This window comes from Flavobacterium sp. NG2 (genome assembly GCF_034119845.1).
Lineage (GTDB): Bacteria > Bacteroidota > Bacteroidia > Flavobacteriales > Flavobacteriaceae > Flavobacterium.
Genome location: NZ_CP139420.1, coordinates 2,058,500 through 2,116,170, shown reverse-complemented (window position 1 = coordinate 2,116,170; position 57,671 = coordinate 2,058,500). Strand labels below are relative to the sequence as shown.

Annotated in this window: 51 protein-coding genes, 1 tRNA gene and 1 other RNA gene (3 of these 53 only partly in view); 24 read left to right on the top strand and 29 right to left on the bottom strand. The window is 34.1% G+C overall.

The annotated features are described in order from the left end of the window. Positions 1-11, top strand: the final stretch of a protein-coding gene (locus SLW70_RS08940; RefSeq protein WP_320887960.1) for an HTTM domain-containing protein. The gene continues 1,348 nt to the left of window position 1, outside the view; only the last 11 of its 1,359 coding nucleotides appear in the window; the start codon falls outside the window, past its left edge; its stop codon occupies positions 9-11. Then, positions 1-2,427: the 3' portion of a TonB-dependent receptor domain-containing protein gene (locus tag SLW70_RS08935; RefSeq protein ID WP_414458221.1), read on the top strand. 51 nt of this gene lie to the left of the window's left edge; 2,427 of the gene's 2,478 nt are visible here — the last part of the coding sequence; the start codon falls outside the window, past its left edge; the stop codon is at positions 2,425-2,427. The genes SLW70_RS08940 and SLW70_RS08935 overlap by 62 nt, the downstream gene beginning before the upstream one ends. A 373-nt stretch (positions 2,428-2,800) precedes the next feature. Here SLW70_RS08935 and SLW70_RS08930 read toward each other — a convergent pair whose 3' ends face one another. The 5 genes from SLW70_RS08930 to SLW70_RS08910 all read right to left on the bottom strand — a co-directional run bounded on the left by SLW70_RS08930 (position 2,801) and on the right by SLW70_RS08910 (position 8,374). Then, positions 2,801-4,204 carry a DUF5723 family protein gene (locus tag SLW70_RS08930; RefSeq protein ID WP_320887959.1) on the bottom strand — a complete coding sequence of 468 codons (1,404 nt, stop codon included), beginning with the start codon at positions 4,202-4,204 and terminating at the stop codon, positions 2,801-2,803. Then, the gene (locus SLW70_RS08925) at positions 4,201-4,752 is read right to left on the bottom strand and encodes a hypothetical protein (RefSeq protein ID WP_320887958.1); all 552 of its coding nucleotides are present in this window, start codon (positions 4,750-4,752) and stop codon (positions 4,201-4,203) included. Before SLW70_RS08925 ends, SLW70_RS08930 begins: the two co-directional genes overlap by 4 nt. A gap of 40 nt (positions 4,753-4,792) precedes the next feature. Then, positions 4,793-5,656, bottom strand: coding sequence for a hydroxymethylglutaryl-CoA lyase (locus tag SLW70_RS08920; RefSeq protein WP_320887957.1), 864 nt, complete (start codon positions 5,654-5,656; stop codon positions 4,793-4,795). Between the two features lie 135 nt (positions 5,657-5,791). Continuing rightward, positions 5,792-6,454, bottom strand: coding sequence for a 3'-5' exonuclease (locus SLW70_RS08915; RefSeq protein ID WP_320887956.1), 663 nt, complete (start codon positions 6,452-6,454; stop codon positions 5,792-5,794). A gap of 3 nt (positions 6,455-6,457) precedes the next feature. After that, entirely contained in the window at positions 6,458-8,374 is a 1,917-nt protein-coding gene (locus tag SLW70_RS08910) for a DUF294 nucleotidyltransferase-like domain-containing protein (RefSeq protein ID WP_320887955.1), read from the bottom strand. A gap of 325 nt (positions 8,375-8,699) precedes the next feature. Between SLW70_RS08910 and SLW70_RS08905 the strand changes: the two genes are divergently transcribed. Together SLW70_RS08905 and SLW70_RS08900 are read left to right on the top strand one after the other, a co-directional pair. Beyond that, positions 8,700-9,239: an alpha/beta hydrolase gene (locus SLW70_RS08905; RefSeq protein WP_320887954.1), complete on the top strand. Its 540-nt coding sequence runs from the start codon at positions 8,700-8,702 to the stop codon at positions 9,237-9,239. Between the two features lie 151 nt (positions 9,240-9,390). After that, entirely contained in the window at positions 9,391-9,948 is a 558-nt protein-coding gene (locus tag SLW70_RS08900; protein WP_320887953.1) for a thioredoxin family protein, read from the top strand. A 185-nt stretch (positions 9,949-10,133) separates the two neighbouring features. On the opposite strand, the gene SLW70_RS08895 is transcribed toward SLW70_RS08900, so the two are convergent. Next, positions 10,134-10,793, bottom strand: a complete 660-nt coding sequence (locus SLW70_RS08895) for an alpha/beta hydrolase (RefSeq protein ID WP_320887952.1) — start codon at positions 10,791-10,793, stop codon at positions 10,134-10,136. A 317-nt stretch (positions 10,794-11,110) separates the two neighbouring features. Between SLW70_RS08895 and SLW70_RS08890 the strand changes: the two genes are divergently transcribed. Next, the gene (locus SLW70_RS08890; RefSeq protein ID WP_320887951.1) at positions 11,111-11,413 is read left to right on the top strand and encodes a GNAT family N-acetyltransferase; all 303 of its coding nucleotides are present in this window, start codon (positions 11,111-11,113) and stop codon (positions 11,411-11,413) included. A gap of 196 nt (positions 11,414-11,609) precedes the next feature. On the opposite strand, the gene SLW70_RS08885 is transcribed toward SLW70_RS08890, so the two are convergent. From SLW70_RS08885 to SLW70_RS08870, 4 genes are all read right to left on the bottom strand, one after another. Further along, on the bottom strand, positions 11,610-13,244 hold the full coding sequence (locus tag SLW70_RS08885; RefSeq protein ID WP_320887950.1) for an ABC-F family ATP-binding cassette domain-containing protein: 1,635 nt from the start codon (positions 13,242-13,244) through the stop codon (positions 11,610-11,612). A 167-nt stretch (positions 13,245-13,411) separates the two neighbouring features. Further along, complete coding sequence (locus tag SLW70_RS08880) at positions 13,412-14,872, bottom strand: alanine/glycine:cation symporter family protein (RefSeq protein ID WP_320887949.1); 1,461 nt, start codon at positions 14,870-14,872, stop codon at positions 13,412-13,414. A 246-nt stretch (positions 14,873-15,118) separates the two neighbouring features. Continuing rightward, entirely contained in the window at positions 15,119-16,294 is a 1,176-nt protein-coding gene (locus SLW70_RS08875) for a GlmU family protein (RefSeq protein ID WP_320887948.1), read from the bottom strand. 221 nt (positions 16,295-16,515) lie between these two features. Then, entirely contained in the window at positions 16,516-16,767 is a 252-nt protein-coding gene (locus SLW70_RS08870; RefSeq protein WP_320887947.1) for a type B 50S ribosomal protein L31, read from the bottom strand. A 442-nt stretch (positions 16,768-17,209) separates the two neighbouring features. On the opposite strand from SLW70_RS08870, the gene SLW70_RS08865 reads away from it, so the two are divergent. From SLW70_RS08865 to SLW70_RS08845, 5 genes are all read left to right on the top strand, one after another. Next, on the top strand, positions 17,210-17,743 hold the full coding sequence (locus SLW70_RS08865) for a DUF4199 domain-containing protein (protein WP_320887946.1): 534 nt from the start codon (positions 17,210-17,212) through the stop codon (positions 17,741-17,743). Next, positions 17,743-18,699 (top strand): glycosyltransferase family 2 protein, encoded by a 957-nt coding sequence (locus tag SLW70_RS08860; RefSeq protein ID WP_320887945.1) that lies wholly within the window; start codon positions 17,743-17,745, stop codon positions 18,697-18,699. Before SLW70_RS08865 ends, SLW70_RS08860 begins: the two co-directional genes overlap by 1 nt. A gap of 131 nt (positions 18,700-18,830) precedes the next feature. Further along, complete coding sequence (locus tag SLW70_RS08855) at positions 18,831-20,558, top strand: phospho-sugar mutase (protein WP_320887943.1); 1,728 nt, start codon at positions 18,831-18,833, stop codon at positions 20,556-20,558. An 87-nt stretch (positions 20,559-20,645) separates the two neighbouring features. Continuing rightward, a complete protein-coding gene (locus tag SLW70_RS08850) occupies positions 20,646-22,472 on the top strand; it encodes an ABC transporter ATP-binding protein (protein WP_320887941.1) in 1,827 nt (608 codons plus the stop codon). Between the two features lie 58 nt (positions 22,473-22,530). Next, positions 22,531-23,232 carry a hypothetical protein gene (locus tag SLW70_RS08845; RefSeq protein ID WP_320887940.1) on the top strand — a complete coding sequence of 234 codons (702 nt, stop codon included), beginning with the start codon at positions 22,531-22,533 and terminating at the stop codon, positions 23,230-23,232. On the opposite strand, the gene SLW70_RS08840 is transcribed toward SLW70_RS08845, so the two are convergent. The 3 genes from SLW70_RS08840 to SLW70_RS08830 form a co-directional block, all read right to left on the bottom strand. Then, a complete protein-coding gene (locus tag SLW70_RS08840; RefSeq protein ID WP_320887938.1) occupies positions 23,229-23,951 on the bottom strand; it encodes a hypothetical protein in 723 nt (240 codons plus the stop codon). The genes SLW70_RS08845 and SLW70_RS08840 overlap by 4 nt on opposite strands. A 98-nt stretch (positions 23,952-24,049) precedes the next feature. Then, positions 24,050-26,515 (bottom strand): carboxypeptidase-like regulatory domain-containing protein, encoded by a 2,466-nt coding sequence (locus SLW70_RS08835; protein ID WP_320887937.1) that lies wholly within the window; start codon positions 26,513-26,515, stop codon positions 24,050-24,052. A gap of 12 nt (positions 26,516-26,527) precedes the next feature. Next, positions 26,528-28,225: a M23 family metallopeptidase gene (locus tag SLW70_RS08830; RefSeq protein WP_320887936.1), complete on the bottom strand. Its 1,698-nt coding sequence runs from the start codon at positions 28,223-28,225 to the stop codon at positions 26,528-26,530. A 237-nt stretch (positions 28,226-28,462) separates the two neighbouring features. On the opposite strand from SLW70_RS08830, the gene SLW70_RS08825 reads away from it, so the two are divergent. The 4 genes from SLW70_RS08825 to rny all read left to right on the top strand — a co-directional run bounded on the left by SLW70_RS08825 (position 28,463) and on the right by rny (position 30,827). Then, positions 28,463-28,753: a hypothetical protein gene (locus SLW70_RS08825; protein WP_320887935.1), complete on the top strand. Its 291-nt coding sequence runs from the start codon at positions 28,463-28,465 to the stop codon at positions 28,751-28,753. Positions 28,754-28,761: 8 nt separating this feature from the next. Further along, positions 28,762-29,055 (top strand): cell division protein ZapA, encoded by a 294-nt coding sequence (locus SLW70_RS08820; RefSeq protein WP_320887934.1) that lies wholly within the window; start codon positions 28,762-28,764, stop codon positions 29,053-29,055. 51 nt (positions 29,056-29,106) lie between these two features. Continuing rightward, positions 29,107-29,215: non-coding RNA, 6S RNA (ssrS, locus tag SLW70_RS08815), on the top strand. Positions 29,216-29,264: 49 nt separating this feature from the next. Continuing rightward, a complete protein-coding gene (gene rny / locus SLW70_RS08810) occupies positions 29,265-30,827 on the top strand; it encodes a ribonuclease Y (protein WP_320887932.1) in 1,563 nt (520 codons plus the stop codon). A gap of 109 nt (positions 30,828-30,936) precedes the next feature. On the opposite strand, the gene xerD is transcribed toward rny, so the two are convergent. The 4 genes from xerD to SLW70_RS08790 all read right to left on the bottom strand — a co-directional run bounded on the left by xerD (position 30,937) and on the right by SLW70_RS08790 (position 33,841). Next, a complete protein-coding gene (gene xerD, locus SLW70_RS08805; RefSeq protein WP_320887931.1) occupies positions 30,937-31,833 on the bottom strand; it encodes a site-specific tyrosine recombinase XerD in 897 nt (298 codons plus the stop codon). Positions 31,834-31,880: 47 nt separating this feature from the next. Then, entirely contained in the window at positions 31,881-32,495 is a 615-nt protein-coding gene (locus SLW70_RS08800; protein WP_320887930.1) for a porin family protein, read from the bottom strand. 137 nt (positions 32,496-32,632) lie between these two features. Continuing rightward, complete coding sequence (locus SLW70_RS08795) at positions 32,633-33,229, bottom strand: porin family protein (protein ID WP_320887929.1); 597 nt, start codon at positions 33,227-33,229, stop codon at positions 32,633-32,635. Positions 33,230-33,343: 114 nt separating this feature from the next. Continuing rightward, on the bottom strand, positions 33,344-33,841 hold the full coding sequence (locus SLW70_RS08790; protein ID WP_320887928.1) for a hypothetical protein: 498 nt from the start codon (positions 33,839-33,841) through the stop codon (positions 33,344-33,346). A gap of 303 nt (positions 33,842-34,144) precedes the next feature. Between SLW70_RS08790 and SLW70_RS08785 the strand changes: the two genes are divergently transcribed. Both SLW70_RS08785 and aroQ read left to right on the top strand, forming a co-directional pair. Next, complete coding sequence (locus SLW70_RS08785; RefSeq protein ID WP_320887927.1) at positions 34,145-34,711, top strand: porin family protein; 567 nt, start codon at positions 34,145-34,147, stop codon at positions 34,709-34,711. A 75-nt stretch (positions 34,712-34,786) separates the two neighbouring features. After that, complete coding sequence (gene aroQ, locus SLW70_RS08780; RefSeq protein WP_320887926.1) at positions 34,787-35,200, top strand: type II 3-dehydroquinate dehydratase; 414 nt, start codon at positions 34,787-34,789, stop codon at positions 35,198-35,200. A 400-nt stretch (positions 35,201-35,600) separates the two neighbouring features. Here aroQ and SLW70_RS08775 read toward each other — a convergent pair whose 3' ends face one another. The 4 genes from SLW70_RS08775 to SLW70_RS08760 form a co-directional block, all read right to left on the bottom strand. After that, positions 35,601-36,467: a cation diffusion facilitator family transporter gene (locus SLW70_RS08775; RefSeq protein ID WP_320887925.1), complete on the bottom strand. Its 867-nt coding sequence runs from the start codon at positions 36,465-36,467 to the stop codon at positions 35,601-35,603. An 84-nt stretch (positions 36,468-36,551) separates the two neighbouring features. Further along, the gene (murA, locus tag SLW70_RS08770) at positions 36,552-37,865 is read right to left on the bottom strand and encodes a UDP-N-acetylglucosamine 1-carboxyvinyltransferase (RefSeq protein ID WP_320887924.1); all 1,314 of its coding nucleotides are present in this window, start codon (positions 37,863-37,865) and stop codon (positions 36,552-36,554) included. Positions 37,866-37,941: 76 nt separating this feature from the next. Then, positions 37,942-38,649 carry a DUF4290 domain-containing protein gene (locus SLW70_RS08765; protein ID WP_320887923.1) on the bottom strand — a complete coding sequence of 236 codons (708 nt, stop codon included), beginning with the start codon at positions 38,647-38,649 and terminating at the stop codon, positions 37,942-37,944. An 84-nt stretch (positions 38,650-38,733) separates the two neighbouring features. Continuing rightward, the gene (locus tag SLW70_RS08760) at positions 38,734-39,018 is read right to left on the bottom strand and encodes a DUF493 family protein (RefSeq protein ID WP_320887922.1); all 285 of its coding nucleotides are present in this window, start codon (positions 39,016-39,018) and stop codon (positions 38,734-38,736) included. A 337-nt stretch (positions 39,019-39,355) separates the two neighbouring features. Here SLW70_RS08760 and SLW70_RS08755 point away from each other — a divergent pair, with 337 nt between their 5' ends. From SLW70_RS08755 to SLW70_RS08735, 5 genes are all read left to right on the top strand, one after another. Further along, positions 39,356-39,895 (top strand): AAA family ATPase, encoded by a 540-nt coding sequence (locus SLW70_RS08755; RefSeq protein ID WP_320891774.1) that lies wholly within the window; start codon positions 39,356-39,358, stop codon positions 39,893-39,895. A 25-nt stretch (positions 39,896-39,920) separates the two neighbouring features. Continuing rightward, entirely contained in the window at positions 39,921-41,843 is a 1,923-nt protein-coding gene (locus tag SLW70_RS08750; protein ID WP_320891727.1) for an ATP-dependent DNA helicase RecQ, read from the top strand. 175 nt (positions 41,844-42,018) lie between these two features. Next, the gene (gene fmt / locus SLW70_RS08745; protein WP_320891726.1) at positions 42,019-42,966 is read left to right on the top strand and encodes a methionyl-tRNA formyltransferase; all 948 of its coding nucleotides are present in this window, start codon (positions 42,019-42,021) and stop codon (positions 42,964-42,966) included. Positions 42,967-43,140: 174 nt separating this feature from the next. Further along, complete coding sequence (locus SLW70_RS08740; RefSeq protein ID WP_320891725.1) at positions 43,141-43,413, top strand: HU family DNA-binding protein; 273 nt, start codon at positions 43,141-43,143, stop codon at positions 43,411-43,413. Between the two features lie 127 nt (positions 43,414-43,540). Continuing rightward, complete coding sequence (locus tag SLW70_RS08735) at positions 43,541-44,101, top strand: YqgE/AlgH family protein (RefSeq protein ID WP_320891724.1); 561 nt, start codon at positions 43,541-43,543, stop codon at positions 44,099-44,101. Between the two features lie 86 nt (positions 44,102-44,187). Here the strand turns inward: SLW70_RS08735 and SLW70_RS08730 are convergent, their stop codons facing one another. Continuing rightward, entirely contained in the window at positions 44,188-45,027 is an 840-nt protein-coding gene (locus tag SLW70_RS08730) for an aminotransferase class IV (protein ID WP_320891723.1), read from the bottom strand. A gap of 54 nt (positions 45,028-45,081) precedes the next feature. Next, positions 45,082-45,474, bottom strand: a complete 393-nt coding sequence (locus SLW70_RS08725) for an START-like domain-containing protein (protein ID WP_320891722.1) — start codon at positions 45,472-45,474, stop codon at positions 45,082-45,084. A gap of 152 nt (positions 45,475-45,626) precedes the next feature. On the opposite strand from SLW70_RS08725, the gene SLW70_RS08720 reads away from it, so the two are divergent. The 3 genes from SLW70_RS08720 to SLW70_RS08710 all read left to right on the top strand — a co-directional run bounded on the left by SLW70_RS08720 (position 45,627) and on the right by SLW70_RS08710 (position 47,164). After that, positions 45,627-45,700 (top strand) — tRNA-Met (locus tag SLW70_RS08720). A 134-nt stretch (positions 45,701-45,834) separates the two neighbouring features. Beyond that, positions 45,835-46,197: a transposase gene (locus SLW70_RS08715; protein ID WP_320888229.1), complete on the top strand. Its 363-nt coding sequence runs from the start codon at positions 45,835-45,837 to the stop codon at positions 46,195-46,197. Between the two features lie 13 nt (positions 46,198-46,210). Beyond that, positions 46,211-47,164 (top strand): transposase, encoded by a 954-nt coding sequence (locus SLW70_RS08710; protein WP_320891742.1) that lies wholly within the window; start codon positions 46,211-46,213, stop codon positions 47,162-47,164. A gap of 642 nt (positions 47,165-47,806) precedes the next feature. Here SLW70_RS08710 and SLW70_RS08705 read toward each other — a convergent pair. The 6 genes from SLW70_RS08705 to SLW70_RS08680 all read right to left on the bottom strand — a co-directional run. Next, positions 47,807-47,944, bottom strand: a complete 138-nt coding sequence (locus SLW70_RS08705; protein ID WP_320891721.1) for a hypothetical protein — start codon at positions 47,942-47,944, stop codon at positions 47,807-47,809. A 56-nt stretch (positions 47,945-48,000) separates the two neighbouring features. Next, positions 48,001-50,169 carry a right-handed parallel beta-helix repeat-containing protein gene (locus tag SLW70_RS08700; protein WP_320891720.1) on the bottom strand — a complete coding sequence of 723 codons (2,169 nt, stop codon included), beginning with the start codon at positions 50,167-50,169 and terminating at the stop codon, positions 48,001-48,003. A gap of 45 nt (positions 50,170-50,214) precedes the next feature. Beyond that, the gene (locus tag SLW70_RS08695) at positions 50,215-52,356 is read right to left on the bottom strand and encodes a right-handed parallel beta-helix repeat-containing protein (RefSeq protein ID WP_320891719.1); all 2,142 of its coding nucleotides are present in this window, start codon (positions 52,354-52,356) and stop codon (positions 50,215-50,217) included. A 20-nt stretch (positions 52,357-52,376) separates the two neighbouring features. After that, complete coding sequence (locus SLW70_RS08690) at positions 52,377-53,966, bottom strand: arylsulfatase (RefSeq protein ID WP_320891718.1); 1,590 nt, start codon at positions 53,964-53,966, stop codon at positions 52,377-52,379. 251 nt (positions 53,967-54,217) lie between these two features. Continuing rightward, positions 54,218-55,909 carry a RagB/SusD family nutrient uptake outer membrane protein gene (locus SLW70_RS08685; RefSeq protein WP_320891717.1) on the bottom strand — a complete coding sequence of 564 codons (1,692 nt, stop codon included), beginning with the start codon at positions 55,907-55,909 and terminating at the stop codon, positions 54,218-54,220. 23 nt (positions 55,910-55,932) lie between these two features. Then, positions 55,933-57,671: the 3' portion of a TonB-dependent receptor gene (locus SLW70_RS08680; RefSeq protein ID WP_320891716.1), read on the bottom strand. Its footprint extends 1,450 nt past the window's final position; 1,739 of the gene's 3,189 nt are visible here — the last part of the coding sequence; its start codon lies beyond the right edge, outside the window; it ends in the stop codon at positions 55,933-55,935.

Genomic DNA, 57,671 nt, shown 5'->3' with positions numbered 1-57,671 from the left:
AAGGTTTTTAGTCTGTTCTTTCTTTTATTGATTTCAATAAATGGATTAGCACAACATAAAATATCGGGAATAGTAACCGATGGAAAAGGAAAAAAACTTTCTGCTGTTGAAATTTTCAACAAAACGGCAGGCACTAAAGAATTTTCAAACGCCAATGGTGAATTTTCATTTAGCTTCGAAAAAAACGGTAGTTACGACCTCATCTTTTTCAAAGAAGGCTATAATATTATCGAACAAATTGGCATTACTACTGGTAGTCATCTAACCATAGCTTTGCCAAAAATAAACAAACTAACCGAAGTAATAATTCGAAAACAAAACAACAAACTATTCGCTATTCATAAATTAAAAGACATTGAAGGAACTTCTATTTTTGCGGGTCGTAAAACAGAAGTAGTTGATATCTCTAAATTAACCGCTAACAAAGCGACTAACAACGCTCGTCAAATATTTTCACAAGTTGTAGGACTTACTATTAATGAAAGTTCTGACGGTGGATTGCAATTGAGTATTGGTGGTCGAGGCTTGGACCCAAATAGAACCTCCAACTTCAATACCCGTCAAAACGGTTACGATATTAGCGCCGATGTTTTAGGATATCCTGAGAGTTATTATGCTACTCCTACCGAAGCCTTGGAGGAAATCCAAATTATTCGTGGTGCAGCAGCTTTGCAATATGGTACTCAATTTGGTGGTTTGGTTAATTTCAATATCAAAAAACCGTCTGAAAAACCTATTGAACTAACGACTCGTAATACAATAGGCTCGTTTGGCCTTTATACAAATTTCACCTCTTTGAGTGGAACCAATAAAAAATTCAGCTACTATACTTTTTTCAATTACAAAAAAGGAGATGGTTTTAGACCCAACTCTGACTTTGATAGTAAAAACTATTTTGCCAATTTGAATTACCAATTCAACGACAATACATCACTACATTTAGATTACACCCACTTTAACTATCTAGCGCAACAAGCTGGTGGATTAACCGATGTAATGTTTAAAGAAGACCCAACCCAAAGCAATCGAACTCGTAACTGGTTTGCTGTAGATTGGAATTTATTTGCATTGAATTTCAAACATCATTTTGACCACAACGCCGATTTCTCGTTACAATTATTTGGTTTAGACGCTAGTCGAAAAGCACTTGGATACCGTTCAAATCGTGTTTCAAATCCAGATACCGAAGGTACTGTAAGAGATTTAATCAAAGGGGATTTTATTAACTGGGGAGCTGAAGCGCGTTATTTAAAACGCTATAAAATTAAAGAACACACCAGCGCATTTTTAATTGGAACAAAATATTACCAATCTAGAAACACAGGGCTTCAAGGTCCTGGAAGTTCTGGAAGTGATGCTAATTTTAATTTGGCTACCAATGAATTCCCATATTATCAAAGTCAGTCAAATTATACTTATCCAAATTTGAATATCGCTGTTTTTGGAGAAAACATTTTCAAAGTCAATTCTAATTTATCGGTTACGCCTGGATTTAGATTTGAAAAAATCAGAACACAATCTGAAGGTTATTACCGAAGAATTAACCAAGATTTGGCTGGAAACATCATATTGGACGACACTACAGAAGAGAACATCATTAAAGACCGAAACTTCATTTTGTTGGGTGTTGGTTTAAGTTACAAACCAGAGAACAAAATAGAATTATATGGTAATGTTTCACAAAACTACCGTTCCGTTACCTTTAATGATATCCGAACTGCTAGTCCAAGCCAAGCTATTGACCCGAATATTACTGATGAAAAAGGATATACCTCAGACATTGGAATACGTGGACAAATAAGCGATATATTGACTTTTGATACCAGTGTTTACGGTTTGTATTACAATGATAAAATAGCCGAATATTTGAGTACAAATCCTAATGGTTCTGGAGCTTTAGTTCGTTATCGTTCCAATGTAGGAACGGCTTTGACATACGGAATTGAAACCATGTTTGACTGGAGTTTGAGCAAAACTTGGTTTCATGATAATGACCATTTCATTTGGAATGCTTTTTCGAATATAGCCGTTACAGACTCACAATACCTAAAATCAGATGCTCCTAATATTGAAAGTAATAAAGTCGAATTTGTACCTCTTTTAAATATCAAAACTGGAACTAGTTTGGGGTATAAAAACTTTTTATCAAGCATTCAATTCTCTTATGTGTCCTCGCAATATACCGATGCAAACAACACCAAAACGGATGTCAACGATAACACTTATGGAATTTTTGGTGAAATTCCGGCGTATTATGTTGCTGACTTCTCAACTTCCTATAAATGGAACCATTTCAAGCTAGAAGCTGGAATAACTAATTTAACAAACAACAGTTATTTTACTCGTAGAGCTACAGGATATCCGGGACCTGGTATCATACCTTCGGATAGTAGAACCTTCTATACTACGCTGGAATTTACGTTCTAAGATTGAATTTTTACAAAATGAAATCCTTTAAAAATTAAGACTAATAGTTCTTTATTTTTAAAGGATTTTTTTTCAACCCAAAATCCGAATTAGGATTTTATTAATTTTTTTGATGCATATTTCCACCGATTTTATGTTATAAAAAATCTGTATAACCCCGTTTCATCTGTGTTCCAATGATTAATCTAGGTTTACCAAAACGATATTATTGAACGAAATCCCTAGTCCAGATGGAAATGGAAAGCCCGGAGCCACTTGCGCTAATTTTTCTTGGTAGAAAAGAGCGACCAGAGGAAGCTCCTTTTATACCTTAGAAAAATAGCGTGAGTGGCGAGGACTTGTAATGTACAGCTGGGAATAACTCCTAAAAAAATTATTCGTCTTTATCGTGGAAGACAAAGTTGAGACCGAGTTGAAACGAAAGACTGTTGGCCTTTGAAACATCGCGATATTCTAATAGATTATCGGCCATTAAATAGATATTAAACGCACCTATATTAGCCGCTAAACCGAAACCTAAATTAGTATACGAAAAGGAATCGATGGTGTACGTAGCTTTAAAATTAAGATGGTTTTGAAACATGCTTCGTCTATAATAAGCCGTTAATGCAGTCATAGGAGTTTTGGGTGTTGACATCAAAAATAATTGTGCACCAATAGCATTTTGATATGCTTCATCACCACTATTGAAACAGTTGCAATCAGCGCTTCCCCTAGCGTCATTGAATGAATATTGATAAGAAGCATTCAATTTTACAGGTCTCCAAGTTCTGTATTTTGCAAAAGTCGTATCAAGTGGAATTGATTCTTGAAAATCACTAAAACTACTCCCTGAGGTGTTTATTGTAGTAAAATCAGGATTGATTCCTTGGTAATTATAATAGCCTTTGAAATTATATGTTTTTACATCTTTGCTGTGGGTTATAAAACCCACATCGAGCATGCTAGCAGTTAGTTGGATATGTTTTTGCGGATAATAGGTTAGTCCTAGATCAAATCCAAGTCCTAAATCGCTTCCTAAAAAGGCTTTCTTCACGGCAGATTTAGCATCATTATTTTGGTTATTATCATCAATATAACTTGCAATACCTGAAGTTTGCAATTGCAAATCAGAGTAAATTACTTGTTCGTATATGTTATTTACAGTGGATGGGATGGTATAAATGTAACCTGAATTTCTAGTAGACGTTGCATTGAATCCGCTAGTATAAATTTTGCCTCGAGCTCCTAAAATTAAATTTTCTTTTACTTTTTTATGGAAACCTAAATGCAAAACGGAAACTGCTTCGGCCTTAGCCGAAATATCACCCAAATTAAATGATTTCCCTAAATAATTTTGATTTCCGTCTAAAGCAAGTATGAGTGGGTCTTTAGGCACATACGTTAACATATCAAATTCTTGATACATTCCAAAAGACACATAGGCACGATTGTCCCAATCACCAACTCTGAACCCGCCATTGAAGATTTCTAATTGTTCGTTAACGACTAACTTATCATTATTTGTTGTCGAAAAAACGACATTACGGAGTTTTGTATTGAAATCGACAGCGTTATCAGCAAATAAATCATAAGCTGAAAAACCTGAAGAACCAACATTAGCAGAAATTCCAGAAAGAAAAGGGATGCCAAAATAAAATTTGTAATCATAGTCAGCTCCAGGATTTGTCATCATGGATTGTGGCACCGCAGTGAAATTGTATAAAATTTGTTTGTTTTGTGACCAAGAGCGTATAGCAACCAATGACAACAAGAGGATTAAAGATGCTTTTCTCATTGTATTTCCATATAAACGGTTGCACTTGATCTCAATTTCAAACTTCCAGGACTATTTTCAGTTAATGCTGGACCGGGAGCCATGATGACTCTAAAACCCATTTTTTTGGTTTGCTTCAATAAAGCCAACTTAGCATCTTTGAAAATTTCGGTTTTAGTAACCACTCTCGGTGTTCCCGTTGAAGCTGGAACAACAAAATTGATTGAATATAGTATTTGATCGAATTCATCAACCAAAACCAAATCGATTGTATAAGCCCTGTTAATAGTGTTGGTTATTTCGAAGAAGAAGTCTGCTTGAATTAAATTGTCTTTAAAAAAAGAATCTCTAAAAGCATCAAAGTTTTGTGCGCCAAAAGCGGCATTAGTTTCTACACCATTGGTAACAAATTCATGGGCAGGAGCTTCAAAATACGTTAGATTAGCAACCGCAATTGGGGTTAATTTCAGATCATTGACTTGGTCAAAATTCAAATTACTAGTACACGAACTCGAGAGAACCAGCATTAGAAAGACAAAGTAAATATTTTTTAAAGTAGGTTTTTTCATTTAAATATTTATCATTATTCTTTATTCATCTTACTATAAGTTATTTATAGCTGCCAAACAACTTTGAGGCTACGTTGTAAGCGCTTTCAAAACTTAACGGATTAAGATTGGTGTTTATTTTGTTTGAAGTGAAGTAAGACAGTAATTTCTCGGTAGGCATATTGCCGGTAAGTTCATCCCTTGCCATCGGACAACCACCAAATCCTTGGATGGCACCGTCAAAACGACGACAACCTGCCAGAAAAGCTGCATCTATTTTTTCATACCATTTTTCATAAGTCGTATGAAAATGCGCACCAAACTCAATATGGGGATATTGAGGAACTAAATTTGAGTACAAATACGAAATCACTTCGGGGGTTGAACTCCCAACAGTATCAGAAAGCGAAAGAATTTTAACTCCCATTTGAGACAATTTTTCTGTCCATTCTGCCACAATTTCTACGCTCCACGGATTTCCATACGGATTACCAAATCCCATGGAAAGGTAAGCAACCACTTCTTTATTACTCTTATCAGCAATAGCAAGGATTTCCTCCAAAGTAATTAAGGATTCTGCAATTGTTTTATGAGTATTTCTCATTTGGAAATTTTCTGAAATCGAAAAAGGAAAGCCTAAATATTCAATTTGAGGATGTTGAGCGGCTATTTCGGCTCCTTTGGTATTCGCAATTATGGACAATAACTTGCTCGAAGTATTACTTAAGTCCAATTGTTCTAAAACAGCAGCTGTATCCTTCATTTGAGGAACCGCCCTAGGAGATACAAAACTACCAAAGTCAATCGTATCAAAACCCACTCGTAGCAAAGCTTGGATATAGGCTACTTTTTGAGCAGTAGGTATATTCATTTTTATGCCTTGCATGGCATCCCTTGGACATTCTATGATTTTGACTGACTCCATATAGTCAAAGATATAAAAACTTAGAAATTGCCGAGGGTTCCCTTAAAAGTTTTTGAAGATTTATTTTATTAAAAATGAAACCAATTTGTAATCAAAAAAAGAAACTTATAATTTCTATACTGTTAAAAAAATCACTTACAACTGATAATTGGTTTTGATTAAATCATCTAAATTCAACACATTGTTTTTCTTGTACTTATAGGTAAGTTTCAAAAACAAATAAGCAGTAATTAGTGCATCACCCAATGCGGTGTGTCGGTCATGTTTTTTTACATTATAAATATCACAGAGTTCGTCAAGAGAATAAGTCTTTTTGAATCGATCTTCGGTTGCAATTTTTTTATGAATATAATTAGTATCCAATTGCTTGGAACGAACCGTCCCTCCTCCTGCTCTGCGCAAGGCTTTGTTTATCATTGTCATATCAAATTTAGTATGATGTGCTACAATTACCGCATCACCCAAATAGTCAAGAAATTGAATCATAGCCTCTTCCTCGCTTACTTTAACTTCTTTCCCTTCTCTTCTTATCCCGTGAATTTTAACCGTTTCTTTGTTAAAAACCTCTTGCTTAATATAGACTTCAAAGGAATCCGAAACTAAAATTTTGTTATTCTTAATAGCAACTGCTCCGATACATAAAATACGGTCATTTTCAAAATCAAAGCCAGTGGTTTCCGTATCTAATGACACAAAACGAATGTCTTCAAAGTGAGAGTATTTGGTGCTGTTTTTTAATAAGTCACGGTGCTTTTTAAAAAAATCAGCATATTTTTTTCTTTTAAAAAAGGAAAACATAGCTTAAGGTATTATTGCAACATTAAATCGCGTGGTTAATGACTCCTGAATGTTTTTGATAGGCTTAAAACAACTTTTTAATTTCAATCGATCTGCTTTACTCAAACTATTAATATCGACAAACTTTCCACCATCATTATTTGCCAGTCCTTGCAAGGTACGGAACTGCAATAAAATCTTGAAAGCATTGGCACAAGATTCAAAAAAGTCACGGTTTTGAGGTTCTACTTCCATCAATTTTTCATATCGGGCAATAGTATTGTTTATTTTAAGATTATGATGCAATGAAAAAATTCTTGCTGCATCTACTAACGGTCTAATGGCACGACTTTTAATATCAAATTGGTCTTTATGTTCTCCATCCTGCTCGACCAAAAACTGTTTAAAGAACCCTAAAGGAGCTGCATTATTTAAGGTAGCTTTACTCAAAAAGCCTAAAAATATTTCTTTATCGGCTATATATCGAAACACACTATCCGACATTTGGTTGTACAATTCCTTATCTCCATCGATATATTCAAAATCAAAGAAAATAATACTCAATAAGATTTTATCCGAAGTAGGATGATTGATCCAGTCTTTAAATTGTTTTTTCCATTCTTTAAGCGAAATACACCATTTAGGATTACTTGCCATAATATTAGCAGGACAGTATTCAAAACCAACGGTATTCAGTTTTTCGGTTACTTTGGTCGCCATATTTAAGAAATACTCTTTAACTTTTGGGTATTCCTCTTCAGATACATTTTCAAAAACCAAAGCATTGTCTTGGTCCGTAATCAACAACTGTTCTTTACGACCTTGACTTCCCATCGCGAGCCAGGTATACCTAACAGGAGGTTGCTCTCCCATTTCCTCAATACTCAATCGAATGATTCGTTTGGTAATAGCGGTATTGATTTCCGAAATCACTTTGGTAATAAAATAAATTGGAATTTCTTGTTCTAAATATCCCATAGTAAGTTCAGATGCCTGTACTCGAATATGCCTCAAAGTCTCCACATCCTTGGCATATTTTATTTCTCTCATCAAGAAAATAGGATTGTTTCCTTGAATAATATTCAAGTCGTGCCCCCCTAATACCCCTATTAATTCGGAAGTAGTTGTTCCATCTTTAGTAATGCAAATATGAGACACTTTGTGTTTTAAAATCGCTATTTGGGCTTCGGCAACCGTAATTTTTTCAGGAAAAGTAATCACTGGACTCGTCATGATATCACTTACTTTATTTTCGATAGAAAACAATCCCGTACCAATTTTTATTCGGATGTCTTTGTCGGTGATAATTCCGACTGGTATTTTATTCTCGGCCACAATGATTGAATTCACCTTAGAGGCAGTCATAATTTGACAAGCTTCTTTGACAGTTATGCTTTCAGAACACACAACAGGATTCTTAGAATATTTAGCCGATTGTACTTCAGCAAAACTATTTTCTACTTTTTGAACCGAAGACACATTGGCAAACAATTTTCCCTTATGTTTATCTGAAAAAGGATCACGAGTATTAGTCGCAAAACTAGCGATCAAAAACTGACTTACCTTCGGGTAATTATTAATAATTTCCTTAAATAAATCAATTGGAATACCGTACAAAATCACCTCCTCATTGGCTGCTGCTCCCATCAGGTAATTTTCATTCATTATCAAAGGGCGCAATCCAAACAAATCTCCTTCGTCACAAATATCTAGATTTTGCTTCTCATTATTCACAAAACGATATAAACGCACTGAACCTTGGTGAATAATATAAAAATGTTCGTGAGGAGTGTCGTCTTGACTAAAGACAATCGCATCCTTCTCAAAATACTGTATCTCAATATTTTTGGCCACATCCAAAAGGGTTTCTTTGGATATTAAATTGAAAGGAGGGTAATCTTTTAGGAAATCGTATATACGTTCAGCAATAGTATTCTTCATTGGGAAATCATTTTTGGGGAATCAATCAGATTGTAAATTTAAGATATTCGTTTTGAATATTGTTAAAGAGGATAAGTTGATTATAGCAAACACATTTTTTTCACAGGAATTACAACAACTATCACAAATCAAGAAGGGTACAGTTTTAAATTGTACTAATTTTATCTGTCTAAAATAGATTTGTGAAATTTAAAAAGATTTGTTTTCGTGCAAATTAGGGCAATTCGTGTCTAATATTTTTTAAGGAGACTTTAGATGTTTTTAAAATCCCAATGGCTATTTTTGTATCAGGATCAGCTTATTTATTTTGACTAAACAATCACAAATGCAAACCCAAATACTTATTATCCCAGGACTTGGAGGCTCAGGAGAAACACATTGGCAAAGTCTTTGGCATCAAAAATACCCAAAAGCACAATCAGTAATTCAAGATGACTGGGAGAATCCATTAATCGAAAATTGGATTCCACGATTAGAAGAAGTGATTTCGCAACTTACCGCCCCTACTATTTTGGTTGCTCATAGTTTGGGCGCTATTAGCGCGGTTCATTGGGCAAATAAATATACTAATTCGCATATCGTGGGAGCCTTGTTAGTGGCACCTGCTGATGTGGACTCAGACCTACATGCACCAGAAATCATTCGGAATTTTGCTCCCATTCCACTAGCTCAATTACATTTTCCTTCCATACTTATCACCAGTAGTAACGATCCTTATATTAGTGTGGAAAGAGCTTCGTTTTTAGCAGGAAAATGGGGCAGTGAATTAGTCAATATCGGCGAGAAAGGACATATCAATACCGAATCTAATCTTGGACTATGGGAAGAAGGACAAGAGTATTTGAATAAACTTATGTCTCGTTAAATACTATTTAATAATATCAAAAACTTTAAAATACTGCTAAACTTTTCTTTGTGATCTTTGCGAACCCTTTGTGAACTTTGTGGTTTAAAAAAACCTTTGTGACTCAATTAAAATAACTTTTCATAACTTTAAAATCTCAAACAAAACCACAATGGCACGAACAGAATCCAATATGCTTCCGCTAGGAACAATAGCTCCCGATTTTTACCTGAATGACAGAACTTCTGAAATACACAACTTTCATTTTAAGGATGTAAAAGGAGAAAAGGGAACATTAGTGTTTTTTATTTGCAATCACTGTCCTTTTGTGCATCATGTTATTGAAGAAGTCGTTCGAATCGCCAATGATTATCGTGTACAAGGAATTGGTTTTGTTGCTATTTCAAGTAACGACATTGTCAATTACCCACAAGATGGTCCCGAATTGATGACCGAATATGCATTCGAAAACAGTTTTGAATTCCCTTATTTATTTGATGCTACTCAAGAAGTTGCCAAAGCCTACCAAGCAGCTTGCACACCTGATTTCTATTTATTCGATAACCAAGACCGATTAGTATATCGAGGACAACTCGACGACAGCCGCCCTGGAAACGGAATCCCAATTAGTGGAAGTGATTTGCGCGGTGCTATTGATAGTGTTTTATACAATAGAGCTATTAACCCTAACCAAAAACCGAGTATTGGCTGCAATATAAAATGGAAATAGATTTTTTATTTAAACACAAAGTTCACAAAGGTAGCACGAAGGTTCACTAAGATTTATTACCTGATATTTCTATAAAACCCTAAGAATTACCTGCGTAAATCTGCCAAACTCAGCATGTTTATATTTATCAGGTAGATTTTGCAGATTTCCTTTAAACAATATTACCTAAGAAAAATAGAAACGCTCTACTCTCCCAATATAATTTTAGGTAAATTTTCATTCAGCCATTTGTATTTTGTTAGAATCAAAATATGGGTAGCGCCTTTGATGGTTATACAATCTTTAATATTCTTAATAGGAAAAACATCATCTGCATCTCCGTGGATGTGAATCACACGAGGATCTACTTTAGTTCTATTCCATAGAATAACCTGTTCCACTGCCCATTCTAAATAGTGAATATCGCGAACAGAAAGGAATTTTTCATACAAATGCAAGCGTTGTTTTATTTTGTCACCAAAGGAAAAACGAGCCAGATTCTCCAAATTAAGTATCAAACTCATTGGAATCAATTTATAAGCTTTGGTTGCTTTGGCCATTTTCATTCGCATTGGAAATTCTAAGTTACTTTTGGCACTCGAAATAATAATGAGCTTTCGAACTTCAATCAAATTAGCCATTTCCTGAACCAAAATTCCCCCAAAAGAAACACCAATCAAAACAGGATTTGGATGCTTTATTTTTTGAGTCATTCTCAATGCATATTCTACTAACGATTCTTTCTCCAAAGGTATTTCCCACTCTAAAAACACCACTTCAAAAGTCGCTGTTGGTAGTGCTATTTTTTCAAAAATTAAAGTACTTGCAGCCAAACCAGGCATGAAATAAACGGGAATCTTACTCATAATTCAATAAATGGTTTTGAAGAAAAACAGAGCTTGTATTTTAAAAGATAAAAATACCGTTTTAAAACGTATGAAGGTAAGCCGATACTATTTTTTATGAATTATTTCTGAATTGTCAACCATCCTACTGAGTGCAAAATGAAGTTTACGTTAAATCTATTAAAAACGTTGCTAATTGATAATCAATTTAGTAACTTTACAAATCTCCATTTCGGCGTCAAAAATCCACATACCTACTATTTCAAATGAGCCCTATTACTAGCAAGAATGCTAAAATATAACTTTGAAATATTAATGCTAACTTTTTAAAAAATAAAATGGAACAATTTATCACCTTAGAAATTAAAGACAATACTTTTGCGCGACAATTTGAGATTACCATTGAAGAAGGATTAGTAAGTGTAGAATATTCTTTTCAAGATCGAAAAATATTTTTAACCAAAATCAACACCCCTGATAATTTTGAAAACGAAGCCTTAATTTCTCAATTTTTAACCGACATTATGGCCATTGCAGTCGAAAGAAAACTCAAAGTTGTCCCTATTCTTCCTAAAATCGTTCGCTTTTTTAAGAAAAACCCAGAATTCAAAGAATTACTTCCTCCGGGAATTCGATTGTAAATTAAAGTAACCACAAATTACACTAATTAGCACAAATTAGTTAGACTCAATAATTACACAAATTCATAAAAAAAATCAATCAAACATCTTTGGAAGATAATTTTATTGACAACCTTTTTATTTGTGTAATAATTTTAAAGTAAAATAATTTGTGCTAATTAGTGTAATTTGTGGTAGACTTTTTTTTGACAAAAATCTATTTTTCGATTTCTCTCATGCTTTCCATTTTCTTATTAGCTAAGAAACCAGTAATGTCTTCAAAATGTTCGATAACTCTTTTGTTTTTAAACTCAAAAACTTTAGTCGCTAAACCGTCCAAGAAATCCCTATCGTGAGAAACCAAGATTAAAGTACCATCAAAATCACGCAATGCTTCTTTGATAATATCTTTGGTTTTCATATCCAAGTGATTCGAAGGCTCATCCAGAATAAGCAAGTTAACTGGTTCAAGCAACAATTTAATCATCGCCAAACGTGTTTTCTCTCCCCCAGAAAGGACTTTTACCTTTTTGGTAATATCATCTCCATGAAACATGAAGGCTCCTAAGATATTTTTGATTTGAGTTCTCACATCACCAACAGCAATATCATCAATCGTTTCAAAAATAGTGGCATTCTCATCTAATAAAGAAGCTTGATTTTGAGCAAAATATCCAATTTGAGCATTATGACCAATCTCGACACTACCGCCATCTATCTGAAGTTCCTTCATAATGGCTTTAATCATCGTCGATTTTCCTTCTCCATTTTTCCCTACAAAAGCTACTTTTTGACCTCTTTCGATAACAATATTGGCATCTTTAAAAACTATATGATCACCATATGCTTTATCTAATTCTTTTACAATCACAGGGTATTGCCCTGAACGTGCAGCAGGTGGAAATTTTAATTTTAATGCTGATGTATCAACCTCGTCAACTTGAACAATAACTAATTTCTCTAACATCTTCACACGAGATTGAACCGCATCGGTTTTTGAAAAAGTACCTTTAAAACGATCAATAAAAGCTCTGTTATCAGCAATCATCTTTTGTTGTTCATCATATGCTTTTTGCTGATGCATACGACGATCTTTACGCAACTCTAAATAGTGTGTATATTTGGCTTTGTAATCATAAATACGCCCCATCGTCACTTCAATAGTACGATTGGTAATATTATCCACAAAAGCTCTATCGTGAGAAATCAACACTACGGCTTTGGCTGAATTGATTAAGAAATCCTCTAGCCACTGTATACTTTCAATATCCATGTGGTTTGTAGGCTCATCTAGCAAAATCAAATCTGGTTTTTTCAACAAGATTTTAGCCAACTCGATTCGCATTCTCCATCCTCCTGAAAACTCCGATGTTTGTCTAGTGAAATCTTCACGAACAAACCCCAAACCGATTAAGATTTTCTCAACTTCGGCTTCGTAGTTCACCTCTTCAATGGCATAATATTTCTCGCTTAAGTCCGAAACTCTTTCTATCAATTTCATGTAAGCATCACTTTCGTAATCTGTACGCACTGTCAATTGCTCGTTGATTTCGTCTATCTCAGCTTTCATAGCAAAAATTTCACCAAAAGCTTTCGATGCTTCTTCCATTACAGTAGCACCATCCGTAGTCAATAAATGCTGTGGTAAATAAGCAATAACGGCTTCTTTTGGAGCTGATACACTTCCTGTTGAAGGTTTTCCGTGACCCGCAATTATTTTTAATAGTGTCGATTTTCCCGCACCATTTTTCCCCATAAGGGCTATTTTATCATTTTCATTAATAGCAAAAGAAACATCGCTAAAAAGAGTTGTCCCTCCAAATTGAACGGAGATATCGTTAACTGTAATCATTGTTATTGTTGATTTGTTTATTCGGCTAATCGCTTATGTGATTAACTTTTTCTTAAAAAATGCAAAGATAGTTTAATTAGTGAATGGATGAATATAAAAATAAAAGCTTCTAGGAACAGCGTTTAAAAACTGATTCTAGAAGCTTATAATGAAATCGAAAATGTAGTTTATTGTTTCTCTTGATTGATTTCGTCCCAAATTGGCGCATTCATCACTCCAATTTCTTTCGGTTCAAAGACCGGATTGACACCATTAGCCTTTTGTTGTTCATAATCTCTAAGTGCCGCTAAAGCAGGCTTTTGTAACAATATAATCGCAATAATATTAAACCAAGCCATTAAACCAACTCCCAAATCTCCAATACTCCAAGCCAATTGCGCTTGATTTACTGAACCATAAACAATTACAACCAACATCACTATTTTTAAAATAGTAATAAAAATAGGCGATTTTAAACTTCTGGTTAAGTACGATACATTGGTTTCGGCTATGTAATAATAAGCGACAATGGTAGTAAAAGCAAAGAAAAACAAAGCAACTGCTACAAAATAAGAACCTAAACCAGGGAATATAGTATCCATTGCATTTTGTGTAAATGCTGGTCCTGCAGAAACACCTGGTAAGCCTTCATATAAAAACTGCGTACTTCCATCAGCTGCTAATGTTGGATTAACTACATTGTACTTTCCCGTAAGTAACAACATTAAACCTGTAGCTGTACATACTAACAATGTATCAATGTAAACCGAGAATGATTGCACCAAACCTTGTTTAGTAGGGTGCGAAACATTGGCAGCCGCCGCAATATGAGGCGCTGTCCCTTGCCCAGCTTCATTTGAATAAATTCCCCTTTTAACTCCCCATTGGATTGCCATTCCAAAAACAGCTCCAAAACCAGCTTCCATATTAAAAGCACTTTTGAATACTAAAAGAATGATTCTTGGTAATTCTTGTATATCAACTATCAAAATAATCAGTGCAATTGCGATATACCCCAACGCCATAAAGGGTACAATATATTCAGTAAACTTAGCGATTCGCTTTACTCCTCCAAAAACAATAGTGGCAAAAATAAGTGCTACCCCTACTCCTGTCATCCAAGTTTCAACTTGAAAAGCCGTTTGAATACTCTCTGCAACCGAATTAGCCTGAACGCCTGGCAATAAAACACCAGCCGAAATAACCGTAACTATCGCAAACAAAACCCCAAACCATTTGGCACCTAAACCTGTTTCTATATAAAATGAAGGACCTCCACGAAATTGCCCTAAATGTTTTTCTTTATAAATTTGAGCCAATGTAGCTTCAACAAAAGCTGTACTCGCTCCTAAAAATGCTACCATCCACATCCAAAACAAAGCACCTGGTCCACCAAAAGCAATTGCCGTAGCCACTCCTGCTATATTACCCGTACCAACACGACCAGCTAATGACATCGCCAAGGATTGAAAGGAGGAAACACCAGAATCAGAACTCTCCCCGTCAAACAACAATTTGAACATTTCTTTAAAATGGCGTAATTGTAAAAAACGAGTACGAAAAGAAAAATACAGCCCCGTTCCTAAACACAACATAATCAAAGCATTACTCCAAACAATGTCATTTAACATTCCGATAAAATCTTCCATAGGTATTTTTATTAAATTGTTGCCAAAAAAACAACAAAACATCCGAAATACAAATAATTTTCTATAAAAAAACAAAAAATATTCTTTCAAAAAGAAAAACTGCCCTATTCGTTAGAAATAAAGCAGTTTTGTTTTTTATTTTTATATATAATCTACATTGGGCAAAGTGGCACAGCAGGGCCTCTTTACGGTTTTATACGCAACAATAAAGACAAATTACAGTTCGTCTCTACAAGGAAATAGATATTATTCTTTTCTCCATTTTTTAGTTTCTTCAAAAACGTGTTCCAAAATAGCAGCTTCCTGTTCGTCGAATTCAACACCTCGGCGACTCATAACGATTTTAGCTGTTTGAAAAGCTTTTTTAGTAATATAGGTAGAAAAACCCGATGCTCCACCCCAAGAAAAACTTGGAACAAAATTACGAGGAAAACCACTTCCAAAAATATTTGCACTTACTCCTACCACAGTTCCTGTATTGAACATGGTATTAATACCGCATTTACTATGGTCACCCATCATCAAACCGCAAAATTGCAAGCCTGTTTTAGCAAATCCTTCGGTTTCATAGCTCCATAGTTTCACTTCTTCGTAGTTGTTTTTCAAATTCGAATTGTTACTATCTGCACCAATATTACACCATTCACCCAAAACAGAATTCCCTAAGAAACCATCATGTCCTTTGTTTGAATATCCAAATAATACAGAGTTATTTATTTCACCACCAATTCGAGATTGTGGTCCTACAGTTGTCGCACCATACACCTTAGTTGCTAATTTAACAACTGCTCCTTCACACAAAGCAAAAGGCCCACGAATCACAGAATTCTCCATTATCTCAGTGTCTTTACCAATATAAATAGGACCTGTGGATGCGTTTAATGTCACAAATTCTAATTTGGCTCCTTCTTCAATGAAGATATTCTCAGGTGCAATCACATTCACACTTTTAGGAATAGGCTGCGATTGACGGACTGCTGTTAAATAGTCAAAATCGGCACGAATGGCAGCATCATTTTTCGAAAAGATATCCCAAGGATTATTTACTGTAATCGTTTCATCTTCAAATTCAATAATTTCATAACTATCAAAATCTACTTCCTCTTGACTATCATGAGAATAAAAAGCTACTACTTCTTCACCTTTAAAAATAGCTTGATTAGGTCCTAAATCTAAAATTAAGTCTACTAGCGCTGTGGTGGGTAAGAAAGAAGCGTTAATCATTACATTTTCTTCTAATTCTACCATTGGATATTTATCAGATAAATATTCTTCCGTTAGAGTTGTTGTGGTAGAACCCAAATACATTTCCCATTTTTGACGAATGGACATAATTCCAATTAAAATATCAGCAACAGGACGCGTAAAAGTAAAAGGCAATAAAGCATTTCGAGAAGGTCCGTCAAAAAGGATGTAATTCATTTTATATGTTTTTATTAAAATTGATTATTGTTGTAGGGACAAGTCGCGACTTGTCCGTACACGCGATTGTCCGTACATGCGATTGTCCGTACACGCGATTGTCCGTACTTGCACGTCATTGTCCGTACATGCGATGCCAAAGTTACAAAGTTTCAAATAGCTACCATAAAAAAAGCCCCGCAAAATTGCGAGGCTTTCTATATTTTGAAAACAAATTAAAATTATTTAATATGCTTAGCGTATTTAGTTTTAAATTTATCAATACGTCCTGCAGTATCGATAAGTTTGTTTTTACCTGTGTAAAAAGGGTGAGAAGTTCTAGAAATCTCCATTTTTACAACTGGATATTCAACACCTTCGTGAATGATTGTTTCTTTAGTATCTGCAGTTGATTTAGTGATAAAAACATCTTCATTTGACATGTCTTTAAAAGCAACTAATCTGTAATTCTCTGGGTGTACACCTTTTTTCATCTTGTAAATCTTTTTATTGTTTGGCTATAATTTGCTTTGAAGCTTTTCGTTTTTAAAGAAAAGGTATAAACAACTTATAACTTTTTATTTATTATTGTTTTATTTGAAGATGCAAAAGTACAATTATTTTTCAATAAACAAATCTTTGTTTGTATATTTTTTACTAAATACCTAAATTAGTTTTATTCTTGCTTAAACAGAGCACATAAGCCTTGACAGGAAGTAAACAAATCACCCCTAATTATAAGGATGCTAAAAAAAAATTACTCGAATCTCCCTTCCTTAAGCTAGATTCTTAAAATTTAAAATTGAGTATTTTCGTGAAAATTAGGCTTGATAATTAAAAATTCAAATCAAAATATTTTTAATGTTCTTTGACTTGGATTTTCTCCCTTCATAAATAGGGAATTGTTATATTTGCATACAAAAAAACGACAGCCTAATGATTAATGAAGTCATAAAAAGAAACGGAATCACATATGGTACTATAACAGGAGTGATTTTATCACTCATAACAACAATAATGTACACCGTTAATCTTGAACTATTCATTGCTTGGTGGACTACCCTTTTAAGCTTTTCGATATTTATCATCATCCCGATGCTAGCACTTATTAAAACCAAGGTACAGTTAAAAAACAGCTTCCCTTTTAAAGATGCTTTTACCACTTATTTTATTTGTGCATTAATTGGGTTACTAATTTCGGTGGGATTTAAAATGATTTTATTCAATATTATAGACCCATCAGTCAAAGATTCTTTATTAGAATTAACGGTAAACTATTTAAAAAGCACTTCTGCAAAATTCGGTGTTCCCGAATCTTCTTTGAACGAAATGATTGAAAATTTAAAAAAGACAGATCCTTTTTCTATTGTAGAACAAGTAAAAGGGGCTGTAGTCAGTCTTTTTTTCTGTGCTCTTTTAGGATTAATAATGGCTGCTTTCTTTAAATCAAAACCTACATCAGATAACTAATGAATTTATCTATACTTATTCCTTTACTAAACGAGGAAGAATCATTAAAAGAATTATACACTTGGATCATTAAGGTGATGCAAGACAACCAATACTCTTACGAAGTCATTTTCTTAGATGATGGAAGTACGGATAGTTCATGGCAACTCATCGAAGGTTTTTCTAACGAAAACCCAAACATCAAGGGAATTAGATTCATGAAGAACTTTGGTAAATCACAGGCATTACACGCTGGATTTGCTAAAGCTCAAGGTGATGTTATCATCACGATGGATGCTGACTTACAAGACAGCCCAGATGAAATCCCTGGTTTATACAAAATGATTGTCGAAGAAAATTTCGATTTGGTTTCTGGTTGGAAAAAGAAACGTTACGACTCAGTAGTAGCCAAAAATATCCCTTCAAAATTATTCAATTGGGCTGCCCGCAAAACATCTGGCGTACAACTAAATGATTTTAATTGTGGATTGAAAGCCTACAAAAATGTTGTAGTCAAAAACGTAGAAGTTTCAGGCGAAATGCACCGATATATTCCAGTATTAGCAAAAAATGCAGGTTTCGGGAAAATAGGCGAAAAAGTAGTCATTCACCAAGCCCGAAAATATGGTGAAACTAAATTTGGAATGGAACGTTTCATAAATGGCTTTTTAGATTTGATTACTATATGGTTTTTATCTAAATTTGGCAAAAGACCTATGCACTTATTTGGCGCCATTGGTTCCATCATGTTCATCATAGGTTTTGTATCAGCAGGATATATTGGGGTTTCTAAACTGTATTTTATGTACAACAACATGAGATACACCTTAGTAACTAATAATCCTTGGTTTTATATCGCCTTAACAACCATGATACTTGGGACACAACTGTTCTTAGCTGGATTTTTGGGTGAAATCATATTGAGAACCAAACATAATGAGGAGCGTTATAAAGTGGCAACTGTAGTTAATTTATAACATGCCCTAGCCCTGATGGAAGCGGCATCCTTGTGGCGGCCGGCATTATGCCGCCACAAGATATAGCGGACAGCAGGAAACAGCTCCTAAAAAAATAAAAAACGAACTAAAAACTAACACATATACTCAAAATGGAAATTAAAGACAACATTTTAGAAGCAGTAAACGAATGGTTAACACCTATTTTTGACGCTAAAACTCAAGAGTCAGTTAAAGAATTAATTGCTGGTTCTCCAAAAGAATTAGAAGAAAGTTTTTACAAGAATTTAGAATTTGGAACTGGAGGAATGCGTGGAATTATGGGTGTGGGAAACAACCGCATCAATAAATATACACTTGGAAAAAGCACACAAGGTCTTTCGGACTACTTACATACTGTTTTCCCAAACCAACCTATCAAAGCAGCTATCGCTTATGACTGTCGTCACAATAGTGACACCTTAGCAAAAGTTGTTGCTGATGTATTTTCGGCAAACGGAATTGAAGTGTATTTATTCTCATCCTTACGTCCTACTCCTGAATTATCATTTGCCGTTAAACACTTGGGATGCCAGTGTGGAATTGTATTGACTGCGTCTCACAACCCACCAGAATACAATGGCTACAAAGTATACTGGCAAGATGGTGGACAAATTGTTCCTCCAGAAGATGGTGCGATTATCGATGTGATTGAAAAATTGAATTACAACCAAATAAAATTTGATGCAAACGAAAGTTTGATTCACTATATAGACACTGAAGTTGACAAAGCCTTTATCGACTCTACTGTAGCAAACGCTAGTTTTAATACTCCGGCTGCAGCCAAAGACGATTTGAACATCGTATTTACTTCGCTTCACGGAACTTCGATTACATTAGTACCACAAACACTAGCGCAAGCAGGTTACAAAAACGTACATATTGTTGCTGAACAAGAAAAACCAGACGGAAACTTCCCAACGGTAAAATCTCCAAACCCAGAAGAACCAGAAGCATTAGCAATGGCGATTGATTTAGCAAACAAAACTAATGCCGATATCGTGATTGGAACTGATCCTGATTGCGACCGTTTAGGAGTAGCTGTTCGTAATAACGAAGGTGAAATGGTGTTGTTGAACGGAAATCAATCGATGATTTTGATGACGGCATTTTTATTAGAAAAATGGAAAAAAGAAGGTAAAATCAACGGTAAACAATTTATTGGTTCTACGATTGTTTCGACTCCTATGATTATGGAACTTGCCACTGCTTATGATGTAGAATACAAAAGCGGTTTGACAGGTTTCAAATGGATTGCTAAAATGATTAAAGATTTCCCTAACCAACAGTTTATTGGTGGTGGTGAGGAAAGTTTTGGATATATGGTAGGTGATGCTGTTCGTGATAAAGATGCTGTAGCGGCAACTTTATTGATTTGCGAAGTAGCTGCACAAGCCAAAGCCAAAGGAAGCTCTGTTTACAAAGAGTTACTACAACATTATGTTGATTTTGGATTCTACAAAGAGCATTTAATTTCATTGACCAAAAAAGGAATGGAAGGTTTGGCTGAAATTAACCAAATGATGGTTGATTTACGTCAAAATCCTTTGAAAGAAATCAACGGACAACGTGTGGTAATGGTAGAAGATTACAAAACTTCGACTGCTAAAAACCTTTTATCAGGTGAAGAAGAAGTATTGACCATGCCAAAAGCAGATGTTTTGATTTACTATACTGAAGATGGTTCTAAAATTTGCGCTAGACCTAGTGGAACGGAGCCTAAAATTAAATTTTACATCAGTGTAAACACAGAATTAGACACAGTAGAAAACTACACCAAAGTAGAAGCTCAATTGAACGAAAAAATAAAAAATATCATCGCAGGAATGCAGTTGAACTAATTTATAGATTCGTTATATTATACTATTATCAAAACCCGACTGAATTTAAAAACAGTCGGGTTTTATTTCGAAAAATACCAGCATCAAATGACTCATTTCAAACAAATATTCTCTTTTATAGTTCCATATAAAAAATACGCTTATTTGAATATTTTCTTTAATATTTTATACGCTCTTTTCAGTACCCTTTCTTTTATGTCTTTAATTCCGATGATGCAGGTTTTATTTGATCAAACTAAAAGAAATACTACCGAACCTGTTTATACAGGAATTTGGGAGTTTAAAACCTATGCTGAGAATTATTTGAGTTATTTTATTACCAACACCACAGAGACTTTTGGCGTAGCTCACACACTAAGTATTATGGTTGCGGTAATTATTGTCATCTTCTTACTGAAGAATTTAAGTGATTACTTAGCGATGTTTTTCATTACCTTTTTACGAAATGGTATTTTGCGAGACATGCGTAATGCGATGTACAAAAAAACAATTGACTTACCCCTAGCCTTTTTCTCAGAAAAAAGAAAAGGTGATGTGATTTCTAGAATTTCGGCCGATGTGAATGAGGTACAAACTTCCTTTCTTTCCGTTCTTGAATTGATTGTAAAAGAACCACTAACGATTGTTTTCACCATCATTGCGATGTTGAGTATCAGTGTTAAACTGACTTTATTTGTATTTATATTTATTCCTGTTTCTGGTTACATCATCTCGGTTATTGGAAAACAATTAAAGAAAAAATCAACCCGAGCACAACAAGAACAAGGGATATTCCTTTCTACTATCGAAGAAACCTTAGGCGGATTGAAAGTTGTAAAAGGATACAATTCTGAGAATTATTTCAATCGTATTTTTCAAGAATCAACACAACGCTTTTTTACTTTATCCAACAGCATTGGCAACCGCCAAAACCTAGCTTCACCTACGAGTGAATTTATGGGAATTATGGTTATCGCTATTTTGTTATGGTACGGTGGACATATGGTTTTGATTGAAAAAACCTTAAATGGCGCTTCATTCATCGCTTATATGGGATTAGCTTACAACATTCTTACCCCTGCAAAATCGATCTCTAAAGCGACTTACAACGTCAAAAAAGGAAATGCAGCAGCCGAACGCGTTCTTGAAATTCTTGAACAAGACAACCCAATTACTTCCAAAGAAAATGCAATTATCAAAACATCCTTTGACAGTCAAATTTCGATTAAAAACATCAACTTTAAGTACCAAGACGAGAATGTCCTTTCGGATTTTTCATTAGAAGTTAAAAAAGGACAAACTGTTGCTTTAGTTGGACAATCAGGTAGCGGAAAGAGTACCATTGCTAATTTATTAACTCGTTTTTACGATGTAAATGAAGGTGAAATCAATATTGACGACATCAATATCAAAGACATGAATATTCAGTCACTACGTGGCTTGATGGGACTTGTTACGCAAGACAGTATTTTATTCAACGACACCATAAAAGCTAATATTGCTTTAGGAAAACTAGACGCTACCGACGAGGAGATTATAGAGGCATTAAAAATTGCCAATGCGTACGAATTTGTAAAAGAATTACCTTTAGGTATTCATACCAATATTGGTGACAGTGGAAACAAATTATCAGGTGGCCAAAAACAACGTCTTTCAATTGCTCGTGCCGTTTTAAAAAATCCTCCCATTATGATTTTGGATGAAGCAACTTCTGCTCTAGATACTGAAAGTGAAAAATTTGTACAAGTGGCACTAGAAAACATGATGCAAAATAGAACTTCTATTGTCATTGCACACCGCTTATCAACTATTCAAAAAGCAGATACAATTATTGTAATGCAAAAAGGAAAAATCGTTGAACAAGGCAGTCATGACGAACTGATTACACTTAACGGAACTTATAACAAATTAGTAACCATGCAATCTTTTGAATAGTGGATTAAGTTGACTAAATTTGGTTAAAGTTTTAACCCCAGACTTTACATCAAAAAAAATGTACATCAACAACCCGAACATAAAACTACCCACCGACCCAAATACTATTGTTTGGAAATATCTAGATTTATCTAAATTCTTAGAATTATTATTATCTAGAAAACTGTTTATGTCGCGTTCGGACAAGTTTGAGGACCAATACGAGGGTACCTTTAGCGAACCTACTTATGAAGAAATCAAGAGACTCTCTATCGACAATCCTGACTTCCTAAAGTATTACAAAATCCATCGTGAAAAAGTCGCCATTAGTAGCTGGCATATCAATGAATACGAGTCCTTTGCCATGTGGCAAATTTTCACTCAAAATAGCGAAGGACTAGCGATTCAATCCACAATTGGAAGGTTACAAAAAGCCGTCGTTCCCGAGACTACCTACAACCAATTCATCGGGGAAGTCAACTATATTGATTACAAAAAAGAATACATCCCGTTTGACGACATGTTCTTTCCATTTCTATTCAAACGAAAAAGTTTTCAATACGAAAGAGAAGTCCGTATCATTACAGATGTCACCCAAAACCTTACTGTTTTGAACGATGGTTTAAAAATAAATGTCGATATTGAAGAATTAATAGAAAAAATCTACATCCACCCCAAGTCCGAAAACTGGTACAAAAACCTTGTTATTCAATTAGTACAACAATTAGGTTTTAATTTTACGATTGAAAAATCAGATTTGGAGAGTGATATTTTGATTTAAATAGGCTCGTAACTATCAACTTTCCAATCGTTTCTAGACAAATCAATATAATTATAATGAACAACATCGTTCTTATCGAATTGTCCATTTTTATTGGTGTCCTCAACTGTTCTAAAATACAAACGATTTTGAGATTCAATTAAGCTCCAATCAATCAGCTCTTGAAAATTCACTGATATTTTAGTGAAATTTTCACCACTAATATCACTTAGATACAAACTTTTAATATCACTTGAATCTAATTTCCCATCTCTATTTGAGTCGATATCAAACAAAGTATAAACCATGATTCGCTTTTTGGTTTTATCAGCAATTCCGCTTAAATAAGTAGCTGTTTGAATCAAAACTCTCTTATCAGTAAGCGCTTTAATAGAATCGGAATTTATCTTTTGAAATTTTAAATTTTGCAAATAGCCTGTAATTTCGTTATCACTATAATTCGATATAGTAAAACTCAAATCAATTACACTTGAAGAACCATAACGAGACTTTGTTCCTCTTTCATATACTCTTAAGTCTCCAACTGGATGAATCAAATAATCCGTTCCTTCAATTTGAATAGGCAAATCAGCGATAGCAATTTGAGTAGAGTCAATTTTAGCAAAAGGTTTTTCTTTATTTGTTCCATCGTAAATCACTTTCGGTTTTTCAACTTCCTCTTTGCAACTAGCAAGAATCAAAACAGTGACAAACAACACTACTATCCTTATATTTTTCATAACCTACAAAAATTAAAATAAAACCAAATGTAATCAATTTAAAAAATGCTTTTGCACTTCTTCTCTTTTTTTTAATAGCTAAAAAATAAAAATAAACGCTATAACTTAGCAGTCAATTTTATATTAAACACACGTGTAGTCATATAATTTGGAATACCATATTCCGTTTTAGTATACACATCTCTCACCCAAGTATTCGTAATTGCATTTTGATTATTGAAAAGATTAAAAATTTCAAACCCCAAAGCTAGTTCTTTAAAATCTTTAAACAATTTACTATTTGGCTTAGTCTTGTTTCTATCAATAAATACTTTATAAAATCCAACGTCCACTCTTCGATAATCATTCAATCTCTTTTGGAACAAATATGGATCAGCATAGGAAGGCGAACCTCCTGGTAGTCCAGTGTTATATACCAGATTCAAATACAATTTTACCGATGGGATATTTGGCATATAATCTTGAAATAAGGCTGCAAACTTCAACCTTTGATCCGTTGGCCTTGCAATATATCCTTTATCAGCACTATTTTCTTCTGTTTTTAAATAACCAAAACTCAACCACGATTCGGTTCCTGGAACAAACTCCCCGTTCAATCGCACATCCAATCCTTGCGCATAAGCAATGGCATTATTATCCGCAGCATATCGGATACGAACGTTGTCAATCGTATACGTATTCACATCAGTTAATGACTTATAATACAGTTCTGAAATTAATTTAAAGGGACGTCCCCACATTTTAAAACTATAATCATTACTCAAAACCAAATGTACCGATTCTTGCGCTTTAACATCTGGCTGAACCGATCCATCCTCATCACGTAACTCCCTATAAAAAGGAGGTTGATGATAAATTCCACCTGAAATTCGAAACACCATATCTTTCTCCCAATCAGGTTTTATGGCAAATTGCGCTCTAGGACTTATCGTTGTTTGAGAGTTTCCATCTGCATTCGTACCCGAAACAGTCCAACTATGAGCACGTACTCCTGCATTATACCAAACGTCTGTATCTCCTATCTTATCCTTACGACTCCATTGAAAATAACCTGAAAAACGATTGATAGTATTAAAATTTTGAGCACGAATATTTCGATAAGGTAATAATGGACCAGTATATGAAGTTTCCGGCTGATTGTTTGCCACAAAAAACTTAGGAGGATTAATGGAGAATCCTGCAGAATCAATCACTTCCCATTCTACTACTCTATCACGAATCGATTCACGGGTAAACTTTGCTCCCCATTCTACCAAATTCTTTTTCCAATCGTGAAATCCTTTTATCTCGGTGTTAACAATCAAAGCGTCTAAATCATTACGCGCATGATTTAGCTGTGAACCAATACCTCTAGTAAAACTCACATTACCATAGGTGTCTGAACCAATAGACGTGTCTACCTCACCTAAACGATATTGCGCCAATATATCAAAATGCTCTTGCTCGGTCGTATGAAAAATAGAACCTATATATTTCAACGTAAACATTTCTGTCACTTTATAAGTTGCCTTGAAAGCACCAAAATAAGTTTCGTATTTATCCTTTTCTTGACCTTCATAAAACACCGTTAGCGCCATTGGTTTATCTATCGTACCAAACTTAGTTTGGCGAGACAAAGGCTGATAATTGTATTTGTTTTGCGATATATTCCCTAAAAAATTAAAATTCCATTTTTCAGAAGCATTATAATTCACATTGGTTTGCACATCGACAAAGGAAGGTTTGTAATTCGTTTCAGTGTCTTGACTATTCACCAATAAACTATTATTTCTATAACGAACACCTGTAACAGCAGTCCATTTTTTATTTTTAGACAAAGCATCTATAGACATGCTTCCCCCTAAAAAACTGGCTTCAAATGTTCCTGCAAATTGTGTTGGTTTACGATACGTAATATCCAAAACTGATGATAATTTATCCCCAAATTTCGCTTGAAATCCACCTGCTGAAAAATCTACATTTTGAACCAAATCTGTATTCGTGAAACTCAATCCCTCTTGTTGTCCCGAGCGAATCAAAAAAGGGCGATAAACTTCAATTTCGTTCACATATACTAAGTTCTCATCATAATTTCCACCACGCACAGCATATTGAGTACTCAATTCGTTATTTGAATTCACACCAGGTAAGGCTTTCAAAATATTTTCGATTCCGGCATTGGCTCCTGCCATTTTCCGTATCAATTCAGGCTCAATAGAGGTAACACCTTGTATTTGCCTTCTATTCGAATTAGTAACAACAATTTCCCCCATCTGCTCCTGCTGTTCATTCATCACCACATTAAATTCATACTCTTCTCCTTCTCTCAAACTAAGTACCACAGATACTCTTTTCAAAGAAATATGAGAAAAAACAAGTGTTACTTTTTCGTTAGCTGGTATTTTTATCGAATAAAATCCATTCGCATTTGAATAGGTTTTAGAACCTGAAGAAGAAACATTTACATTAACAACAGGCTGATTATCTTTATTAAGAACAATTCCTTTTACAACAGCAGATTGCCCATAAGTACTGATACCCAAACTTATTGCAATACAAACAAAAATTATTTTAGCGATATTCAAATTATATGAGTTTTATTTTTGACTTCTATAAAAACGAGTTTCAAAGGTAGTTGAATTCCCTACATTATCAGTAACAACCACTTTTAAATCATTCGCACCTTCGGCAACAACACCATCACTAAAATTATGAGTAATTTTTCGAGTTTTATAATCATATTCGAACAGTGCCCAAACCCCATTCAAATAACCATGATACGATTTTATTCCTGAACCACTATCGCTAATTGATAAATCTATGGATTTATAATTACTCAGCCATTTTCCTTCAATTGATTTCCCAATCGAAACATACGGATTTGTAGTATCCCTAGCCAAAGTATATTTCCCAAGTGATTTTACCTTAGTAGTAAAAACATTTCCTTTTCTTGTGGTATAATTATAACCTAAATTCCCACGAGAATCCACATCGGCAATAAATACTTTATCTCTTTGTTCTTCGGTATATTTTGAATCCTCAACTGTTATGGTAAAATAAGAATGTACTGGTGTGTATACATCATGAAGATATAAACTATCATTTCGCACATCAAAATTCATATCGAAATTTTCATAAAAAGTACCAACTGGAAAAAATACCGACCAATTGTTTTTTACAAAACTATTTTCGCGGTTTACTTTTACATAGTAATTAGAGTTCACAGTTTCTTTTTCTATAATTGGCGAAACCGTATCGTACCCTATTGGCACATTAACTACAGTCGTATTTCCTGAAAAATCGGCAACTTCAATACGATATACAGAGGTCAAATTAGGCAATACTGTAATAACTCCATTTGAGGCATCGGTTTTCAATACACTCAGCGGATAAGGGGTTGTCATAAACAACTTTTGAACCCTTTGTCCCGTTTTTTTATACCTCGAATAATCAACCAAAGCATTAATATAGCGCATTTCATCAAAAGAATAAGTATCCATCTGATACCCAAAACTTTCTTTACCATTTAAATACGATTGAACTTTATACACCCCATTTTTACTGCCTGAAGTGGCGTCATAATCATCAGCTGTTATTCCAAAGCCTATCTTACCATTAGCCGAAACTTTATTAGCTAAATAAGTTCCATCCTTTTGCAATGATAAATTAAGCAACAACGGACGTTTTGATTGATTAACCGAAGTTTTATCGTCTAAAGGGTAAACATATAGCGCCGAAACAGAAGGTTTCCTTGTGTCTTTTACGTATTTGTCATACCCAAAAAGCAATGGATTGATAATTTTTTCAGTTTTAGTATCACGAAATTCAAAATGCAAATGCGGTCCTTGGGAAGAACCTGTATTTCCTGTTAAACCAATAACCTGACCCTTTTTAACAACCAAATCTGTTGGCTTTAAAAAGACTTCAATTTCAAAAGATTGCTCTTTATATTGCGTTTTTTTAATAAAATCACCGATAGCCCCCTCGGCTTTTTGTAAATGGCAATAAACGGATGTAAAACCGTTAGGATGGTCAATATACAATGCACTACCATTCCCGTAAGGAGAGATTTTTATTCTAGAAACAAAACCATCAGCAACGGAATGTACTTCAATACCCTCTCTGCCCAAAGTTTTAAGATCAAAACCAGCATGAAAATGATTTGGTCGCAATTCAGCAAAATTACCAGAAACTTGCATCGGAATATCCAACGGTACTCCAAAATAGTCTTTTGGATAGTTGGCTTGAGCAAAAACAACAGTTGAAAATAATAACAAAAATTTATACAATCTCATTCTTCACATTTTTGCTAAGATATAAAAGAAAAATCAAATTATATTAAAGTTGGAAGCTAGAAGATAGAAGTTCTATTTCCTAATTCAGAACTCCCAACTCCCAATTTCCTTCTTCCAATTAAAAACCAACTAGATAGCGCCATTTTAGTAATTTTATAATAAAAAAACCGATAAAATATTGTAATAATAAAAAGTAATACTAAATTTGTAATATTAAGTAATGAATTAGGAAATAGAATGAGTGTAATTGCAGAAATAATTGATACTCTTGAAAATAAAGTTGGAAAGCTGATTCTAAAAATACAAAATTTAGAAAATAACAATCAAGAATTAAAGGTCGAATTAACAAAATCTGCACAAATCATAGAACGTCAATCCACTGAGATTGAAGCCTTAAAAGCACAATATGAAACACTCAAACTAGCTAGCTCATTACTAGGCAGTGACGAAAATAAAAGAGATACAAAGCTTAAGATAAATTCATTAATTCGCGAAATTGATTATTGCATAGCACAGCTATCAGATTAATAATAAATATGGACGAAAAGCTTAAAATAAAAATATCAATTGCAGACAGAGTATACCCACTCACCGTGGAACTCCCACAAGAAGAAGGACTTAGAAGTGCTTCTAAGAAAATTGATGTAATGATTAAGCAATTTGAAGAAAATTATGCTGTTCGAGATAAGCAAGATGTTTTAGCAATGTGTGCTTTGCAATTTGCCTCACAAGTTGAACAAAAACAAATTGACAATGCTATCAATGGTGAAGAAACTATTGAAAGAATTAAAAAAATCAATGCGTTATTAGATCAATATCTCGACAATTAAACGTTCTTTACATAGACTAAGATACTGCCTACATTAGTTCACATTTGGTAAACTCAACACTAACAAATTAGAATGAGCGAATCTTCACTACTAAAGCATGCCACGCTCCGGCGAGGAAACTTGAACAGTGAGTTAGCTCAAAACTTGTCTTTTCGAGTTTATTCAAGCAATTAATGTAGGCTTTTTTTATATATAAATTTTAAACAAACATGGACATAGTAACAATCGTCATTTCAGGGATTATAGGAATCGCAGGAGGCTTCAGCATTGCTAAAATCATAGAAAAAAGCAATATTTCTAATTTAATCAAAAACGCAAAAAAAGAGGCCGCATCTATCTTAAAAGACGCTAATCAAGAAGCTGAAAACATAAAAAAAGATAAAATTCTTCAAGCTAAAGAAAAATTTATCGAATTAAAATCTGAGCACGAACAAGTGATTCTTGCAAGAGACAAAAAGGTTGCCGAAGTAGAAAAAAGAACTAGAGACAAAGAATCTCAAATCTCTAACGAACTTTCAAAAGCCAAAAAAATTAATGACGATTTTGAAAACAAAACCGCTGAATTAAACTCTAAAATTGAAATTTTAGAGAGAAAACAAGCAGAAGTAGACAAACTACACAAAAGTCAATTACAGCAGCTAGAAGTAATCTCTGGACTTTCTACTGAAGAGGCTAAAAACCAATTAATTGAAGGATTGAAAGCTGAAGCCAAATCTTCGGCAATGTCACATATCCAAGACACTATTGAAGAAGCTAAGCTTACCGCTCAACAAGAAGCTAAGAAAATCATCATCAATACCATTCAAAGAGTTGGTACCGAAGAAGCAGTAGAAAACTGTGTATCTGTATTCAACATTGAATCTGACGATGTAAAAGGTAGAATCATTGGTCGTGAAGGACGTAACATTAGAGCTATTGAAGCTGCTACAGGAGTTGAAATCATTGTTGATGACACGCCAGAAGCAATTATTCTTTCTTGTTTTGACCCTGTTCGAAGAGAAATCGCTCGTTTGGCTTTACACAAATTAGTAACAGATGGTCGTATTCACCCTGCCCGTATTGAGGAAGTTGTAGCTAAAACTGCTAAACAAATTGACGACGAAATTATTGAAGTAGGTAAACGTACCGTTATCGACTTAGGAATTCACGGTTTGCATCCTGAATTAATCAAAGTAGTAGGTCGTATGAAATACCGTTCTTCATATGGACAAAACTTATTGCAACACTCTCGCGAAGTATCTAAACTTTGTGGTATTATGGCAGCTGAGCTTGGACTGAATGTTAAATTAGCAAAGAGAGCTGGTTTACTTCACGATATTGGTAAAGTTCCAGATACAGAAAGTGACTTACCTCACGCTTTATTAGGAATGCAATGGGCTGAAAAATATGGTGAAAAAGAAGAAGTTTGCAACGCCATTGGAGCACACCACGACGAAATTGAGATGAAATCATTATTATCTCCAATTATCCAAGTTTGTGATGCTATCTCAGGAGCAAGACCAGGAGCAAGAAGACAGGTTTTAGACTCTTACATCCAACGTCTAAAGGACCTTGAAGAAGTAGCTTATGGCTTTAGCGGCGTAAAAAATGCATATGCAATTCAAGCCGGTAGAGAACTTCGTGTGATTGTAGAAAGTGAAAAAGTATCTGATGAAAATGCAGCAACTTTATCTTTTGAAATATCTCAAAAAATCCAAACCGAAATGACTTATCCAGGTCAGGTTAAAGTAACGGTAATTCGAGAAACTAGAGCGGTGAATATTGCTAAGTAAAATTAGCAGTCACAGTTTTCAGTTACAGTATAAAAAATCACATTTTAAGTAATGTGATTTTTTTTTTGCAGAATATCTAACATTGTAAACTGTGACTGCAAACTAAAAACTATTTCCTCGGATGATACGTATTCACCACCTCAGCCAAAAACTTCCTATCAAGATGTAAATACACCTCCGTAGTCGTAATCGATTCGTGTCCCAACATTAATTGTATCGAACGCAAGTCGGCACCATTTTCGAGTAAATGCGTGGCAAAGGAATGTCGAAAAGTATGCGGACTGATTTTTTTATGCAAACCAATTTCGACAGTCAAATTTTTGATAATAGTAAAAATCATAGCCCTCGTTAACTGACCTCCTCTACGGTTCAAAAATAAAGTATCCTCACAACCTTTTTTAATCGTCAGATGAGAACGAACTGTTTCCCTATAAATTTGAATGTATTTTTGAGCTAAATCTCCAATAGGCACAAAACGCTGTTTGTTCCCTTTTCCGGTAATTTTCACAAACCCCTCGTCAAAAAATAAATCAGAGATTTTTAGCGAAACCAATTCGGAGACACGCAGACCACAACCGTATAACATTTCAAGCATCGCTCGATTGCGCTCCCCCTCATTAGATGATAAATCAATTGCACTAATCAGCGCATCAATTTCATCTAAGGATAAAGTATCAGGAAGTTTTCTACCAATTTTTGGACTCTCAATCAACTCCAATGGGTTATCCGTACGGTAATCTTCAAAAATTAGATAACCAAAAAAACTCTTCAGTCCCGAAATAATTCTAGCTTGCGATCGCGCATTTACCTGAGAAGAAATAAAATAAATAAATTGCTGAAGCGTTTCTTCTGATATTTTTAACGGGGAAACTTCAATATTATTTTCCTGAAGAAAAAGACACAATCGCTCAATATCAAAAGAGTAATTATCTACAGTATTCTTAGACAAACCTCTTTCTATTTTAAGATAGGATTGATAATTTTTTATAAAAGATGTCCAACTCATACTCACAAAGAAAGGGTTTATAGGACAGATAAATGAAAATATTTCATTTAAAATGCATAACCTGCCGAAAGGGTCAAAATACTATTATGAATAGTATAATTCCCTTCTAAATTAGAAATATTAGTCAGACCGACATTATAACGAATTCCTAAAGATAATTGCTCTGTAAATTGATATCCTGCTCCAGCATTCAAACCAACATCCATTGATTTAAAACGATCCTTAACATCAGTTTCGGCTGTTGAGCCTGAAAAAGTAGTCTCAGCTTTAGCAGAAACCAAAACACCTACTTGAGAACCAAATTCCAAAAATGTTTTTTTCAAAATGAAATATTGCATCATCACTGGCAAATAAACATAATCCAACTTTACTTTTCCTTCGCCGGAATAAGTTACCCCTTGATACACAACATTAATATTTTTTCGCTCTACTCCTTGTGTTGAATACACTAGCTCTGGCTGCAAACTAAACTTATCATTTAATTTAAAATTCACAAACCCTCCTGCTTGATACCCTATTTTAGCTTTAACATCGCCATTCCCCCCTACATCACCAGTAAAAATAGAAAGATTTGTACCTCCTTTTACCCCATACTTAATGTCTTGAGCGTTAACAATATTAAAAACAAAAAAGACAACCAAAGATACTATAGACTTCTTCATAAAAGGGAATTAAAAATTTTTATAAACATACATAGTTATTTCATGATAAACAAAAGCAATCTTCTATTTTAGACCTAACTAAAAACAAAAAACCTCTCGAATGGAGAGGTTTAAAAATACTTTAATATTATTTTGAATTAGAATTTATATCCTAAAGCAATTGAAAAAACTGAACCAGTCGTCTTAACACCTTCATCATTAGTTTCTGCAACATCTGATAAACCAACATTATATCTTATATCAACTAATAAATTATCCGTGAACTCATAACCCGCCCCAAAATTAAGACCGAAGTTAACTGACTTATAGGCATCCTTAATATCCTCTTTAACTTCACCCATACCTGCTTCTTTATACTTTCCCTTAGCAGACACTAAAAATCCTAATTGAGGACCAGCATGGATACTGAACTTTTCAGCAGCATAAAACTTTGCCATTACAGGAATATTTATGTACGACAAATTAAACTGAATTTCATCACCATCAAACTTTAACTTAGAACCTTCGGTAGAGAACAAAACTTCTGGCTGAATCGCAAATTTACCTGCAACGTTAATTTCTGCAAAACCTCCCACTTGAACTCCAATAATAGAATTTGGGGAAACACTAAAACCATCAGCTTCAAATTTTTGGTTAGCAATATTCAAACCTGCTTTTACACCAAATTTAGTTTCCTGCGCATTAGCAAATCCAAATGCAATAATAGCTGCTACTGTTAAAATACTTTTTTTCATATGTTCTACTATTAAATTAATTAAAAACACTTACTCATTCTATTTTCAAAGCCTAATCAACTTTAAAATGAAAAACCTCTCAAAAGAGAGGTTTCTTCTATTTTTTTGTTCTTTTTATAATTTAAAGTTTACACCCACATTTACTGAAGAAGCAGTGGATCCATCATTAGCGATTCCTTTATAACCAAAATACACTTCAAAAGTATCTCCATGATACCCAATTTTAGGTTGGTATAAAAAACCACCATCATTACCATCATTAACTCCAATAGCATATCCTAAATCAGCTCCTAAAAACCAATCTGTTGCTATACCAAATTGAGCAGTGGCAGCAATTGGAATAAAACTTGCATTCTCAGGTTTAAAACTACCTCCACCTGGTAAATCAAAAGTTTTTCCTATATAAGTAGTATAACCCGTAGTTACACCTGCCTGGAATTTATCTGAAACACTCCAAACATAAGCGACATCAGCCCCAAGATTTAAGGAATACCAATCTTTTATGTCTCCAGTAGGTAATCCTACATGAGCACCTACCTTAAAGGATCCACTTTGAGCATTTACAAATCCAAACGCAAACACTCCCGCAATTGTTAAAATGATTTTTTTCATGTTAAATAATTTTAAAATTAGTATAATCAAATATAAAAAATTATCATTTTGTTATTTTTTTGTTAATTTTCAGTTGTTAACATAGTTATCAACAGTGATGTAATTTATTTACAAATACCCCCCCCCTATTTACATAAAGCTATTATAATTATTCAACAGGTTTTCCTTCAATAAAAAATTCTAAGTAACTAGACTCAACCTTCTAATAGATGGAAATTTTATAAAATATTTCTACTAAAACACAATATAATTCACCCCAAAGAGTTTTAACTTGCACCTTATAAACCTACAAAATATAAAATCATGAAAAAGACAATTTTAATCGGAGCCTTGTTAATTGGACTTACTTCTTTAACTCAAGCACAATCAGTACGATTAGGTGTTAAAGGAGGAATCAACTACGCCAATCAAAATGGAACTGATATTACCTTAAACTCTACAAATTATCAATCTACCGAAGCCATCACTAGCTATCACGCAGGATTAGTAGCCGAAATCAAATTATTAGAGAATATTGCAATACAGCCCGAACTTTTATATTCTACTCAAGGAGCTACATATAAAAATGCTGTAGAAGAATTCAAAAATGAATTGGGGTATATTTCTATTCCTCTATTAGCTAAAATATATTTAAGCAAAAGTCTTAGTTTAGAAGCAGGCCCTCAAGCTTCATTCTTATTAAGTGAGAGAAATAAATTTGACTACAAAGAATCTGAAACTTTTGAATTTGCTGGTCTAGTAGGTCTAGGACTAAACGTTACTAAAAATCTATTCTTGCAAGCTCGTTATGGCGTAGGACTTACTGAAGCAAGTAAAGACGCACAAACTAAAAATTCTACTTTTCAAGTTTCTGCTGGAATACTTTTCTAACAAAAGTCCAAGAAATATCATCTTAAACCGTTCTTTAATTGGAACGGTTTTTTTATTTTTACAAAAATATGAATTATGAAAATTTGCATCATTAACGGCCCTAATCTTAATCTTTTAGGAAAACGCGAACCAGAAGTTTATGGAAGACAAACTTTTGAAGAATACTTTACCAACTTACAAATCAAATATCCAACTATCGATTTCGTTTATTTCCAAAGCAACATTGAAGGAGAATTGATTGATAAAATTCAAGAATTCGGCTTTAATTACGACGGAATCATTCTAAATGCAGGAGCCTATACTCATACTTCAATTGGAATTGGCGATGCCATCAAAGCGATTACCACTCCAGTGATTGAAGTTCATATCTCAAATACTTTTTCTAGAGAAAGCTTTAGACATCAATCCTATATTTCTGGAAATGCCAAAGGAGTTGTTCTAGGTTTTGGATTAAAAAGTTATGACTTAGCCATTCAATCGTTTTTATAGAAAGGATTTCAGATTTTAAAATCACTGTTGTAAAAATTTTTTAAACATATAAGGCATTTAAGTCTTTTTAGCACCTCATTTGTTTTAAAACATTTAAGAGATTTAAGAGCATTTAAGAATGGACTCGTCCATTTAATGTAGAGATGTAACTGAAATTTAATTAACGATTTTTGATTACAGATTCTAAAATCTGTGTTGTAAAAATTTTAAACATATAAGGCATTTAAGTCTTTTTAGCACCTCATTTGTTTTAAAACATTTAGGAGATTTAAGAGCATTTAAGAATGGACTCGTCCATTTAATGTAGAGGTGTAACTGAAATTTAATTAACGATTTTGAATTGCAGATTTATTCCAAAGTTAAATCTGAAATCTAAAATCGTTAATCTTCCATCAAAAATCTAATCTGGTTCTATATGAATCAATACGTTTCCTATAAAAGGCATTTCTTTTTTTAACGTATCCTTTAGTTTGTGTGCCAAATCATGTCCTTCTCTCACTGTTATCTTTGAATCTACAATAGCATGCAAATCGACATGATACTTCATACCTGCTTTTCTGATAAAGCATTTTTCGGTCGCTATAATTCCATCAACTGATGTTGCTACTAATCTGATATTTTCGATGACATCATCATATAAATGTTCATCCATTATTTCACCCAAAGCAGGCCTAAAGATTAAATAACTGTTATACATAATAAATCCTGAAGCAAAGAGTGCAGCCCAATCATCAGCAGCCTCGTAACCTTTACCCAAAACTAAAGCAATTGCAATACCAATAAATGCTGCAACCGAAGTTATAGCATCACTTCGATGATGCCAAGCATCAGCTTTGACTGAAGAACTATTCGCTTCAATCCCTCTTTTCATTACTAACCTAAAGGAATACTCCTTCCACACAATAATCCCACCTAACACAAATAAGGTCCATGATTTTGGCAATTCATGTGGTGTACCTATATTAATAATACTTTCATAAGCAATAACTGTAGCCGAAGTAATCAAAAAACCTACCACTATAAAAGTTATCAATGGCTCAGCACGACCATGCCCATAAGGATGATTTTTATCTGCTGGTCTACTAGAATATTTTATCCCTAATAAAACCAAAAAAGAGGCAAAAATATCCGTAGTTGACTCAATTGCATCGGCAATCAAAGCATAGGAATTACCAAAAAAACCTGCCAACCCTTTAATGATAGCCAAAACAGTGTTTCCTATGATACTAAAATATGTTGCTTGAATTGCTTTTGCTTGATTTGACATATAATTTAAATAGAAAATCGTTTAAATACACTTCTTCAAAATTAAAAAAGAGTATTTAAACGATTATTAATATAAGTTTAGGATTTATTCCTCTCTAATAATTTTAGCACCAATAGCTCTTAATCTTTCGTCAATATTTTCATATCCACGATCAATTTGCTCTATGTTTTGTATTGTACTAGTCCCTTTTGCTGAAAGCGCTGCAATCAACAATGAGATACCCGCACGAATATCAGGTGAAGACATAGTGGTTGCTTTTAAAGTCGATTTGAAATCATGCCCCATAACCACCGCTCTATGTGGATCACACAACATAATCTTTGCCCCCATATCAATCAATTTATCAACGAAGAACAAACGGCTTTCAAACATTTTTTGATGAATCAAAATATCTCCTTTAGCTTGTGTGGCAACTACCAAAATAATACTCAATAAATCTGGAGTAAATCCAGGCCAAGGAGCATCAGCAATTGTCAAAATAGAACCATCAATATCCGTTTTCACTTCATAACCGTCATTATGAGCTGGTATATAAATATCATCCCCTTGACGCTCTAGCGTAATACCTAATTTTCTAAATGTATTAGGAATTAATCCTAAATTATCCCAGCTTACATTCTTGATGGTAATTTCACTTCTTGTCATGGCAGCTAATCCAATCCATGAACCAATTTCAATCATATCAGGTAAAATACGATGTGTACATCCACCCAAACTACTAACTCCTTCAATTGTTAATAAATTAGAACCTACACCAGAGATTTTAGCCCCCATAGAATTCAACATTTTGCACAATTGTTGCAAATAAGGTTCACAAGCAGCATTATATATTGTAGTTGTTCCTTTTGCCAAAACCGCAGCCATCACAATATTTGCAGTACCTGTAACCGATGCTTCATCTAGCAACATATAAGTTCCAACTAACCCATCTGTTGTTTCAACACCATAAAAATGATCTTCTCTATTGTAACGGAACTTTGCTCCTAGGTTAATAAACCCTTCAAAGTGAGTATCCAATCTTCTTCTTCCAATTTTATCGCCTCCTGGTTTTGGGATATACCCTTTTCCAAAACGCGCTAATAATGGCCCAACAATCATAATCGAACCTCTTAACGCTCCACCTTCTTTTTTGAAAGCTTCGGTTTCAAGATACCCCATATTCACTTCATCTGCTTGAAAATCGTATGAACCATGACCGTTTTTATGAATTTTAACTCCTAAATTCCCTAAAAGTTTTATCAATTTATTGATATCAATAATATCAGGAATATTATTTATGGTTACTTTTTCAGGAGTCAAAAGTACAGCACACAATATTTGTAATGCTTCATTTTTTGCTCCTTGTGGAGTGATTTCTCCTTTAAGACGAATACCTCCTTCGATTTTAAATATTCCCATATTAATTGCGAGTTAAATTTATGTTTTTAGTTTTTAGTTCTTTTTTTATCGGACTGAGCCCTTAGCTATACTTTAGTTATTGCTTTTTATTAAATGGCTTTTTTCCTCCTTGATTCTTTTTGTTTTGAATTTTCGGTTGTCCAGCCCCAGCATTGATTTTATTTGACATTCTTTTATTGGTACGCAATAAATCAGAGGTATTTATCAATTCTTCTGAACTATGCAGTAAATTTAATTTACCCCCTGATAGCTCATACAAATGTTCAAAAATAACATCATCTTTCACTGTGTCTTTATTCCAACTCAAATAGGATTTCTTCATATGATTGGCGATAACTTTCACCAAGGCATTTTTCATCTCTCCTTCTTCCCATTTATTGGCCACATCAATCATATATTTAATGTTATTACCATAATACCTGTATTTGGGAAAATTTTGAGGATACTGCAACGGCTCTGGCTTCAGTTGCAAAACTTCCCTTGAAGGAATCGGATATGGCGACTCTACATTCAATTTAAAATCAGACATAATAAACAACTGATCCCATAATTTATGCTGAAAATCGGGTACATCACGCAAATGAGGATTCAAAGTTCCCATTACCTGAATAATGTATTTTGCCGCTTTATTACGCTCTTCATCACTTTCAATCAGTGTTGCTTGATCAATCAATTTTTGCAAATGACGACCATACTCCGGAATGATTAAATGAGGTCTTTCGGCATTGTATTCCATATGATGTACAACATCATTGGCATTTTCTTTTTGGTATTTTGAATTCATAAGTGAATTGTATTTTTAATCTGAATGCAGATTTACAGCTAACGTCAATATTTTGGCTACTGCCAAAGAAGTATTTCATTCTTTTTACAAAGAAACAATCCCTTCAATAGTTGAAAGTTCTTGGTATTTTTCGATAACTGCCTGTGGATTTTTCATCTGAACATCAACTGAAACGCTAGTAAACTTACCCGTTTTAGATTGGGTAGTTTTGATAACTGCTCCTAGACAATCAAAAGCTTTTTGAATTTGCTCTATCTTTTCCTTATCAGTTGGCACTATGAATTTGTATAAATATAAAGCTGGCCAAGTATTACTTTTTTCTAGCTCACCTTTAAGTCGTTCATAAAACTCTTCTGTCTTCTTATCCATCTTTGTTATTAAAATAATAGCAAATATACGGTTTCAAATGTAAACTAGTAGCTATAGAATATGATTTTTTACCAAAATCAAAATATTAATTTAGATTCAAATTAAAAATATTCTCAAACACTAATTACCACAAATTAGTAAAGTTAAAATAACAAATTACACTAAATTTATCAACGTATGGAGAGTTTGTAATAAATAAAAAATAGATTTCCGTCAAAACCGATATAATTCGTGTGAAAAAGCAATTATTCATTTTTATACTTTGAACTTAATTTACGAATGATTTGTTTTAAAATCCCAAATAGTTTCAGTAAGTTTGAATTCTATCGAAAATAAAGTGCAAAAAAAAATTATAGTCATTACTGGTGGACCTGGAACTGGAAAAACAACACTCTTAAACAGTTTGATTGCCAAAGGATTTTGCTGTTATCCAGAAATTTCTAGGGCTATAACATTAGCTGCTCAAAAAGAAGGAATTGAGCAATTATTCCTTGAAAATCCATTATTATTTAGCGAATTATTACTTAATGGCAGAAAAGAACAGTTTGAAAACGCTCTAAAAGAAACTGCTAATCTTATTTTCATTGACCGAGGTTTACCTGATATCATAGGCTATATGGACTATATCGGCGATACCTACCCTGATTATTTCAAGAAATGCTGTCGCGAGACAGTTTATTCACAGGTGTTTTCACTTCCTCCTTGGGAAGAAATTTACGAAACTGATGAAGCTCGTTACGAAAATTTTGAACAAGCCAAAGCCATTCATCAAAAGATTGTCGCTGCCTACGAAAAACTAGGTTACAAACCTATCGAAATACCAAAAGACACCGTTGAAAATCGCATTCGTTTTATACTAGAATCCATCGAACAATAATCTTAAACTCTGCCTCCATTTTATCATGTCTGAAGCATTAGAAATCCTAAAAAAATACTGGAAACACAACAGTTTTAGACCACTACAAAACGAAATTATTGATTCTGTTTTAAGTGGACAGGATACTTTTGCCTTACTTCCAACGGGCGGCGGAAAATCGATTTGCTTCCAAGTTCCCGCCATGATGCAAAAAGGAATTTGCTTAGTTATTTCTCCCTTGGTAGCTTTAATGAAAGATCAAGTAGCCAATTTACAAAGTCGAGACATCAAAGCCATTGCCTTGACAGGCGGAATTAAATCAGACGAAATGATTGACCTCTTAGACAATTGTCAGTTTGGAAACTATAAATTTCTTTATTTATCACCTGAACGTTTACAGTCAGACTGGATATTGGAACGACTAAAGGGAATCAATATCAGCCTGATTGCAATTGACGAAGCGCACTGTGTATCCCAATGGGGTCATGACTTTCGGCCGGCTTATTTAAAAATTTCGAATCTCAAAACCGCTTTTCCTAAAGTTCCATTCTTAGCCTTAACCGCTACGGCAACAGCCCGTGTAAAAGAGGACATCATTAAAGAATTAGGACTAGAAAACCCCGTTTCATTTCACCAATCTTTTGCTCGAAAGAACATAGCCTATATGGTTTTTGAAGCCGAAGACAAACTCTATAAAATTCAACAAATTTTAAGGAAAAACCCACAGCCTTCTATTATATATGTTCGAAATAGAAAATCTTGCTTAGAGATTTCATCCCAATTACAAAATACCGGTTTCAAAGCAACCTACTACCATGGCGGTCTTCATTCGAGAGAAAAAGATAAAAACATGGCGCTTTGGATGGAAGAAAAAGCACAAGTTATCGTTGCCACTAATGCCTTTGGAATGGGAATAGACAAAGCCAATGTCAAAACAGTCATTCATATTCAATTGCCTGAAAACATAGAAAATTATTATCAAGAAGCTGGTCGCGCAGGACGAAACGAAGACAAAGCTTTTGCGGTTTTACTCACTAGCCCTTCTGACCAAATTCAGTCCGAAAATCAGTTTATAAACACACTACCTGACAAAGCCTTTTTAAACCTCGTTTATCTAAAGCTGAATAGTTATTTCCAAATCGCATATGGCGAAGGCATTAACGAAAAATTTTCCTTTAACCTGAATCACTTCTGTGTTAAATACAATTTTCCAGTTTTAAAAGCCTACAACGCCATTCAGTTTTTGGACCGACAAGGAATTCTTAGTTTGTCTCAGGAATTCTCAGAGAAAATAAGTTTACAATTTATTATTTCGTCAAAAGAAGTATTGCGCTACATCAGTTTAAATCCAAATGACGAAGAAATTGTTCTTGCCATTCTACGAACGTATCCTGGCATTTACGATATTGAAACCGCATTCAATAGCGCTTTGATTGCCAAAAAATCTCATCATACTGAAAAAGAAGTACTCAAGCTTTTAGAAAAACTAAACGAAAAACAAATTATTAACTACCATTCAAAAGGCAACGACGCGTCTCTTACTTTTAATGAAATTCGCGAAGACGAAAGAACCATCAGCCGAGTAGTCAAATATTTAGAAAACCAAAACAAACTAAAAAAAGACCAACTACAATCCGTACTACATTATGCAAGCGAAAACAATGTTTGCAAAAGCAAATTGATTTTAAGTTATTTTGGCGAAAAACAGTCCAAGGATTGTGGCATCTGCTCCTATTGCATTGCCAAAAAGAAAAAACCGAAAAATATTAAAGCACTTTCGGAACAAATCATTCATTTGCTAAAAAGCGAAGCTCTAAACTCCAGAGCATTAGAAAACAGAACCCATTCTAGCGCAGATACTATTATAACTGTACTCCAACAGCTATTAGAAAACGAAATCATCATAGTGAATCCGAACAACACTTATAGCTTAACAGAGCAAACAGATAAGCCTAAAAACAACCACTAATTGCATCGCCTGTTCGCTAACGCTAGAGTTACAGATTTTTATTAAAAAAGCTATTAATTGTTATCAAGGATGGCTAAATTTGCGGTAATTACGCTTTAAGCGGTATACTCTCAATAAAATTAGCGAATCTGCGGTTAAAAAAATCCGCATTCGCCCTTTATACTTTAAAATCATAATGGAAAAATTACGAATTGTCTTTATGGGAACTCCTGAATTTGCAGTAGGGATTCTTGATACTATCATCCAAAACAACTATACTGTAGTAGGTGTCATCACTGCAGCAGACAAACCTGCGGGTCGTGGACAAAAACTGAAATTTTCAGCTGTTAAGGAATACGCAGTTGCAAATAATCTTCCGCTCTTACAACCGACCAATCTTAAAGACGAAGGTTTTTTATCAGAATTAAAAGCATTGAATGCTAATCTACAAATTGTAGTCGCTTTTAGAATGCTTCCAAAAGTAGTATGGGAAATGCCTGCTTTAGGCACTTTTAACCTACATGCTTCTCTCCTTCCTAATTATCGTGGTGCGGCTCCTATCAACTGGGCAATTATCAATGGCGAACAAAAAACAGGAGTAACAACTTTCTTTATTGATGATAAAATAGACACAGGTGCTATGATTTTAAGTTCTGAAACCGACATTCATCCTGAAGAAAATGCAGGGCAGCTTCACGACAGACTAATGAATATAGGTAGCACAACTGTTATAGACACCTTAACTTTGATTGAAAAAGGCAATCTGACTACTACAATTCAAAAAGATACTGACGATATCAAAACCGCTTATAAACTCAACAAAGAGAATTGCAAAATTGATTGGACACAATCAGCTACTACAATTCATAACCTCATTCGAGGATTAAGTCCCTATCCAGCGGCTTGGTCTATGGTTACCGATAAAGATGAAGAATGGAGCGTCAAAATATACGAATCAAAAATCATCATCGAAGAACACCAACACCCTATAGGAAGGATTGTTTGCACTAAAAAAGAAATGAAAATTGCCGTAGCAAATGGTTTTATCCAAATTTTAAGTTTACAATTCCCTGGAAAAAAGAGAATGACAACGGCTGAACTTTTAAATGGAATTACATTTACAGCCGATGCAAAAGCCTTTTAACCCCATAAAACAGTAAGGGTAGAGTATTTCCCAATAAAAAAACACTGTTTTATGAACAAATTAACAAAGTTATCAACAAAACAGTCTAAAATTCAGCAAAACACTTGCTCAGTAAGGATTTCCTGCTAAATTTGTGTATAAGAATTCTTTAACCAACAATTAATAACTTTTATTATGAACAAATCAGAATTAATCGATGCTATCGCTGCTGACGCAGGAATTACTAAAGCAGCTGCAAAATTAGCTTTAGAGTCATTTTTAGGAAACGTAGGAGAAACTTTGAAAAAAGGTGGTAGAATATCTCTAGTAGGTTTTGGATCATGGTCAGTATCAGCTAGAGCAGCAAGAGACGGAAGAAATCCACAAACTGGAAAAACTATCCAAATTGCAGCAAAAAACGTTGTAAAATTCAAAGCTGGTGCAGAATTAGAAGGAGCAGTAAACTAATTAGACGTTTTACTTCCTTAAAAAGAAACAAAACCTTCCTTCTGGAGGGTTTTTTTTTGCTTTTAAACGATAAAGTTTGGTTTTTTTTTGATTTTTTTCTTAAATTTAATAAAAAAACTACAGTGTCATGATTTCAGAAAAATTAATAAAAGGTCAACTGCTTATATCTGAGCCTTCTATAATTGGAGATTTATCATTCAATAGATCTGTAATTTTATTGGCGGATCATGATAAGGAAGGTTCTGTAGGTTTTATCATCAACAAACCTCTTAAATACACGATAAACGACTTAATACCTGAAATAAATTCAAAATTTAAAATTTACAACGGAGGACCTGTTGAACAAGACAACCTCTATTTCATCCATAATGTCCCTGAATTAATCCCTAATAGTATTGAAATTTCTAATGGAATTTACTGGGGAGGTGATTTTGAATCTACAAAAGATCTAATCAATCAAGGAGCTATCACAAAAGATAACATTCGTTTTTTCTTAGGCTATTCGGGCTGGCATCAAAATCAATTAGAAAATGAAATGAATGCTAATTCATGGATTGTGACCACCAATAATTACAAAAACAAAATTATAGGTAAGTCCCCTACACATTTTTGGAAAGACCAAATCAAAGAATTAGGAGGTGATTACCTCATTTGGTCTAACGCTCCTGAAAATCCGTATTTGAATTAACTACAATAATACTTTTATAAAAAAAGGACTTAAATACTTTCTAAACGAAAATATTTAAGTCCTTTTTTAATTACTACCGGTATATACTATTTTACCAAAAGCAGCTCGTTTAATTTTTCCAACAACAAATGTGCTGTTTGAGTCCCGAAAGTTTTCTTTCTGTACTTTGTAATGGGCTGAATTCCTTTAATTACATTGGTAATAAATAACTCATCAGCTTTTTGAAGATCAAAAGGAGAGATAATCTCCTCAACCACTTCTAGACTTTCTATTTTTTTTGCCAAAGTCAAGATTTGTTTCCTCATCACACCATTCAAACATCCTTCAGACACTGGAGGTGTTATCAATTTATTCCCCAACAGCATAAATATATTCCCTTGAATAGCCTCCACTACATTTTTACTATCATTCAACATCAAACAGTTGTCTAAACCGTTTTCATACGCAAAGATACTAGCTGTAGTATTCAATAATCTATTAGTTGTTTTTATAGAAGAAAGCAGCTGCTTGGTGATATAGAAATCCTTAAACAAATCTACTTCGTATTCCTTTGTTTCAAATGCATAGTGCACATCAGGTAATTTTGTAGCATGCACCAAAAAAGAAACGGTATTATATTTAGGCAAATAGTACCCTCCATCATTTCTAAACACTGTAATTCTTACTCTAGCCGAAGCCGAAAAACCATTTGATGTCACTACAGACAACAATTGTTCTTCAAAGTACTCCATAGTAAAGTTCATTGGAATCTCCATGCGCACCACACGCATAGATGCCATCAATCTAAAATAATGGTCTTCAAGAAAAAGAACGCTCCCATTTACCACCTTTACCGTTTCAAAAACAGCATCAGCATATAAAAAAGCACGGTTTTGAGTCAATATATTAGTATCCTCAGATACTATTGTTCCGTTAAAATTAATCATAAAAAAAGCCCTGAATTTTGTTCAGGGCAAATATAAGTTATAATAAACTATTTTCTATACAGAACCTAGGAGATGTTTCAAATCTGAAATTTGATTTTCCCATAACTGTTTTGCCTCATCTACCTCATCTTCATCAGCAAAGTCAACAACCATTAAGGAAACATCCTTAGTTAATTCATCAACTAAAATATGTAACTCAAAAAACAAATCGGTATCTTTATTATTAGCATCTACCCATTTGAATTTTACTTTTTCACCGGATTTTTTAGAAGCTAGACGCGCTTTCTCTTCAGAATCATTCCAAATGAAAGTAAAAAACTCACCACGCGAATTTACATTATCAGCAAACCATTCAGACAAACCAGAAGGTGTAGAAATATATTGATACAATAACTGAGGCGAAGAGGTGATTGGGAACTCTATTTCGTAACGTACTTTTTGATCCATGGGGCTAATTAATTTTTTTTCGAATATATAGAATATAAACCCGATAAAAAAACGTTTTTAAAAATATTTTTTTTTCTTCAAAAATTGCTTGTTTGCTTTAATAAAAGTTTTATATTTGCACCCGCAATCAAGAACAGTTGTTCACTGCATTTGGCGAGGTAGCTCAGTTGGTTAGAGCGCAGGATTCATAACCCTGAGGTCACGGGTTCAACTCCCGTCTTCGCTACGAAAAACAAACCCTTAAACATCAACTGTTTAAGGGTTTTTTATTGGATTTAAGTTTCAAAATTATAGAGGATCAAGTCAAAAAGTTGTGGGGAAATATTAAATTTCGATATTTGTGTTTTAAATTAAATGCAAATGAAAGATTCCTTAGTTGAACTTCTCAAGTTATTGTTGCCAGAAATTATCGTTGATTATTTTGAACTTACTTCTTATGAAAAAGGTGAAGAAATTCTTCATTTATACTTAAAAGAGATTAATTCGATTCCAAAAGAATACCGTCAAAACAAATTAAGTTCAAAAGGTTTTTTTGATGAGATAACTGTTCAAGATTTTCCAATACGTGGACATCAAGTGTACCTACACATTACTCGTAGAAGATGGCTTAACGAAGATACTGGACAAGTTGTATTTAGAGATTGGAATTTAGTAGCAGACGGAACTCGGGTAACACAGGAGTTTGCGTCTTTTTTAAAAGAAATCAATAGATTCAAAGCCTAATGATTGTAATGCTATCGCCTCTTTCTATGGTGTCAAAGGCAAAAACCTACTATATCAATACAAGGATTTCTTAAGTGATTTTAAAATCTGGAATCAAAAAGCACATGCGAAACAATGGCTTATTTTTCCTGAAAACATTGGAAAACGGTTATCTATTGATGAAACCTCTCTTTCTAATGGCGAGCTTTACACCGTTTTAACAAACAAAGCTGCTAACGGTAGAAAAGGCACTATAGTAGCGATGGTTGCTGGAACAAAAGCAGAAACAGTAATTGCAATTATTGAAAAAATCCCTCTTAAACAACGAAACCTAGTTAATGAAATAACATTGGACATGGCTGGTAATATGGGATTAATTGCTAAAAAATGTTTTCCTAAAGCAATACAAGTGACCGACCGCTTTCATGTTCAAAAACTTGCCACTGAAGCTTTGCAAGAGATCAGAATTAAACACCGATGGAAAGCTATAGACCAAGAAAACGAAGCAATGGAACAAGCTAAAAGCAGCAAAACGAAGTATGAACCAAAAATATTAACCAACGGCGATACCCTCAAACAACTACTAGCTAGGAGTCGTTATTTTTTATACAAAAACAAATCAAAATGGTCTCAGAACCAAAAAGAACGTGCGGACTTATTATTCAATTTATATCCCGATATTCATAAAGCATACAATCTAACACAAGACTTACGCAATATCTTTGAAAACACAACTGATAAAATAATTGCTTTTACTAGACTGGCCAAATGGCATGAAAAAGTAAATCAATCAGGATTTAAGTCTTTCAACACAATATCTCGAACCATAACCAATCATTATCAAAACATATTAAACTATTTTGACAACAGAAGTACTAATGCTTCGGCAGAATCCTTCAATGCCAAAATAAAAGCTTTTAGGTCGCAGTTTAGAGGAGTTAGAAACATTGAGTTTTTCCTTTTTAGGCTAACTAATATTTATGCTTAATTTTTGTCGCTCCACAGGTTTTAGGATTGATCCATTATAGACTTCAAAACGCTCAAGTGAGGAACTCACTCAAGTGAGGAATTTTAAAAATTGCTATTCCAAAATAACAATATAATACAATTGTTTCATCACGATATTGCATATTCCAATATGAGATTAGAGTTTTATTTCAAATAAATTATCTCCAAAAAAAAATATAGTACAAATTTAAAGCCGTCAATTCGTCCTTCTAATGTAAATTAAAAGTCAAATTAAAACTTCATTTAGGAGTAAATAAAAAAAGGATCTACTTTAAATTAAAAAGTTAACCCCAGTTTTTTTTTTTTAATTACTCAGTTTTAAGGATTGTATCAATGACCCTGAAAATTATTATCCAAGACCATTTTTTCTTAAAACTTGATATACAAAACGAAGTTTAAACTCACAATTGTATTTTACTTTTCTTTCCATAAAAATACTACCAAATAGTGCCTAACTTATAGGGGGGCATTGTAAAAATTACTTTTCAGATAGTCTCATCGTTTTTTTTTATAATTCCATACGAGTTTCTACTGATAACCAAATAATAGAATTACCAATAAATTCAAAAAAGCGGATACTAGTACAATAAAGAAAATTATGAATACTAGCTTGATTATATTATTATTTCTCATCTTTCCAATTTATTTCTGGCCAAATTTCAGGCCTGTCAATTTTTTTTGCACCGTTAGTACTCATACTATTTGACCAAAAATAATAGGTGTTTAACTTCAATAAGAAAACAAGACTTCTTTTCTTCAAATAATAATTAAAGTTTATTTTATAAAGTTGTTCTTAAAAGGTAAAAACTCGATAATTTATTCTTTAATTGTACGTAACCCCACTTTTGATAAATCAATCGGAACAATACCCATTTCTATGGCAGGAGAACCTGGTTTAAATCTAAAGTCTCCTTTTTCAGGATTTACAAATAATGGATCAACCGCCATGCTATGCTTATCAATACCATCTTTTTGATTTTTCTTTATAAGATCCTTACCCATGTTTGGATTTACTTTCGAAAAATAAATATTATAATCCGTGTCTGCATCCTTAGCGCTAGCTATAACACGACCTCTCCTGTCTTCAGAAGCCCCATCTTTTCCTGGAGGCAATTCATCAATAAAACTTCCCATTTCACTAACACAGTATAAAATATTACGTTTAATAGTTCCTCCTGTCAATGGTCCTTCTCTCAGGGACAAATAATAACCACGTGGAGGAGCAATGATATTAGCCACAATATTATTTTCTACTCTATTATCTAACTTTGTCAAAATTCCTTGGGAGGTGCAGTTATAAATTAAATTTTCAGCAATCAAAGTTCCTGTTTGTCCTCCATCCGTACGAATAGCCGCTTGCATTATCATATCTGCCACCATATCATGGATATAATTACGACGAATGATATTCCCCCTACCTGCTCCTCGTATATAAACTGAATTTCCATCTCCCAATCTTTGCATCGTATGATGCATTTCGTTGTATTCTACAATATTGTCATGAGTATGCAAATAAGGCATAACATCCTGAAGTGTAACATCTTTTGAAAATTTAGGAACTTCATCACGACGAATTGTTCGGGTTAACTCGCGACCATTAGGTCCTTTGGCAAAAAAATCAGTCATACAACCCGATAGAATAATGGCAGTATAATCCGTGTGGTGTATTAAGTTGTTAGCAATACGGTTCTCACCACTTTGCCAAACTAAAATACCAGCCGAATGCCAATAAATCTCTCCTATATTATGAATATTGTTGTTATAAACCGTATTCTTTTTGTTTACATCTTTAGTTCCTGGTCCATAACCACAAAGCACAATACCCGCACCTCCTAAGTGTTCGATATGGTTATTTGAAATGGTATTATTTATTCCGTGCAAATCCACACGAATTGCGCCACTACCACTATCCAAGAAGTGACATTGGTCAATCATACAATTCTCAGCTCCGCGAAAACGAACTAAAGCATTGTCTTTATCAAGAAAATCCCAGTCATGTTGCAAGCCGGCATCATCCGGTTTTACAGTGTAACGTTCTCCATGCTTAAAGGTAAGTCCTTTAAACACAAGATTGCGAACAGGAATATCTTTAGCTCCTTCTTTATTAATTTTTCCTTCTACTCGAATGAGTTCAAAGAGCGTTGGAGCGACAACTGTAGATTCATTACGTGGCCAAAGATATACCTTACCTTCTTTGGTATTTAATACCCATTCTCCTTTTTTATCAAGCGCTTCCATTACATTTTCGACCCAACAATTCTCTGTTTCTGGCAAAAAATGAAGTCTATTCATCGCATAAGTAGCATCTATGGCTGTAGTAGCATTATTCGTTTTTTCGTTGACAGATACCACGGGTAACATATTTACAATCCATGCATGATGGGGGCGTACTTTAATTTCTGCATCGGTTACATTTGACCAATTTTTCAAAAATCCATTAGGAAAATGAAGACGGTTTTTACTGCTTTTTTCTAATTCAGTTATTATTCCTTTGGATTGTGCACGAGGCAGCATTCCTTCGTCATCATACAAAGTCAAAAATTTATCCGAAACTTTGGCTACCCAAACATTTCCTTTTGCTGCTGCAGGTAAACCTGGAATATCCGTAGTTACTTTTTCCCAACCTTTAATCTCTTTTCCAGAACTAAAAACTGGTTTTTCATTTGGATAAGCTGCATAAGTTACTGTTGATTTTCCCTCTCCTGAATCTTCTAAACCAAACACTACTGTTTTATTCAGTTTATAAACTCCTTCCCGAATCAACACTACAATATCTTGTGACTTGCTTTTTTTCAAAGTGCGTACGGCTTTTTTTGCTTGTTCTAATGTAGCAAACGGCCCATCAGTACCTTGCGCATTGGGACTTGCCAATTTTCCAGACCAGTTGTCCGAACCTTGGGTGGACACATAAAAATCAGCTGTTTGGGCGTTACTCATGAAGCAACCAAAAAGGATTGCTAAAAAGAGAATTAATTGTTTTTTCATTCGGTATCTTACTTATTATTTTAAATTTTATTTTCGTTTTAATTATTATTTGTCCATTCGTAATCCTATCATCGACATATCAATAGGTACAATTCCCATTTTGATGGCTGGCGAATCGGGTTTGAATCTAAAATCTCCTTTTTCAGGATTTACAAATAAAGGATCAACAGCCTTACTATTCTTATCTACACTTTCCGTATGGAGGTATTTTAGGGTGTTGTCTCCTTTGCTACTGTCGGTTTTACAGAAATAAATGTTGTTATCAGAATCCACATCTTTCATACGTGCAGGTTGCTTCCCTTCCATATCTTCACCTGCATTTGATTTCCCAGGTGTGTGTTCAGGAATAAAAATGCAATTATCTGTTGAAGAATAAAATATATTATTTTTATTAGACGCTCCCGTCATAGGCCCTTCTACAATTTTTAGATAAACACCGCGAGGAGGTGCGATAACATCGGCAATAATATTATTCTCAAAACGATTGTTTAATTTTAAGGTCATTCCTTGCGAGGTGCATTTGTAGATTATATTTTCGGTAATTAAAACGTCCATTTGACCTCCATCGGTCCTCATTCCGCCTTGTTTACCTGTTGGAGTCACAAGATCGTGAATAAAATTGCGACGAATTACATTTCCTGGACCAGCACCTCTAATATAAATTCCATTTCCATCTCCTAACTTTTGCATGGCATCATGAATTTCATTGTATTCAATTAAATTGTTTCGACTGTGTAAATACGGTTTAATATCCTCTTGTTCTGGTTTTTTGGGAAGAGTACTCATTTCGTCCCAACGCAAAGTTCGCATCAGTTCACGACCATTTCCACGTTTGAATAATCTTAAAATTCCTCCGCTTACTATTAAACCAGTATAATTAGTATGATGAATTAAATTATTAGCGACTCTGTTTTCTCCACTTTGCCAAAGGAATATCCCTGGAGAATGCCAATAAATTTCGCCAACATGGTGAATGTTATTGTTGTAAACCAGATTCTTTTTGTTCACATCTTTGGTACCAGGACCAAATCCGCACAATAGAATTCCGCCACCACCCATATGCTCAATATGGTTGTTGGTAATTTTATTATCTATGCCATACAAATCCACACGAATCGCACCACTACCACTATCTAAAAAATGACATTGATTAACCACACAGTTCTCTGCTCCGCGAAAACGTACCAATGCATTGTCTTTATCTAAAAAATCCCAATCGTGCTGTAAACCAGCATCGTCTTTAGCAATGGTATAACGCTCACCGTGTTTAAAAGTTAGTCCATCAAATTTTAAATTTCGAACGGGTACATCTTTAGAACCTTTTTTGTCAATCTTTCCTTCCACACGAATGAACTCCATCAATGTTGGTACTACTATTGGGGAGTCCCCTCTTTTCCAAAGATATACCTTGCCTTCTTTCGAATTTAAAACCCATTCACCAGGTGCATTCAATTCTTCTAAAGCGTTTTCTACCCATATATTATTTTTTTGCATCACATAAGTAGCGTCAATAGTCGTATTGGCAACCCCATTATTTTCATCAACTGAAGCCAAAGGCAGGATGTTTAAAATCCAATCGTGAGCTGGACGTACAATAAGTTCAACATCCGTAACATTTGAGTAATTTTTCATTTTCCCTTTTGGAAAATAAATTTTGTTTTTAGTACTTTCTTTTAAAGGTTTAAAAGGTTCGGATTGCGCGCGTGGCAACATTCCATTGTCATCATACAGCGTTAGAAATTTATCCGATACATTGGCTACCCATATATTCCCTTTGGCTTCCTTTGGCAAACCTAGAATATCCGTAGTTACTTTCTCCCAACCTGAAATCTCTTTGCCGGAGCTAAATATTGGTTTTTCATTAGGATAAGCTGCATAGGTTATCGTTGCGTTTCCTGCAGCGGAATCTTCCAAACCAAATACAATTGTTTTATTTAATTTATAAAGGCCTTCACGAATTTGCACCAAAATGTTTTGCGTTTTCTTTTTTTTCAAAATTCGTACCGCATCTCTAGCTCGCTCCAAAGAAGCAAAAGGCCCATCTGTACCTTGAGCATTGGGACTTGCTAACGTACCCGACCAGTTGTCAGAACCTTTGGTAGAAACGTAAAAATCAGCTGTTGTTTGTGCTGCACTATTTAGACATCCATAAAAGATTGTCAAAATTATAATCAATCGATGTTTCATAAATTCGGTTATTAATACTATCAATGTTTATCAGAAGGGTTTAATGCAAAAGCTGCTTGTTCCCAAGGAAATGAAATTTCATCATTTTTTTGAACTTTGCCAGGAGTACTTCTACCATCCATAATTTGTTTGATTAGCAATGCTTTTAATTCTTTTACTTTATCCGGATTTTCATTGGCTACATTTTTAGTTTCCTTAGTATCTTTTTTAAGATTGTAAAGAATGTTCTCGAATGTGTCACTATCTCCTTTAGCTTTTTTCTTTTTACTTGTACCAGAATCCTCTTTAGTAGGTTCTACTACTAATTTCCAATCCCCTTTTCTGATGGCAAATACACCAGCTTTATCATGATGAATGGTTTCTTCTCTTTGAAAACCTTTTTTTTGATTCAATAATGGCATCATACTATAGCTGTCTTCAGCTTCATTATCTTTCAATTTATAGTTTACCAAATCTGCACAGGTTGCCATAAAATCAGTTGTACAAATGGTTTCGTTGCAAATAGAATTTGGTTTAATCCCTTTAGGCCATTTTACTAAAAATGGTACACGATGTCCACCTTCAAGGATACTTCCTTTTATACCGCTATAGATATAACTTGGGTTATGTCCTTTCTCTTTCAATACCCCAATGTTAGCATTTGCAGCACATCCATTGTCACTTGTGAAAATTACAATTGTATTTTCTTCAATACCACTGTCTTTAATTGTTTTAAATAAATCCCCCATCAAATCATCAATCATGACAACAAAATCTGCATACGGATTAATATTACTTTTTCCTTTCCAAGGCGCTATAGGCAATATCGGATTATGCGGTGCGGCCAAAGGAAGGTAAAGAAAAAATGGTTTGTCCTCTTTAGCTTTTTCTGCGATATACGCTTGAGCTTTTTTCACAAAAACAGGCAATACCTGTTCGTGGTCAAAATCATCCGATATATCCCCTTTTATCCAATACGCATAAGGATTATCTTTTCTTAATCCTTCTGATATTGTTAAAGGCTCCTTTACTACTTTGTCATTTTCAATATACACAAACGGAGGCATATTTAAAGAAGCTGAAATCATATACGAATAATCAAATCCTAAATTGACAGCTCCTTTTTTCAATGGTTTAGAATAATCTATTTGATCGGGGTTGAATCTGTCTTTTACATTAGAAAAATACTCAAATTCTTTGCTACCCTCTTTCATAGACCAATTTAGCCCCATATGCCATTTACCAATAGTGGAAGTTTGATAGCCATTGTTTTTCAATAATTGAGCCACCGTCAATCGGTTCTCTTTTATTAACATTGGTGAATCTCCCCATAATACAAAACTTTTCAGTGGTGTTCTCCAGTTGTAACGCCCCGTTATGATACTATATCTTGTAGGGGTGCATACAGATGAAGAGGTGTGAGCATCGGTAAATTTCATACCTTCCGCACCCATTTTGTCTATATTAGGTGTCGCAATTTTACTGTTTTCGTTATAAAAACTTAGATCTCCAATTCCTAAATCATCGGTCAAAATATAAATGATATTCGGTTTTTTGTTATTGCTATTTTTTGACTGAGCAATAGTTCCCACAGTAAACAATGCAATGAATACATGCAAAATAAGTTTCATTTCTTGCTTTTTTTAAAGAATTATTTTAATTCTATTTTTGAATCTAATGATAACCGCTTCATTACTTTGGTTTCAATTAATTTTTTATTGCATCCTATCAATTGAATAGTAGCAATGTTTTTTTATCCAATACGAAGACTTTCACCTCCATATTCATTAATAACAAGAGCACCGTTATATATAAATTAATCTTTTAAAAAAGTAGGGTGCAATTTCTTTTTCACAATTACACCCTATGTATTTATTGAATTTTATTCATTAGGCGCATACCCTTTATTTTGCACCCAACCATTAGAAATATTTAAATTCATTTCGGTCAAAGGAATTGGTAATAACCATTCGCGGTCTGGCCATTTTACATTTCCATGATTTGCATTAACACTAAAATTTCCATTATAAGAACTTGCCCATACTTTTATTAAAGTTCCATCGTTAACATTAAAAAATCCATCGGTTCTTATCAAATCAAAACGTCTTTTAATTTCTCCTGCTAATTCTAAACGGCGTTCTTTATAAACGGCTGTTCTAAAAGCAGCCTGTGTCAACCCTGACAAGTCTTTAGAAGTATTTGTAACTCCAAAAGCTCTTCTTCTTATTCTGTTCAATGCAGTATATGCATCCGCATTAGGAGCACCATCAGCTTCATTTTGAGCTTCAGCATAAATCAATAATGCATCGGCAAATCGATATAGTATTATATTATTATTGGTATATTGAAATGTTGCAGTGCTAGTACCTAGAAAGAAATCGATATCCATATATTTTCTAATCGATGGTTGCGATAGAATAGTTTTACCAGCAGGTGTAATGTATTTTGTCACTATAAGCCAATCCCTTCTTTGATCACCAGCTTCGTCATAAGCAGCATATAAGTCAGGTGAAGGTACGAAACCTGCATTACTATTAAGAGCACCAGAAATAGCTGCGGGCCAAGCTAAGTCTCTAATATTACTTGTGTATCCCGTAGGAATAGTAGTAGCTCTAACACCCCAGTAACCAGCTCCATTATTACTGCTAGAACCTGGTCTTGATAACCATGCTCCCGTTTGACCAATAGAGATAGTCCCTAATTCAAACATCGATTCTACACTATACGGTTTGCTTTCTATCCACGGCACACCGCAAGCTGGAGTAATGTTTTGACCATTCACAACTGCAGTTGTAATTAATGAATGAGGTGAACCATCAATAATTTCCTTCGCCTTGTCTCTTGCTAATGCCCAATTCGAGGCATCCCCTTTAACTTTTTCACCCTGAGACGTTCTTCTCCATCCAGCACGGGTTAAATATACCTCGGCAAGAATTAATTTAGCTGTCCATTTTGTAACTCGTCCACTGTGTAATGTATTAACACAATTTTCTTCGGCAAATTTTAAATCTGGAATAATAATCTCATTGTAGATCTCATCTACACTAGAACGAGGTAAATCAAAATCAGTTGTTGATTCAACAGAGTTAACCACCTTTGGCATATCACCCCATACTCGTACTAAATTATAATAGGCAAAGGCTCTTAAAGCATGTGCTTCACCAAGAAATACATTTTTTTTGATATCAGAAATAGATGCAGTTGGTACATACTTAATAACATCATTAGCACGTGATACTGCTTTCCAAAAATATTGGTACTGATTGCGATTTGTTAAAAAAACCATTTCTGGAACAATCGTATGCGTCATCCATTCATCAGAATTATTATTATCTCTAGTTACTATATCATCAGTACCTACATCAATTGTGGGCCAATAGGCACCGTAAATTGAAAAGGATTGACCATTCTGAAAGGCATGATAGATAGCATCTGTAGCATTACGGCAATCTGTTTCTGTTTTAAAAAAATTACTATTTGACACTACCATTCTAGGGTTCTCTTCTAAAATATCAGAACAGGATATTGGTAAAAATGCCGCTATTAATAAACCTAATTTATATAAATTTTTCATGATTTTAATTTTTTATAATTATCTTAAAACGAAGCTTTTACTCCAAAAACAAGTCTTCTAATATTAGGGTATCCAGATGAATCATGACCTAATGAAAGATTTTCTTTTCCAAAAGTACTTACATCAGGACTAAAACCTGAATATTTTGTAAAGGTGTAGATATTATTCAAAGAAGCACTTAAACGAAATGAATTAAGCCCAATCTTACCAATCAATTGTTTAGGTAAATTATAACCAACAGTTACATTTTGTAAGCGTACAAAAGAACCATTCTCAACATACCTATCAGTGAATTGACGAACCACAGACCCTAATTTAGGTAAATCTGTATCTTGGTTTTCTGGACTCCAAGAATCTTTAACTACAGCTGTTGCATTACGAGATCCAGTAAATGTCAACAGTCTAATATTGGTGATATTGGCTATCTCCTGCCCTAATTGAGCATCAAAAAAGAAACTAAAATCAACATTTCCAATACGAAAATCATTTTTAATACCAAACATAACATCGGCTTGAGCATTACCAAGAGCCTGTTTATCAGCATCCGTAATAGTCTTATCCCCATTTGGATCAAAAAACAATTGTTTTCCAGGTGAAGGATTCGCTTCATTGTAAAACAATGCCCCATCAGTACGTGGAATGTAAGTATAACTACCTGATCTATTCGAATTATAAAGATCTATTTGCTCTTGATTAGTGAGACCTTGAAACTCTACAAAGTCAGAAAACTGAGCAACACCAGCTGTTTTATAGCCATAGAATGTACCCACTTTTTCACCATTCTTCAAAATTTGTGTACCCGCACCAGCTACACCAGATAAAGTTGGGCCTACATTAATATCAGTTGCTAAATCATTAATAACAGCTTTTCCAACAGAAAAATTACCGTTGAATGACCATGAGAAATTTTTCTTTCTAAATAGGTCTAATCCAAGCGCTAATTCAAAACCTGTCGATTGAATAGACCCTAGATTTCGTACAAAATTAGCTTGTCCAGATTGTGCAGCTACTTTATTGCTTCTAAACAAAAGATCAGTGGTATTTTTAGAATAGTAATCAGCCGTTACTGTTACTCTATTTTTAAAGAAACCCAAATCAAGACCTGCATCAAATTGTAAGGTAGATTCCCATTTCAAGTTAGGATTAGGAATTTGATCCGAATAATAAATAGTTGTTGCTGATTCACCACCAGCACCATCTCCAACACCATAATTATCTGGAGCATAAGTCGCTAGAGATTGATAATCTGTTATGGCTTGATTACCTGTCTTACCATAACTTACACGAAATTTAGCTTGAGAAATGGAAGGTATATTTTTAATAAATTTCTCTTCTGATAGTTTATAAGCAAAAGCTCCTGCAGGGAAAAATGCCCATTTATTATTTGCCGCAAACTTAGAAGAACCATCGTAACGACCTGTTACAGTAAAATAATATTTTTTATTAAAGGTGTAATTAATACGTCCAAAATAAGAAAGCAAACTATTTTCTCCAAAGGTTATATTATCTGCAAAATAAGTTGCCGCTGTGCTTGGTGCATAAAGTGTAAGTAAGTCGCTAGAAAAGCCTCTATTATCTGTTGTTACACGATCACTAGATCTATATTCTATAGACTGTCCTAAAACGGTATTAAAGGCATGTTTTCCAAAAGTCTTGTCGTAATGAAATTCATTGGAATTGGATAAACTTAGATTTTGTGAATCACCCGTTTTAGCCCAGCCTCCGAAAGCTGTAGGTTGACCAGGTCTTATCTCTCTATTTT

Bases quoted from the DNA above. Each gene is read 5' to 3' on its own strand.
- SLW70_RS08930 (WP_320887959.1), bottom strand. From the start codon at position 4,204: ATGAGAAAAGCATCTTTAATCCTCTTGTTGTCATTGGTTGCTATACGC.
- SLW70_RS08925 (WP_320887958.1), bottom strand. From the start codon at position 4,752: ATGAAAAAACCTACTTTAAAAAATATTTACTTTGTCTTTCTAATGCTG.
- SLW70_RS08920 (WP_320887957.1), bottom strand. From the start codon at position 5,656: ATGGAGTCAGTCAAAATCATAGAATGTCCAAGGGATGCCATGCAAGGC.
- SLW70_RS08915 (WP_320887956.1), bottom strand. From the start codon at position 6,454: ATGTTTTCCTTTTTTAAAAGAAAAAAATATGCTGATTTTTTTAAAAAG.
- SLW70_RS08910 (WP_320887955.1), bottom strand. From the start codon at position 8,374: ATGAAGAATACTATTGCTGAACGTATATACGATTTCCTAAAAGATTAC.
- SLW70_RS08905 (WP_320887954.1), top strand. From the start codon at position 8,700: ATGCAAACCCAAATACTTATTATCCCAGGACTTGGAGGCTCAGGAGAA.
- SLW70_RS08900 (WP_320887953.1), top strand. From the start codon at position 9,391: ATGGCACGAACAGAATCCAATATGCTTCCGCTAGGAACAATAGCTCCC.
- SLW70_RS08895 (WP_320887952.1), bottom strand. From the start codon at position 10,793: ATGAGTAAGATTCCCGTTTATTTCATGCCTGGTTTGGCTGCAAGTACT.
- SLW70_RS08890 (WP_320887951.1), top strand. From the start codon at position 11,111: ATGGAACAATTTATCACCTTAGAAATTAAAGACAATACTTTTGCGCGA.
- SLW70_RS08885 (WP_320887950.1), bottom strand. From the start codon at position 13,244: ATGATTACAGTTAACGATATCTCCGTTCAATTTGGAGGGACAACTCTT.
- SLW70_RS08880 (WP_320887949.1), bottom strand. From the start codon at position 14,872: ATGGAAGATTTTATCGGAATGTTAAATGACATTGTTTGGAGTAATGCT.
- SLW70_RS08875 (WP_320887948.1), bottom strand. From the start codon at position 16,294: ATGAATTACATCCTTTTTGACGGACCTTCTCGAAATGCTTTATTGCCT.
- SLW70_RS08870 (WP_320887947.1), bottom strand. From the start codon at position 16,767: ATGAAAAAAGGTGTACACCCAGAGAATTACAGATTAGTTGCTTTTAAA.
- SLW70_RS08865 (WP_320887946.1), top strand. From the start codon at position 17,210: ATGATTAATGAAGTCATAAAAAGAAACGGAATCACATATGGTACTATA.
- SLW70_RS08860 (WP_320887945.1), top strand. From the start codon at position 17,743: ATGAATTTATCTATACTTATTCCTTTACTAAACGAGGAAGAATCATTA.
- SLW70_RS08855 (WP_320887943.1), top strand. From the start codon at position 18,831: ATGGAAATTAAAGACAACATTTTAGAAGCAGTAAACGAATGGTTAACA.
- SLW70_RS08850 (WP_320887941.1), top strand. From the start codon at position 20,646: ATGACTCATTTCAAACAAATATTCTCTTTTATAGTTCCATATAAAAAA.
- SLW70_RS08845 (WP_320887940.1), top strand. From the start codon at position 22,531: ATGTACATCAACAACCCGAACATAAAACTACCCACCGACCCAAATACT.
- SLW70_RS08840 (WP_320887938.1), bottom strand. From the start codon at position 23,951: ATGAAAAATATAAGGATAGTAGTGTTGTTTGTCACTGTTTTGATTCTT.
- SLW70_RS08830 (WP_320887936.1), bottom strand. From the start codon at position 28,225: ATGAGATTGTATAAATTTTTGTTATTATTTTCAACTGTTGTTTTTGCT.
- SLW70_RS08825 (WP_320887935.1), top strand. From the start codon at position 28,463: ATGAGTGTAATTGCAGAAATAATTGATACTCTTGAAAATAAAGTTGGA.
- SLW70_RS08820 (WP_320887934.1), top strand. From the start codon at position 28,762: ATGGACGAAAAGCTTAAAATAAAAATATCAATTGCAGACAGAGTATAC.
- rny (WP_320887932.1), top strand. From the start codon at position 29,265: ATGGACATAGTAACAATCGTCATTTCAGGGATTATAGGAATCGCAGGA.
- xerD (WP_320887931.1), bottom strand. From the start codon at position 31,833: ATGAGTTGGACATCTTTTATAAAAAATTATCAATCCTATCTTAAAATA.
- SLW70_RS08800 (WP_320887930.1), bottom strand. From the start codon at position 32,495: ATGAAGAAGTCTATAGTATCTTTGGTTGTCTTTTTTGTTTTTAATATT.
- SLW70_RS08795 (WP_320887929.1), bottom strand. From the start codon at position 33,229: ATGAAAAAAAGTATTTTAACAGTAGCAGCTATTATTGCATTTGGATTT.
- SLW70_RS08790 (WP_320887928.1), bottom strand. From the start codon at position 33,841: ATGAAAAAAATCATTTTAACAATTGCGGGAGTGTTTGCGTTTGGATTT.
- SLW70_RS08785 (WP_320887927.1), top strand. From the start codon at position 34,145: ATGAAAAAGACAATTTTAATCGGAGCCTTGTTAATTGGACTTACTTCT.
- aroQ (WP_320887926.1), top strand. From the start codon at position 34,787: ATGAAAATTTGCATCATTAACGGCCCTAATCTTAATCTTTTAGGAAAA.
- SLW70_RS08775 (WP_320887925.1), bottom strand. From the start codon at position 36,467: ATGTCAAATCAAGCAAAAGCAATTCAAGCAACATATTTTAGTATCATA.
- murA (WP_320887924.1), bottom strand. From the start codon at position 37,865: ATGGGAATATTTAAAATCGAAGGAGGTATTCGTCTTAAAGGAGAAATC.
- SLW70_RS08765 (WP_320887923.1), bottom strand. From the start codon at position 38,649: ATGAATTCAAAATACCAAAAAGAAAATGCCAATGATGTTGTACATCAT.
- SLW70_RS08760 (WP_320887922.1), bottom strand. From the start codon at position 39,018: ATGGATAAGAAGACAGAAGAGTTTTATGAACGACTTAAAGGTGAGCTA.
- SLW70_RS08750 (WP_320891727.1), top strand. From the start codon at position 39,921: ATGTCTGAAGCATTAGAAATCCTAAAAAAATACTGGAAACACAACAGT.
- fmt (WP_320891726.1), top strand. From the start codon at position 42,019: ATGGAAAAATTACGAATTGTCTTTATGGGAACTCCTGAATTTGCAGTA.
- SLW70_RS08740 (WP_320891725.1), top strand. From the start codon at position 43,141: ATGAACAAATCAGAATTAATCGATGCTATCGCTGCTGACGCAGGAATT.
- SLW70_RS08735 (WP_320891724.1), top strand. From the start codon at position 43,541: ATGATTTCAGAAAAATTAATAAAAGGTCAACTGCTTATATCTGAGCCT.
- SLW70_RS08730 (WP_320891723.1), bottom strand. From the start codon at position 45,027: ATGATTAATTTTAACGGAACAATAGTATCTGAGGATACTAATATATTG.
- SLW70_RS08725 (WP_320891722.1), bottom strand. From the start codon at position 45,474: ATGGATCAAAAAGTACGTTACGAAATAGAGTTCCCAATCACCTCTTCG.
- SLW70_RS08715 (WP_320888229.1), top strand. From the start codon at position 45,835: ATGAAAGATTCCTTAGTTGAACTTCTCAAGTTATTGTTGCCAGAAATT.
- SLW70_RS08700 (WP_320891720.1), bottom strand. From the start codon at position 50,169: ATGAAAAAACAATTAATTCTCTTTTTAGCAATCCTTTTTGGTTGCTTC.
- SLW70_RS08695 (WP_320891719.1), bottom strand. From the start codon at position 52,356: ATGAAACATCGATTGATTATAATTTTGACAATCTTTTATGGATGTCTA.
- SLW70_RS08690 (WP_320891718.1), bottom strand. From the start codon at position 53,966: ATGAAACTTATTTTGCATGTATTCATTGCATTGTTTACTGTGGGAACT.
- SLW70_RS08685 (WP_320891717.1), bottom strand. From the start codon at position 55,909: ATGAAAAATTTATATAAATTAGGTTTATTAATAGCGGCATTTTTACCA.